A 57671-nucleotide genomic window follows, 5' to 3' on the forward strand; every position below is an offset into this window, starting at 1 on the left:
CGGGGGGGCCTGGCGGGCGGTGGGGAGGCTGGTCCGGCGCGCGGCGGAGAGCGGCTTCGGCCCGCCGGGTTTCGCCCCGCGGCCGCTGATGGGCGTCGGCCCCGGCCGCCGGGCCCCGGCACGGACCGGATCCGGCAACCGGGGGATCCGCCCGGCCACCGGAGGGGATCGGGGCCGGCCGGGCGGGCGCCCGGGCGGATCGGGTCCTGCCGGACGGGCGGGGGCCGGCCAGGCGAACGGGCGGGCGCGCCGGGCTGCCGGCCGGCACGGGCGGAACGTCCGCCGGGGTGTCGCCCGCCCGGTGGGGGTCGGTTCCGTCCGGTGGGTGGCGGTGGGGCGCGGGCGCCGGGTCGTGCGCGGGCCGGGCCGGTGCGGCGGCGCACAGTGTGCGCCATGGAGAAGCCTGTGCGGTGTCCGGCCACGTCCCCGCAGCCCGAGACGGCACCCGCGCCGCGGCGCCGCCCCCCGCGGCGGCTCCTGCTGGGGCTGCTCGTCGCGCTGGTCGTGCTCGGCGGCGCGCTCGGCGCGGTCCGCTCGGCACTGCCGGGCCGGGGACAGCCGGCCGCGCCCCGGGTCCCGGCCGCTCCCGGGCCGCCCGGGAAGGCGGTGGCGCTGAGTGCCGTGACGGCCGGGGTGCCGGCGGCGCTGCCCGGCCTGACGGAGCTGATCGCCGACCGGGAGCGCTGGGTGCGGGCGCATCCGCGGGACGCGCGGGCGTGGGCGGTGCTGGGGGCGGCGTACGTCGAGCGGGGGCGGCGCACGGCGGACCCGGCGGACCTCCCGGCCGCCGACCGGGCGCTGCAAACCTCGCTGCGGCTGAGCCCGGAGCGCAACGCGGACGCGTCGGCCGCGCTCGCGGCGCTGGCCGTCCAGCGGCAGGACTTCCCGGCGGCGCGCACCTGGGCCGAGGCGGCGGTGAAGGCGGCGCCGAAGCGGGCGAGGGCGTACGCCCTGCTGATCGAGGCCTGTACGGGGACCGGCGACCACAAGGCGGTCGCGCACTCCCTGGACGAGCTGCTGAGGCTGGACCACTCCCCCGCCTCGCGGGCCCGGGCGGCGGCCGTCTACCGGGACCGCGGCTGGCGTGAGGACGCCGAGGCGCAGGTGGCGGACGCGGCGGCGGCCGCGACGGCGCCCGTGGAGCGGGCCGCGTACCTGGAGCAGGCCGGGCGCTACGCGTGGGAGCGCGGCGCCCTGGACGAGGCGCTGCGCCACTTCGCGGCGGCCCTGCGCCTGGATCCCGCGCTGCGCGACGCCCGCGCCGGGCAGGCCCGCACGCTGGCCTCGCTGGGCCGTCCCGAGGAGGCCGTACGGGCCTACGGCCTGGCGCTCGGCACCCGGCCGCGCCCGGAGCACCTGCTGGAACTCGGTGAGCTGTACGAGTCGCTGGGGCGGGAGGAGGAGGCCGAGGCCCGGTACGACCGGGTGCGCGAGCGGGCCGCCCAGGACGCGGCGGCCGGGATCGACGACGACTTGGTCCTCGGCCGGCTGGAGGCGGACCACGGCGACACCGGCGAGGCGGTGCGGCGGCTGCGCGCCGAGTGGCAGCGGCAGCCCTCGACCGCCGTGGCCGACGCGCTGGGCTGGGCGCTGCACCGCGACGGGCAGGACCAGGAGGCGCTGAAGTTCGCCACGGCGGCGACGGACGAGAAGCAGGGCGGCGGGGTGCGCTACGCGCTGTACGAGTACCACCGCGCGATGGTCGAGCAGGACCTCGGGCTGTCCGGGTCCGCGCGCCGGCAGCTGGCGCAGGCGCTGCGCACCAACCCCTGGTTCTCGCCGCTGTGGGCCCCGGACGCCGTCGAGGCCCTGGACGAGCTGGGCGAACCGGTGCCCGCCGAGGCGCCGGAGGGGGTGAGCGTGGCGGCGGAGTTCACCGCCTCGATCCCCCAGGAGCCCGCGGCGCGGCCGCGGTAGACGGCGACGCGGTGCCCGTGGGGGCGGCGCCACGCTCCCGGCAGGCGGCGGCACGGCGTCAGGAGCCCGCGGCCCGCTCCCCGTGGGCCGGGACAAGGTCCCCGTGGGCCGGAACACGGTCCCCGCAGGCCGCGGCGGGGACCCGGCTCACAGCGTCGCGGTCCCGATGAGGGCGTTGCGGGTGACCAGGGCCGCCAGTCGCTCCTCGTCGAGGCCTTCCGTGCCGGCGGGCCGCCGGGGCAGCACCATGTACCGGGTCTCCGCGCTGGAGTCCCACACGGTGATGTCCGTGCCGTCCGGCAGTTCCGTGCCGAACTCGGCCAGTACGGCCCGCGGTTCACGCACCACCCGGGAGCGGTAGGCCTCCGACTTGTACCAGCTCGGGGACGGCCCGAGCAGCCGCAGCGGATAGCAGGAGCAGAGGGTGCAGACGATGACGTTGTGGGTCGTCTCGGTGTTCTCCACCACCCTCAGCCGCTGGTAGGAGCCTTCCATGTAGCCGAGTTCACGGACGGCGGCGGTGCCGTCGGCCAGCAGCCTCGCCCTGTAGGCGGGGTCGGTCCAGGCGCGGGCCACGACGCGGGCGCCGTTCGCCGGGGAGGCGCCGGTGAGGGAGGCGTCGATGATCTCGTCGAGGCGGGCACCGGAGAGCACCCCTTTCTCCTCCAGCAGGGCCTCCAGGCGCCGTACCCGCCGGGCGATCGCCGCGTCGGCGTGGTCACCGCTCATCGTGCTGCTCCTCCGTACCGCTCAGGTAGCTCTCCCACAGATCCAGGACGACGTGGTGGTCGCCCTCGCCCCACAGGTCGCGGGCGGCGAAGCGGACGGCGTAGACCTGCTCGACGGGCGCGTCCGCGCGGCCCTGCGCGCTGACGTCGGCGAGCGGGGCCCGCCCCTCGGGTTCGACCACGACGCCCTGTTTGCCGCGGGCGTAGCGCGGCAGGCGGGTGTGGTGCGGCGGGTCGTGCGGGAAGGTGCGCACCCGGGTGCCGGGGGCGAAGCGGTCAGACGGCATCGAGTTCTCCCGGGCTCAGCACACCCTTGCGTTCCAGCAGGATGCGGATGGCCTCGAACCAGCGCTCGTAGTACGAGGTGGTGAGGTACTCGGTGGGCGGCATCGATTCGATGGCGTCCCGGAACTCGTTGGTGTTGAACAGCCCTTCCGCGCGCAGGGCGTTGAGGAGGCCGACGACCCGCGCCTCCCAGTCCGCGTGGAAGGGCGCGGGGTCGTCGGTGGTGTCGACCGGGCCGAAGCCGACCGTGCCGCCCACGTCGTTGATCCTGGCCATGGGCGGCAGCCTACGGCCTGACGGGCGGCCCGTCCCGGCGGGAGCGCGGATCAGAGGTTGCCGCGGCGCTCCTGCTCGCGCTCGATCGCCTCGAACAGGGCCTTGAAGTTGCCCTTTCCGAAGCCCATGGAGCCGTGCCGCTCGATGATCTCGAAGAACACCGTCGGGCGGTCCTGGACCGGCTTGGTGAAGATCTGCAGCAGGTAGCCGTCCTCGTCGCGGTCGGCGAGGATCTTCAGCTCGCGCAGGGTGTCGATGGGCACCCGGGTGTCGCCGACCCACTCGCCGAGGGTGTCGTAGTACGAGTCCGGAGTGTCCAGGAACTGGACGCCGGCGGCGCTCATCTGGCGGACCGTGTGCACGATGTCGTTGGTGTTCAGCGCGATGTGCTGGACGCCGGCGCCGCCGTAGAACTCCAGGTACTCGTCGATCTGGGACTTCTTCTTGGCGATCGCGGGCTCGTTGATCGGGAACTTCACCTTGAGGGTGCCGTCGGCCACGACCTTCGACATCAGGGCGCTGTACTCGGTCGCGATGTCGTCGCCCACGAACTCCTTCATGTTCGTGAAGCCCATGACCTTGTTGTAGAACTCCACCCACTCGTTCATGCGGCCGAGTTCGACGTTGCCGACGCAGTGGTCGACCGCCTGGAAGGAGCGCTGGGCGGGCGGCTCGACCATGGGGGCGGCGGCCGTGAAGCCCGGCAGGTACGGGCCGTCGTAGCCGGTGCGCTCGACCAGGGTGTGACGGGTCTCGCCGTAGGTGGCGATCGCGGCGAGGACGACGGTGCCGTGCTCGTCCTTCAGCTCGTACGGCTCGGCCACGGAGCGGGCGCCGTGCTCGACGGCGTAGGCGTACGCGGCGCGCGCGTCCGGGACCTCGATGGCGAGGTCGACGACGCCGTCGCCGTGCTCGGCCACGTGCTGGGCGAGGAAGTGGCCCCAGGTGGTGGCGGGCTTGATCACCGAGGTGAACACGAAGCGGGCGGAACCGCTCTCCAGGACGTAGCTCGCGGTCTCGCGGCTGCCGTTCTCCGGTCCGGAGTAGGCGACCAGCTGCATGCCGAAGGCGGTGGAGTAGTAGTGCGCCGCCTGCTTGGCGTTGCCCACGGCGAAGACGACCGCGTCCATTCCCTTGACCGGGAAGGGGTCGGCCTGCCGTGCGGTCTCGTCGGGAGTGTGCTGTGTGGTCTGCGTCATAGCGGAAGCGTCACCCGGGTCCGCAAGGTGCGCAATAGTTCGCGTATTCACTGGGCAAAGTGAGCAGTGAAAGCCCGGCACCGGCGGGCTGTCTGTACAGGATGACCACCTGGGAGGCGGGGCTCATGGCGATCGATCATCTGGACGGCCGCATCATCGTGCTGCTGGCGCGTGAGCCGCGCATCGGCGTGCTGGAGATGTCCCGGCGGCTGGGGGTGGCGCGCGGGACGGTCCAGGCCCGCCTGGACCGTCTCCGCTCGGGCGGGGTCATCCGCGGCTTCGGCCCGGAGGTGGACCCGGCCGCGCTCGGCTATCCGGTCACGGCCTTCGCGACGCTGCAGATCCGGCAGGGGCAGGGCGCGGGCGTGCGCGCCCACCTGGCGACCGTGCCGGAGGTGCTGGAACTGCACACCACCACCGGCACCGGCGACATGCTGTGCCGGCTGGTGGCCCGGTCCAACGCCGACCTCCAGCGCGTGATCGACCGCGTGGTCGGCATCGAGGGCATCGTCCGCGCGTCCACGGCGATCGTGATGGAGAACCCGGTGCCGCTGCGGATCATCCCGCTGGTGGAGCAGGCGGCGGAGGAGTAGCGGCCACACCAAGGACTGATTGCAAAGAACTAGTTGCAAGGCGTTCTTTGCAAGGCTATCTTTGCATCCATGACCAAGCCCCAGCAGCCCGCCGTCCGCCGACTCGACGCCCGCTCCCTGCGGGGACTGGCCCATCCGCTGCGGATGCAGCTGCTCACCGCGCTGCGCCACGGCGGCCCCGCCACCGCCTCCCGGCTGGCCGAGAAACTCGGCGAGTCCAGCGGTGCCACCAGCTACCACCTGCGCCAGCTCGCCGCCCACGGCTTCGTCGAGGACGCGCCGGGACACGGCAAGGGCAGGGAGCGCTGGTGGCAGGCGGCGGACGGGGGCGTGAGCTTCGACGAGCAACTGCTCAAGGACCCCGACCCGGCGGTCCGCGGCGCCGCGGACCTCTTCCTGCACGAGATCGCCAACCAGCACACCAGGGAACTGGCGACCTGGATCGCCCGCAAGAACACCTGGTCCGAGGCGTGGACCAGCGCCTCCGACATGAGCGACTGGACCCTGCACCTCACCCCCGCCCTCGCCCTCGACCTCATCGAGAAGATGCACGCGCTGGTCGAGAGCTACCGGGCCCTGGCCCCGGCCGAGGGCACCCCGGAGCGCGAGCAGGTCCGCGTGCACACCCACCTCTTCCCCACCCACACGGCCTGAAGGACAGCCCGATGCATCCCGAGACCCACCTCGTCCTGCACCACGCCCTTGCCGCCGAACTCCACGCCGAGGCCGCGGCCGACCGTCTGGCCGACGGCGTACGCCGACAGCGGCGCCGGCGCGGGCCGCGCGACCTGCGGGGCCGGCTCGGCTGGACCCTCGTCGAGGTCGGCCTGCGCCTGGCCACCGCCTCCCCCGCCGCCGCGAAGGCCGTGACCGCCTAGGCCCGGCTCGGCCCTGTGACCGGAAAGGCTCACCGGCTCGCGGCACCCGGCCACGGCACTAGCAGCTCGGTACGGCCGATTCCTTGCCCTCGCGCAGGGCGGTCAGGGCGCCGAGCGCGCCCTTCAGGGTGGTCACCGGGACCAGTCTGAGGCCCTTGGGGAGTTCCGCTCCGGCGTCCTTGCACTCGTCCTTCGGGACGAGGAAGACCGTGGCGCCGTCCCGCCGCGCGGCCTGCGTCTTGAGGGCGACACCGCCGACCGCGCCCACCGTCCCGTCGGGACTGATCGTGCCGGTGCCCGCGATCGTGCGGCCGCCCGTGAGGTCCGCCCCGGCGCCGGCGCCGTGCAGCTTGTCGATGATGCCGAGGGAGAGCAGCAGGCCCGCGCTCGGGCCGCCGACGTTGGCGAGGTCGAGCTTCACGTCGATCTTCTGGCCGGACTTGCCGAGGTACTTCAGCGCGGCCTGGGTCGCCGCGTCCTGCGACTGCTTCATCTGCGCCGCGTTGTGCTGCTCGATCTGCCGGACGTTGTCACCGCTCGGGTAGACGGCGTCGCGCGGCATGACGGCGCGGTCGGTGGCGAACCAGCCGTCGATCACGTCGCCCAGCGAGATGTGCGCGTCCGGACCGGTCGCCTCGATGGTCACCATCCGCAGCTGGCCCGTGGTGTTCCGGACGGGCGCACCCGAGATGGTGATCACCTGGTTGCCCTTGAAGGTGCCCAGCACGTTCGCCGTCGACCCCGGCTGCGCCACCGAGAACGGCAGCGGCGCGAACGCCGCCGTGGCGATCAGAGCCACGACGGGCAGCGCGCAGACGGTGAGGGCCTGGGGGCGTGTGAGGCGAGAGAGCACGGGTTCAATCTACGCGACGGTGTGTCACGGTCACCTGAGTGCCTCGGCCACCTCACGGGCGGCGTCCACCACCCTCGGCCCCACCCGGTCGGGCACGGCGTCCGCGAGCATCACCACGCCGACACTGCCCTCGACCCCGCTCACGCCGAGCAACGGCGCAGCCGCCCCGCAGGCGCCGGCCTCCAGTTCACCGTGGGTGAGGGTGTAGCCGGGTTCGGCGGCCGGCTGGCGGCGGGCCGTGAGGATCGCCTTGCCCGCCGCGCCCCGGTCCAGGGAGTGGCGGAAACCCGCCCGGTAGGCCACGTGGTAGTCGGTCCAGGTGGGCTCGACGACGGCGACCGCGAGCGCCTCCGCGCCGTCGACCAGGGTCAGGTGCGCCGTCGCGCCTATGTCCTCGGCCAGGGAGCGCAGCGCGGGCAGCGCCGCCTCGCGCACCAGGGGGTGCACCTGGCGGCCCAGGCGCAGCACCCCGAGCCCGACGCGGGCGCGTCCGCCCAGGTCGCGGCGGACCAGCGCGTGCTGTTCGAGGGTGGCCAGGAGCCGGTAGACGACGGTCCGGTTCACGCCCAGTCTCTGGGACAGCTCGGTGACGGTCAGCCCGTGGTCCGTGTCGGCCAGCAGTTTGAGGACCCTCAGTCCCCGGTCGAGCGTCTGGGATGTCTCCGCGGTCACGACGCCCACTCCTTCAGTGGTGAGGTCGGCGGCGCTCCTCGCGGCGGGTGCGTCACCGAGTCCCGTCAGTGACGCGCGACAGAGGCCGCCGATCGGCCGGCGGTCCGGGGCGCTCCCGGACTCAGTCGCTTCACGGCTGCGCTCCGCGGCGGCGCTGCCACGGGGCGTGTGCGTAGCGGGACAGTAGCGAAGCCGGTTCGCTGAGCGGAAGGCTCCGTCCAGAATCCGGGCAGTGACCGACGGGAACTGTTCGCGTACGTCCCGATACGTACCGCACACCTCTGCACAAGGTCCTCACACGCCCCCGGACGCCGGGGGCGGTGCCCCTCAGCGCATCCGGGTCGCCCACTCCTGCACCTTGGCGATGCGCTGGCGCAGTTGCCCGGCCGTGGCCTCCGCGCTCGGCGGGCCGCCGCACACGCGGCGCAGCTCGGTGTGGATCACGCCGTGCGGCTTGCCGCTCTGGTGGACGTAGGCGCCGACCATGGTGTTGAGCTGCTTGCGCAGCTCCATCAGCTCCTTGTGGGTGACCACCGGCCGCCGCTCGGCGGGCAGTTCGAGCAGGTCCGCCTCGTCGTCCGGCTTCTTGCGGCTGTGCGCGATCTGCCGCGCCTGCCGCTTCTGGAGCAGCAGCTGCACCTGCTCGGGCTCCAGCAGGCCGGGGATGCCGAGGTAGTCCTGCTCCTCCTCGCTGCCGGGGTGGGCCTGCATGCCGAACTCGGCGCCGTCGTAGAGGACCCGGTCGAAGACGGCGTCGGACTCCAGCGCCTCGAAGGGCAGCATGTCCTGCTCGCCGGTGTCCTCGTCCTGCTCCTTGTTCGCCTCGTCCATCTCCTTCTCGGACTCGGCGTAGGGGTCCTCCTCGCCCTCCTTCTTCGGCTTGTCGAGGGCGTGGTCGCGCTCGACCTCCATCTCGCCCGCGAAGGTGAGCAGGTCGGGGATGGTCGGCAGGAAGACGGAGGCGGTCTCGCCGCGCCGCCTGGACCGTACGAAACGGCCGACGGCCTGTGCGAAGAACAGCGGGGTGGAGATCGTCGTCGCGTACACCCCGACCGCCAGGCGGGGCACGTCGACGCCCTCGGAGACCATGCGGACGGCGACCATCCAGCGGTCGTCGCCGTCGCTGAACTCGTCGATCTTCTTCGAGGCGCCGGTGTCGTCGGACAGGACGACGGTCGGGCCGCTGCCGGTGATCTCGCGGATCAGTTTGGCGTAGGCGCGGGCGGAGTCCTGGTCGGAGGCGATGACCAGGGCGCCGGCGTCCGGGATGGCCTTGCGGACCTCGGTGAGCCGCTGGTCGGCGGCGCGCAGCACGGCCGGCATCCACTCGCCGCGCGGGTCGAGCGCGGTGCGCCAGGCCTGGCTGACCGCGTCCTTGGTCATCGGCTCGCCGAGCCTGGCCTCGATCTCGTCGCCGGCCTTGGTGCGCCAGCGCATGTTGCCGCTGTAGGAGAGGAAGATGACCGGGCGGACGACGCCGTCGCTCAGGGCGGAGCCGTAGCCGTAGGTGTAGTCGGCGGCCGAGCGGCGGATGCCGTCGTTGCCCTCCTCGTACGTGACGAACGGGATGGGGTTGGTGTCCGAGCGGAACGGCGTACCGGTCAGCGCGAGCCGGCGGGTGGCGGGCTCGAACGCCTCCAGGCAGGCCTCGCCCCACGACTTGGAGTCACCGGCGTGGTGGATCTCGTCGAGGATGACGAGGGTCTTGCGCTGCTCGACGCGGTTGCGGTGCAGCATGGGGCGCACGCCGACGCCCGCGTACGTCACGGCGACGCCGTGGTACTCCCGGCCGAGCGGGCCCGCGCTGTACTCGGGGTCCAGCTTGATGCCTATGCGCGCGGCGGCCTCGGCCCACTGCTTCTTCAGGTGCTCGGTGGGTGCGACCACGGTCACCTGCTGGACCACGTGGTGGTGCAGCAGCCAGGAGGCGAGCGTCAGCGCGAAGGTGGTCTTCCCGGCGCCCGGGGTGGCGACCGCGAGGAAGTCGCGCGGCTGCTCCTGGATGTACTTCTCCATGGCGCCCTGCTGCCAGGCACGCAGCTTGCTGGCGGTCCCCCACGGGGCGCGGCCGGGGAAGGCGGGCGAGAGGTGGTGCGAGTGCGAGGAGTTGGCAGACATGGGTGTGGGCCCGGAGGGCCCTCCGTTGAGGGTGGTGGCGGGCGACGGGCGGGCGGTAGTCACGGTCTCCGGGTTCGTGGTGCGGGTCGGTCTCGGCTACGTATGACAACCGGGCCACCCTACCGGTGTCCTCACCCGTCCCCGGAGCCGACGACACTCCCCCGGGCACGGGTGCGACGCGGGTCACAGATCACCGGTACGGTCGCCGGCGTCCGGGCGACGGGGATCCGGGCCGCGGGGCGCCGCACGGCCGTGCCGGCCCCCGTCACCGGTCGCGTGGGCTCCGCGTCACCGCTCGTCCCCCTCGCCGGTCCGCAGCCGGCCGGTGACCCACGCCCCCGCCAGCGCCACGCACGCCATCGGCAGGAACACCGCCGCGAACGCGGCCGGGTGGGCACCGGACCCGCTCGTCGCGGCCTCCGCCGTGCGGGACACCGTGCCGCCGCCCAGCGCGGCGAAGGCGGCGCCGCCCGCCGCCAGCAGGAGGACGTTGGAGAGGGCGTCGGACAGCTGGAGGGCCGCCGAGTTGGCCCCGGCCTCCTCGGGGGCGGACAGCCGCAGCAGGAGCACGCTGGTGGAGGAGATGACCAGGCCCATGCCGAAGCAGCCGAAGCCCCAGGCGACGGCGACCGTCCACACCGGCACGGAGTGGATCAGCACGCTCGGCGCGGTGGCGATGGCCGCGGCGACCAGCACCATCCCGAGCGTCATCAGCCGCTCCCGGTGCGGTGCCACGCGCGGCCGGGCCTGCACCCACGAGCCCAGGGCCCAGGTGCCGCCGCCGGCGGCCAGCGAGAACCCGGCCAGGGTCGGGGACAGCCCGCGCTGGGTGACGAGCATCAGCGGGACGAAGGACTCGGCGGCGATGAAGGACCCGGCGGCCACGCCCCGCAGCAGCACCACGGACGGCAGCCCGCGCGCCGCCCGGTACGTGCCGTGCGGCAGCAGCCCGCGCACGGCCGGCACCAGCAGCGCGGCGCCCGCCGCCGCGGGGAGCAGCGCCGCCCACCGCAGGTCCTGGGCCGCGTACTGGAGGAGTCCCGCGCCGAGCGAGATGGCGAGGGCGAGCCGGATGCGCCGCCGGGCCGAGGACGGCGCGGTGTCCGCGCCGCCGCCCTCCCTCACCGGGCCGGACGCCCGCCGCCGTATCTGCGGCAGGGCCATCGCCAGCGGGAGGACCACCAGCACGGGGATGCCGATGAACACCCAGCGCCAGCCCAGGTGCTCGGTGACCGCACCGGAGGCGAGCGGGCCGACGATGGAGGGGACCACCCAGGCCGCCGCGAACGCCGCCATGATCGCCGGGCGCAGCCGCTCGGGGTAGGCGCGTCCGACGACGACGTACAGGGCGACGATCACCAGTCCGCCGCCGAGTCCCTGAACGGCCCGGCCCAGGATGAAGACCCACATCGTGCCCGCCGTCCCGGCCAGCAGCAGACCGGCGGCGAACGCGCCGATGCCGGCGGTGAGCGCGCCCAGCGGGCCGCGCCGGTCCGACCACTGCCCGGCGAGCACCATCCCGAACAGGCTGGTCGTGAAGTACCCCGAGAACGCGAACGCGTACAGCGACACCCCGTCCAGCTCGCGCGCCGCGACCGGCATCGCGGTGCCGACGGCGGTCGCCTCGAAGGCGATCAGGAGGACGACGGAGACGATGCCGATGCTCAGTGCCCGGTGGGCGCGGCCGAGCACCGAGCCGGCGTCCTCGGCCGCGACCTCCGGTGAGGCGGGCGTCGTGCGTGGCTCAGGGATGCCTGCGACGTCGGTGTCGCGTGGTTCGAGGGCGGTCATGGTCGTCAGGGTAAGGCCCGCAAGCGGCTTTGACCCCTGTCGGGAGTCGGTCCCGGCCCGGGACCTCGGTCGTACGACCGGACGCACGGCGTCCTCCTTCCCCGTCCCTTTCATGAACGGCGTGTGGCAGTCCCGTTGCGGCGCCCGCCGGCTCCTTGAGCCGCCTCCCCGGCCCGGCCTACGGTCGGTGCACGGAGTCCGGAACGAGCGAACGGTTCTCCGGCACGGCCGTGTGCCCGAGTGGTTCAGGGAGTCGCCTGCAAAGCGACTTACGCGGGTTCGATTCCCGCCACGGCCTCCAGGTGCGGCCCCCGGGCCGTGCGGCCCCGGGGGAGACGGCGGGCGGTGTGCCTCAGAGCACGCCGCCCGCTCCGTCCCGGAACGTCTTTGCCCACCGGTGCCGGTCGGTGCCGGGCTCTTCTCCCGCCGGGCCGGCCGAGGCGAGGACCTGGATCATCGACGTCGCGAGCTGGTCGTAGGCCTCGGTGCCGGGTTCCCCGCCGGGGCCGGCGTCGGTCCGCTTCTCGCGGTGCAGCAGCCAGAGGGTGAAGGCCAGGGTGGAGACGTCCGTGCTGAGCGGGTGGAGCGCGACCTCGGACTCGCTCCAGTTCCACACGGCGCCCGTGCCGCCGTCGACCACCAGGCTGTTGCCCTCGACGAGGTGGCCCAGGCGTATCAACCGGCCGGCCGGGACCGGCAGTCGGGTGGGCCGGACTCCCGCGGAGTCCTCGTCGGCGTAGTGCTCGGCGAGCGTGGGCAGCGGGACCTCGGTGTTCAGGCGGAAGAGGGAGCCGTCCTCGGGCAGGCCCGTCTCGCGCAGGAAACGGCGGGTGGGGCCGTGGGTGAGCGTGGCGGGGAAGTCGATGTCCTCGAAGCGGGCGACGCGGCCGGGCCCGAACTCCCGCTCCAGGAGGCGGGCGGGCAGGTCCAGGGTGAGGCCCGAGCGCGTGCCGGGACCCGCGGTCAGGGCCAGCGGGCGGACGAGGGCTGCGGCCTTCCAGAACGGCGGCACCCGGCCGTCCGGGCCGGCCTCGAACACCGCGAGGAGCCGGCGGGACGCCTCGGCGACCGCCTCCGGGCCGTACCGCCCGGCGCGGGAGGCGAACCTGCCGCGCAGGCCGGCCAGTTCCTCCGTGACCGCCGCGAACCGGACCAGCGCCCGCAGGGACGGCGCCGGCGGGCGGGCGTCCATCAGGGCCGGGCGGCCGTGCGGGAGGTACGTCGTGGAGATCTCGCCGGTGCCGCCGTCCGGCAGCCGCGGCCCGGACTCCGGGCCGCCCGGGCTCAGGAGAGCGCCCGGCGCGTGTTTCGAAAGGAGCGCCGTCCGCCCGGAGGGCGGACCCTGCGGCGTCCGGTGCGGGCGGTCGCGAGGCGGAGGGGCGTCCTCGTACCGGGCGCACGCGGACGGCCCCGGCAGCGCAGCGAGCGCGCGTGCCAGGCGTCGCGGGGTGGGGGGCACCTGCCGGCCGAAGGCCGGGGGAGCGACTTTCGCGGCACGCCCCGGCACCGGCCGCTCCCGCGGCTCGGCCGTGAGGCGGCCGGGGTCACCGGCGAAGTCGGCGGCCGCGCGCGGGCCGTCGCGGCGCAGCACCCCGCATGTCAGCAGGGTGCCGTCGGCCGGGAGCCCGGGGCCGGCCGGCCTGCGGCACGCCGGCGTGTGCGGCCCGTACGGGCCGGGGCCCGCCCCCGGCGAGGTGATCACCGCGGTGGCGGTTCCGGTCGTGCTCATCTGTCCCCCGTGTCCCCCGTGCCGAACGGTTCCCTGACGCGGGCGGGGCCCGGTCCGGGGCGGGGCGCGGCCGGGCCCGCACGCGGCGGGCGGGCACCGTCGTCCCCACTGCCCAGCACACTACGCCGCCCCACTGACAACGCCCCCGGCCTGCGCGAACGCCCGGGGAACGGGAGGTCACCGGCCGGTGACGACCGCGGCCTGCGGGCGGATCGGCAGCCGGTTGACCGGGCGGCCGGTGGCGGCGCGCACCGCCGAGGCGACCGCCGCCGGCGAGGTGACCACGGGGACCGCGCTGACCGCCTTGGCGCCGAAGGGGGCCACCACGTCGCGTTCCTCGACCAGTTTCACGATCCGGATGTCGGGCGCGTCCAGGGCCGTCGGCAGCGCGTAGCCGGTGAGGTCGGGGTGGCGGACCAGGCCGCGCGGGGTGCGCAGGTTCTCCGTGAGGGCGATGCCCACGCCCTGCGTGACGCCCGCCTCGATGCGCGCGGCGAGCTGCGCGGGGTTGAGGATCCGGCCCACGTCCTGGGCCACCGCCAGCTCCACCACCCGTACCGAGCCCAGTTCGATGTCCACGTCCACCACCGCGCGGACGGCGCAGAAGGCGAGGCCCACGAAGGCGTCGCCCTGGCCGGCCTCGTCCAGCGGCTCCGTGGGGTGCGGGCGGCACTGTGCCGTCGCCCACAGCTCCTTGCCCTCCATGGCCTCGGTGACCGTGGTCGACAGCACGCCGTCGTAGGAGGTGATCTTGCCGTCGGTGATCTGGAGCAGTTCGGTGGACATGCCGAACTTGTGCGCCAGGGGCTGCAGGAGCTGGGTGCGGACCATCTTCGCCGCCCGCTCCACGGCACCGCCCGACACCCACGTGTGCCGGCCGCGGCAGCCCGCGCCGGCCGGGGGCTGGTCGGTGTCGACGGGGGCCACGTGGACCTCGTCGACGCCCAGCGTCTCCTGGACGATCTGCCGGGCGAGCGTGGTGAAGCCCTGGCCGGTCTCGACGGCCGCGCACAGCACGGTCGCGACGCCGTCGTGGACCTTCACGGTGGCCGTGGAGACCTCGTCGGCGCCCTCCGCGCCCAGCATGTGCACCATGCCCAGGCCGTAGCCCACGCCCCGGCGCACCGCGCCCGGGTCGCCCGCGCCCTCGGGGCCGCCGGGCAGCAGCCACTCGTCCTCGGGGGTGTCCTTGGGCAGCGGCGGCAGCGGGTGGTCCCGGACGGCCTGGAGCAGTTCCGCGACCGGGGCCGGGCAGGTCACCGTCTGCCCGGTGGGCAGGACGTCGCCGGTCGCCAGCACGTTGCGCAGGCGCAGTTCGGCCGGGTCGACGCCGAGTTTCCTGGCCAGTTTGTCCATCTGCGCCTCGTAGGCGGCGCAGACCTGGAGGGCGCCCTCGCCGCGCACGTGGCCCGAGGGCGGGTTGTTGGTGCGTACCGCCCAGCCCTCGATGAACGCGTGCGGGACGACGTAGGGGCCGCAGGCGAAGGACACGGCGGCGGCCAGGGCCTCGCCGGAGGTGTCGGCGTAGGCACCCGCGTCCAGCAGGATCTGCGCCTCGACCTTCACCAGCCTGCCCTCGGCGTCCGCGTGGTGGCGGTAGCGCAGGAGGGTCGGGTGCCGGTGCACGTGGCCCAGGAACGACTCCTCGCGGGTCGCCGTCAGCTTGACCGGGCAGCCGGTGCGCAGTGCCAGCAGGCCCAGCGGGAGCTGGAAGCCCTGGTCCTCGCGGTCGGCCGTCGCGCCCGGCACGCCGGTGACGACGATCTTCACGCGCTCGGGGGCCAGGCCGTAGCAGGCGGCGAGGGTGTCGCGGTCGGCGTGCGGGTCGGTGGAGGCCACGTACAGCTCGACGCCGCCGTCGGGACGGGGGACCGCGAGCCCGGCCTCCGCGCCGATGGGTGCCGGGTCCTGGCGGCCGATGCGGTACAGGCCCTCGACGACGACCTCGCCGGCCGCCTCCGGGTCGCCGTGGCGCAGCGGGATGTGCCGGATCAGGTTGCCGTCGGGGTGCAGGGGTTCGGCCTCGAAGGCGTGCTCCGGGTCGGTCACCGGGTCGAGCACCTCGTACTCGACGATGACCGCGGCGGCGGCCATCCGCGCGGTGTCCGGGTGGTCGGCGGCGACGGCGGCGATGGGCTCGCCGTGGTGGCGTACGACGTCGGAGGCGAACACCGGCCGGTCGGCCACGCCCCGGCCGTACAGGGGGCGGCCGGGCACGTCCTCGTGGGTGACGACCGCGCGGACACCGGGCATCTCGCGCGCGTGGGAGGTGTCGATGGACACGATGCGCGCGTGCGGGTGCGGTGAGCGCAGCACGGCCGCCCACAGCAGGCCCTCGGCCCACAGGTCGGCGGCGTAGGGGAAGGTGCCCTCCGTCTTGGCGCGGGCGTCGGCGGGCGGCAGCGAGGAACCGATGCCGTGCGGCAGCGGCTCCGGCGACGCGGGCGCGGTCTCCGCAGCGGAAGCGGTGGCGGCGGTGGCTTCGTTGCTCACGCCTGGCCTCCGTCCTGGCCGTAGGGGTCGTGCGGGTGGTGCGGTGGTTCGTGGGGAGCGGGCGGGGGCTCGTGGGGGGCGTGCGGGCCGGGCGTGCCGAAGGCGGACGGGTGGACGCCGCCCGCGCCGGGGCCCGCCTGGTGCGGGATACGGGGCTCGCCCGCGCCCGCCTCCTCGTGCTCCGCCCCGCCGTGCCCGGCCCCGGTCTGCCCGGATCCGCCGTGCTCGCCCTCCAGGTGCTCGGCGGCGGACGCCTCGCGCTCGGCGACGACCTCCCCGACCGCCCGCAGGACGCCCTGGTAGCCCGAGCAGCGGCACAGGTTGCCGCACAGGGCCTGCCGGGTCTCCCGCTCGGTCGGCGCCGGGTTGCCCTCCAGCAGGTCGTGCACGGTCATCGCCATGCCGGGCACGCAGAAGCCGCACTGCACAGCGCCGCAGCGCGCCAGCGCCCGCTGCACGTCCGAGGGCTGCCCGTCGGTGGCCAGGCCCTCGACCGTGCGGACCTCGCTGCCCGCGGTGGTGACGGCGGGCACCAGGCAGGAGGCGACGAGGCGGCCGTCCACCTGCACGTTGCAGGCGCCGCACTCGCCCTGCGAGCAGCCGTCCTTGGCACCCGCGAGGCCGAGCCGCTCACGCAGCACGTACAGCAGCGACTCGCCGATCCAGGCGTCGGTGACGGGCCGGTCGACGCCGTTGACGCGCAGCACGTAGGAGGCGAGGGGGTGTTCGTCCTGCGGCGGCGCGGCGGGCGGGCCCTGCGGGTCCGGCTCGGCCGCCGTCTCCCGCCGGGCGGGCGGCTCCTGCGGACCGGCGTCCGCGTCGGCCGCCGCGTCCGCGTCGGGGGCCGGGCCGGGTCCGGCGTCGGTCTCCGCGGGCCCTGCGCCGGCCTCCGGGGCCGTGGCGGGCTCCTGGGCGGCCCGGGGCTCCGCGGCGGCGTCCTCGGCCGGTGCGGGCCCGGCGGGCGGCTCGGCGGAGCCGCCGGCGGCCGCTGCGGGCCCTGCGCCGGTCTCCGCGTGCTCCGCGCCGGTCTCCGCGGCCTCCGGTGCGTCGGCGGGCCGCTCCCGCGGCTCCTCCTCCGGCTGGTTTCCGGCGGCGGGCGCGGAGGCGGGCGCGGTCCCCGGGGCGTCCGGCGCCGGGTCCGGGTCCGTCACGAGCCCGGTGGGCGCCTCGGGCGCGGCAGGCACCTGGTCCTCGGAGGGCGCCTGGCGGCCGGCCGGCTCCTGGTGCCCGGACGGTTCCTGGGGCGCGGCGGGCGCCTCGGGCGCCGGTGCCTCCTCGGGCGGGCCGGGGGGCGCCTGCGGTCCCGTCCGCGGCGCGGGCGCGGGCCCGGCCTCGGTGTGGTGCCCGGGGGCGTCCACCGGGTGCCCGGCGGCCGGGAGTTCGGGGTCCGGATGGTGGGGAGCCGGATGCTGTGGGGCCGGGTGTCCGGGGGCCGGGTGTCCGGGGGCCGGTGCGGGCAGTCCGGCACCGTAGGACCGGCCGGACGGGTCGCTTTCGTACGCGCCCGGGGCGGGCTCCTGCGCCGTCCGGCCCCACGAGTGCCCGGCGGTCTCCGTGGCCCACGGGGCGGGGGCGCCGCCGGGGAGGGTGGCCGGAGGCGTGCCGCCCCACTGCTCGATCAGCGACGACGTGGTGAACTCGCCGGACTCGTCCGGGATGTCACCGCCGGCGACCGGGATCGACCACTGACCGGTCACGTCGTGCCCGGTCGCGGCCCCGCCGGACCGGCCCCCGGGATGCCCGGGAACCTCCTGGTGCCCGTCGGTCTCCCCATGTCCGGGGATCTCCTGGTGGCCGGGGATCCGCTGGTGCCCGGGGAAACCCTGATGGGCCGGGGTCTCCTGGTGTCCAGGGGCCTCCTGATGCCCCTGCATCTCCTGGAAGTTCCACTGCTGGGTCGCCTCGGGCCGGTAGGTGAACCCCTCGCCCGCACCCGTCCCCGGCTCCTCGTCGCCCCGCCGCGGCACCGCGTTCGGGTCGGGCCACCCGGCGCCCTGCGCGGGCGCGGCCGGCACGCCGGGCACGGCCCAGCTGCCCGTCGCCGCCGGGTCGGTGGCCTCGGCCGGGGCGGACGTGACCGTTATCTGCGGCGGCACGTAGCCGTGTCCCGGCGCGGCGAGCGGGCTGTCGGCGGCCAGGAGGGCGTCGATGCCGCCCTCGGGCAGCTTCACGAACGCGGTCGCGCCGTCGTCGTAGTCGCCCTGCGGCAACGGGTCCCAGCGGCCGCCGCCGTGGGGCGCGCCCTGTCCGTGCTGGTCGTCGGTCACGACAGCGCCCTCCCCAGTGCTCGTCGGGCCAGCGCGGCGACGGTGCGCCGCAGGTGCAGTACGGCGGGCGGAAGCTGCTGCACCGAGCCGTCCTCCGCCGGGACGGGATCGGGGATGCAGGCCGCGGCCACGTACTCGCCGAAGGCGTCCAGCGCCTCGGGGACGATCGCGCGGTTGTTGTCCCAGTCGATGAGCCGGGCCACCCACTGCTCGGCCTCCAGCGGCCTGAGCGGCATCGGCGCTATGGCACCGACCGCGCAGCGCACGCCGCGCCGGGCCGGGTCGAGGACGAGCGCCACGGAGGCGACCGCGCGGCCGGGTCCGGTGCGGCCGGTCGCCTTCAGGAAGACCTGGGGGGCGTGCAGCAGCGGCAGCCGCACGTAGCCGATGAGTTCGCCGCCGCGGAGCATCTCCACGCCGGCCAGCAGGTGGGAGACCGGGACCTCGCGGCGGGCCCCGCCCGGGCCCGCGACGATCAGGGTGGCCTCCAGCGCGGCCAGCACCGGCAGCGCGTCCCCGGTGGGGGCGGCCGAGGCGATGTTGCCGCCCAGGGTCCCGGCGTTGCGGATGTGCGGCGGGCCGGCGGCGCGCGCGGCGGCGGCCAGCGCCGGGATCAGGGCGGCGAAGTCGGGGCGGCCCATGCGCGCGTGCGTGAGGCCCGCGCCGAGCAGCGCGTGCCCGTCCTGGTACTGCCAGCCGCGGATCTCGCTGATCCGGCCGAGGCCGACCAGCGCGGCGGGCCTGAGCTGCCCGGAGTTGACGGCGGCCATGAGGTCGGTGCCGCCCGCCACGGGTACGGCGGCGGGCATGGCGGTGAGTGCCGCCACCGCCTCGTCCAGCGTCGTGGGCAGCGTGACGGCCTGCGCCGCCTGTGGTGCGTGCGTGGTCAAACCGGCTGCCCCTTCCCGCTGCCCCACTGGTCCCACCCGTGCTGCCGTACGGTACGGCCTGACAGGGCGGACGTGGCAACTCTGGCACATCTTCGCAGGGCTCGCGGACACGGGTCCGCCGGGAGGCATTCGCCCACCTCATCGGGGACATGGTCCCTTTTGACACGGGATCACCGGTGCGAGCGAATTAGCGCTGTTCGCTGACTCTTGCGGGCTTTTTCCGCTACCAGTTCGAGACAGGGCGCGGTCCGGCCAGGGCGGCGGGGGCGCCCTGGCCGGACCGCGGGACACCGGCCCGGCCGGCGGGTGGCCGGTGACCGGCCCGGTCCGGGCCGCGGGTGACCGCCCAGGACGGCGGGACGCGGGCGCGGAACCCGCCGCCCGGCCGCCCGCGTCCCCGCGGCCCGTACGGCTCCCGCGCCGCTACCTGACCGGCGGCGGGCCGTCGATGGGGCGTCCCAGGACGCCGGGCCTGCGCTGCCAGGGGTGCGGTCCGGCGGGCGGGCGGTAGCCGACGCCCAGGGCGTCCAGGCGCCGGTAGTGGGCGGTCATCCGCCGCTCGAAGCCGGCGAAGTCCCGTTCCGGTGAGGGGGGCAGGTCGCTCCAGGCGACCTCGGCGAAGGCGGCCAGCCGGGGGAAGGTCTGGTAGTCCACGCGCGCGGGGTTCTCCATCACCTCGGTCCACACGTTGGCCTGGGTGCCCAGGACATGGGGGACGTGGGCGGCCTCCAGGCCGGGCGGAACCGGCTCGAACCGGTAGACGTCCTCCAGGGTGCGGACGAAGCCGATCGGCACGGGTTCGTCGGCGCCCGCGTCCTGCCGGTGGTCCAGGTACACGTGCTGCTCGGGGCACATGACGACGTCGTGACCGGCGCGTGCGGCGGCGGTCCCGCCCGCGTAGCCGCGCCAGGAGGCGACGGCGGCGCCCTCGGCGAGACCGCCCTCCAGGATCTCGTCCCAGCCGATGAGCCGGCGCCCGCGCGCGGTGAGCCACGTGTCGAAGTGGCGGATGAACCAGGACTGGAGCTCCTCCTCACCGGCCAGTCCGAGTTCCTTGATGCGGGCCTGCGCGGTGACCGAGGCGCGCCACTGCTCCTTGGGGCACTCGTCGCCGCCGATGTGGAAGAAGCCGGAGAACGGGGCCGCGTCGGCGGGGAAGAGTTCGAGCAGTTCTTCGAGGACACCCTCGTAGAAGCGGAGGGTGGCGTCGGTGGGGGCGAGGACGTTCCTGCTGACGCCCCAGTCGTCCCAGACGCCGAGGGCGGTGGTGTCGACGACGTCGGTGTTGCCGAGTTCCGGGTAGGCGGCGATGGCGGCCTGCGAGTGCCCGGGCACGTCCACCTCGGGGACCACGGTGATGTGCCGCTCGGCGGCGTAGGCGACGATCTCGCGGATGTCGTCCTGGGTGTAGTGGCCGCCGTGCGGCTTGTCCTCCCACAGCGGGGAGGCGCGGTGGCCGAACTTCGTCCGCGGGCGCCAGGAGCCGGTCCCGGTCAGCTTCGGGTACCGCTTGATCTCGACGCGCCAGCCCTGGTCGTCCGTCAGGTGGAAGTGCAGGACGTTGAGTTTGTGGGCCGCCATCAGGTCGAGGTAGCGCAGGACGCCGTCCTTGGGCATGAAGTGCCGGGCGACGTCCAGCATCAGGCCGCGCCAGCGAAAGCGCGGGGTGTCCTCGATCCCGGTCAGCGGCAGCCTCCACCGTGCGCCGGGCAGCGGGGCGCGCCGGAAGGCGGCCGGGCCGAGGAGCTGACGCAGCGTCTGGGCGCCCCAGAACAGGCCGGCCGGGCCGCCGCCCGCGAGGTCGGCGCCCCGCGCGGTGACCGTCAGCCGGTAGCCCTCGGCGCCGAGGTCGCGCGTGACGGCCTCGTCCAGGCGCAGCCGCAGGGCGCCGTCGCCGGCCGGTGCGGGGGCGAGCGGCAGCCCGGTGGCGGCGCCGAGGGTGGCGCGCAGCCAGCGTTCGGTGCGGGCGGTGCCCTCGCCCGCCGACACCGTGGTGTCCGGGCCCAGTTCGAAGAACCGTTCCTCGTCGGTCGTCATGCGCCCCGGCCGGGGGATCAGACCCGCCGCCTCGCCGGTCGCCTCGGTCACCTGGGTCACGTCATTCACGTCAGTCACGTCAGTCCTTCACCGCTCCGCCGAGGCCGGAGACGAGTCGTCGTTGCACGAGTACGAAGAAGACCAGGACCGGGATCGTCATCACCGTGGAGGCGGCCATCACGCCGCCCCAGTCGGGATCGTCCGGTTTGTAGAAGACCAGCAGCGCCATCGGCAGCGTCGACTGGGAGGTGTCGCTGATGATGAACGACTTCGCGAACAGGAAGTCGTTCCAGGCCGAGATGAAGGAGAACACGCTGGTGGCCACCAGCCCGGGGAAGACCAGCGGGAAGAGGATCTGCCACAGGAACCGCGCACGGCTCGCGCCGTCGATGAAGGCGGCCTCCTCCAGGGCTTCCGGTACGGCCTTCACGAACCCCCTGAGCATCCAGACCGCGAACGGCAGCGAGAAGGCGATGTGGGGCAGGATCAGCGATCCCAGGGTGTTGAGCTGGCCGAAGTCCCGCATCAGGAAGAACAGCGGGATGGTGAGCGCCTCCACGGGCACCATCTGGGCCACCAGGAACAGGATCAGCAAGGTGGTGCGGAACCTGAAGCGGAAGCGGGTGACGGCGGTCGCCGCGAGGAACGCGATCAGCGCGGAGGCGATCACGACGGTGGCCGCGACGATCAGGCTGTTGAGGAAGTAGCGGCCGAACTCCTGCTGCTGGAAGACGCGCCGGAAGGAGTCCAGCGAGGGGGACGTCGTCCAGGGGCGCGGCTTCGTCGACTCGATCTCCCCGGCCGGTTTGAAGGCGCTGAGCACCATCCAGTACAGCGGGAAGGCGACCACGACCGCGACGGCCAGTGCCGACGCCTCGGCCGCGAGCCGTCCCGGACGGCGCACCCACGCGCGCGCGAGGTTCACAGCTCCTCCCCCTGGCGGCGCAGCAGCCGCAGGTAGACCAGGGTCACGGCGAGCAGGATCAGCAGCATCACCACGCCGATCGCGGAGCCGAGGCCGTACTGCGAGGACGCGAACGCCTTCTGGTAGGCGTAGACGTTCAGGACGAGGTTCTGGCCCGCGATGCCGCCGCCGCCCGTCATGACGTAGATCTGGGTGAACACCTTGAAGTCCCAGATGACGGACTGGATGGTGACCACGACCAGGATCGGCCGCAGCATCGGGGCCAGTACCGAGCGCCAGATCCGCCACTGGGAGGCGCCGTCCAGCGCGGCGGCCTCCAGCACTTCGGCGGGCACGGCGCGGATGCCGGCGTAGACGGTGACCATGACGAACGGGAAGGAACACCAGACCACTTCGAGCAGGACGAGGAGGAAGGCGCTGGAACGCCCGTACGTCCAGGAGTGGTCGCCGAGCCCGAGGATCCGGTTGACGGGCCCGAAGTCGGCGTCGAAGAGCAGCAGCCAGACCGTGGAGCCGGTGACCGCCGGGGTGGCCCAGGCGCCGAGGGCGGCGAGCATCAGCGCGAGGCGGGGCACCGCGCGCACCCGGGTGAGGAGCACGGCGAGCGCGCAGCCGACGGCGAGGGTGCAGAGTACGCAGGCCGCGGCGAACACCACGGTGGCCAGCAGGACCCGCCAGAACTGGTCGTCCCGCAGGAGTTCGGCGTAGTTGCCCAGGCCCCGGAAGGCGGTCGGCTCGCCGCCGCTGACCTGGGCCTGGGTGTACCGCAGGAAGGAGATCAGGCCGAGCTGGTAGACGGGGTAGACGAGCAGTCCGCCGAGGACGACGAGGGCGGGCGCGAGGTACAGCCAGGGGGCGGCGGCGGTGCCCTTCAGGGGGCGGGGGGTGCGGGGCGGGGAGCCGCGGCGCGCCCGCACCCGCGACCGCGGCGCGGCCCCCGGGCTCATGGGCGGAGCGGTCATCCGGCGGCGCCGAACGCGTCGTTCATCTTCTTCGCCGCGTCCCCGGCGGCGGCCTCGACGTCCTTCTTGCCGCTGACGATCTCCTGGAGCATGGTCGGCAGCACCAGCGAGGAGTCGATCTGGGACCACGCGGGTGTGGCCGGGACGAACTCGGTGCCCGCCGCGAGGGTGTCGACGAACGGCTTGACGAACGGCTCCTTCGCGGCGGCCTGGTCGCGCACGTCCTTGAAGGTGGGCAGGAAGCCCATCGCGTCGAACATCTCGCCCTGGGTCTTCTTCGAGGTGAGCCGCTTCATCAGGTCCACGGCGAGGGTGCGGTGCGCGGTACTCCTGAGCACGCCGATGTTGTTGCCGCCCGCGAACGCCGGTGCGACGGAGCCGGGCCGGACGCCCGGCAGCGGCACGACCGCGTACTCGCCCTTGACCTGGCCGGCTTCGACGGCCTGGTGGCTGAAGTCGCCGCCGATCGCCATGGCGGCCTTGCCGGCGGCGAAGGCGGTGATGGTGTCGTTGCCGGTCATGCCGGCGCACTTGGCGGCGGGGCAGTTGTCGTCGCCGAACAGGGAGGTGTACGCCTCGATGCCCTTGCGTGCCGCGGGGCTGTCGATGGCGGAGGTGTAGGAGCCGGACTTCTCGGTGGCGATCCGGCCGCCGCCGGCCCAGACGAAGGGCAGGGCGCCGTAGGTGTAGGCGCCGCCGACGGCCAGGCCGTACAGGCCGGGCCGGGCGGCCCGTGCCCTGCGGGCGGTGGCGGCCAGTCCGGCCAGGGTCGTGGGCGGCTTGAGGTGCAGTTGCCTGAAGACGTCGGTGCGGTAGTACAGGGCGCGGACGCCGACGAAGTAGGGGGCGCCGTAGACCTTGCCGTCCACGGTGACCGACCGGCGGGCGGTCGGGTCGGTGTCCTTGGCCTCGTCCCAGGCGCCGAACTCCGCGGTGACGTCGGCGAGTCCGCCGTCCTTCACGTAGCCGGCCGTGTCGGTGTTGCCGTACTCGATGACGTCGGGGGCGCTCTTCGGGTCGTTGAAGGCGGCCTTGATCCGCTGGGCGCGGGTCTCCACGGGGATGTACTCGACGGTGACCCTCGTGTCCGCGTGGGCCTTGCGGAAGCCGGCGAGGACCTGCTCGACCACCCGTTCCTTCGGCTTGTTGCCGACCTCCTGGAAGAGCCACAGGCGCAGCGTGCCGGTCTTCTCGTCCTTGCCCGGGGAGGAGTCGCCGGACGTCTGCGGGGCGCAGGCGGTGGCGGTCACGACGGCTGCTGCCAGCAGTACGGCGAGCCGGCCGGGGATTCTTGCGGAGAGCTTCATGGAGCGATCCTCCGGTCAGAGTGTTGCAACATATGCAATGGCGGTTTTGCTCTGCACAACACACCGGAGGCTAGGTACTCGGCGAACGGGCCCACAAGAGGTCTCAACCACTCTGTGACCGCCGGACGCACCCTGTGCAACGCCGGGCAGCACAAAGGCCCCCGAAGTGCGCGAAACGCACTCGGGGGCCCAGGTCGGCCCGGCGGCCCGGACGGGCGGCGGGAGGCGGGGCCTACTTCTTGTCGCCGCCCTTGCCCTGGTCGCCGCCGCCGCTCATGGACTCGTAGATCTCCTTGCACAGCGGGCACACGGGGTACTTCTTCGGGTCGCGGCCCGGCACCCACACCTTGCCGCACAGCGCGACGACGGGCGTCCCGTCCAGGGCGCTCGCCATGATCTTGTCCTTCTGGACATAGTGGGCGAAGCGCTCGTGGTCGCCGTCTCCGTGGGACACCTGCGGCGTCGGCTCTACGAGGGTTCCCGTACCAGTGCCGCGCTCGGGCTCGAGAGTGCTCATACGGCAAGGGTACTGAAGCGCACGGACTTCAGTTGAGCGACGGGTCGTCCGGGTAGGTGGCGACCATCGCCAGTTCGCTGCGCTGGCGGCGCAGCACCTCGCGCCACAGCCGCTCCGGCGACGGCGAGGAGACGTCTCCGGGCTCCGACTCGACGACGTACCAGGCCCCCTCCCCGAGTTCGTCCTCCAGCTGGCCGGGACCCCATCCCGCGTACCCGGCGAAGATCCGCAGCGAGCCGAGGGCGGAGGCGAGCAGCTCGGGCGGGGCCTCCAGGTCGACGAGCCCGATCGCCCCGTGCACCCGCCGCCAGCCCAGCGGGGCGCGTTCGCCCGCGCCGCCGCCCGGGACGACGGCGACGCCGAGTGCCGAGTCCAGCGACACCGGGCCGCCCTGGAAGACGACGCCGGGCTCCCCGGCGAGGGCCGCCCAGCCCTCCAGGATGTCGCCCACGTCCACGGGGGTGGGGCGGTTGAGGACGACACCGAGGGAGCCCTCCTCGTCGTGGTCGAGAAGGAGCACCACCGCACGCTCGAAGTTCGGGTCCGCCAGGGCGGGCGTTGCCACGAGCAGCCGCCCTGTGAGCGAGGACACCTCGGTCATGCCTGACATGATCCCGCATCTTCCCCCGGCGTGGGGAGCCAATCCGGCTGCCGGGGTGAGGGCGCGCACGGGGTACGGGGGCGCGGCGGGCGCACGGCCGCCGCGGTGACCGCACGTGCCCGTTCCCCGACGCATCGTGTTGTGACACAGCCATGACGCAGCGGGCGGCGCACGGGCTTACTTCCGGGGGCCGCCCGGCGATTACGCTGTCCTCTCCGGCCCCCGGCCCGAAGTGACCGGCCGCTCCCCTGCCCACCTCATCGGAACGCGAGATACATGACCGTCAACGGCACTGATGACGTACTGCTTGTCCACGGCGGAACCCCGCTGGAGGGTGAGATCCGTGTCCGGGGTGCGAAGAACCTCGTACCGAAGGCCATGGTCGCCGCTCTGCTGGGCAGCGAACCGAGCCGGCTGCGCAATGTGCCGGACATCCGTGACGTGCGGGTCGTACGCGGCCTGCTGCAACTGCACGGGGTGACGGTCCGCCCGGGTGAGGAGCCGGGTGAGCTGGTGCTCGACCCGACCCGGGTGGAGAGCGCCAACGTGGCTGACATCGATGCCCACGCGGGTTCCAGCCGCATCCCGATCCTGTTCTGCGGCCCGCTGCTGCACCGGCTCGGCCACGCCTTCATCCCCGGCCTCGGCGGCTGTGACATCGGCGGCCGGCCCATCGACTTCCACTTCGACGTGCTGCGGCAGTTCGGCGCGACGATCGAGAAGCGGGCGGACGGCCAGTACCTGGAGGCGCCGCAGCGGCTGCGCGGCACGAAGATCCGGCTGCCCTACCCGTCCGTCGGCGCGACCGAGCAGGTGCTGCTGACGGCGGTGCTCGCCGAGGGCGTCACCGAGCTGTCCAACGCGGCCGTGGAGCCGGAGATCGAGGACCTCATCTGCGTGCTGCAGAAGATGGGCGCGATCATCGCGATGGACACCGACCGCACGATCCGCATCACCGGTGTGGACAAGCTCGGCGGCTACACCCACCGCGCTCTGGCCGACCGCCTGGAGGCGGCGTCCTGGGCCTCGGCGGCGCTGGCCACCGAGGGCGACATCTACGTCCGCGGCGCCCAGCAGCGGTCGATGATGACGTTCCTGAACACCTACCGGAAGGTGGGCGGGGCGTTCCAGATCGACGACGAGGGCATCCGTTTCTGGCACCCCGGCGGGCAGTTGAAGTCCATCGCGCTGGAGACGGACGTGCACCCCGGTTTCCAGACCGACTGGCAGCAGCCGCTGGTGGTCGCGCTGACCCAGGCGACCGGCCTGTCGATCATCCACGAGACGGTCTACGAGTCCCGGCTCGGCTTCACGTCCGCGCTGAACCAGATGGGCGCGCACATCCAGCTCTACCGCGAGTGCCTGGGCGGCTCCGACTGCCGCTTCGGCCAGCGCAACTTCCTGCACTCCGCGGTGGTGTCGGGCCCGACCCGGCTCCAGGGCGCCGACCTGGTCATCCCGGACCTGCGCGGCGGTTTCTCCTACCTGATCGCCGCGCTGGCGGCCCAGGGCACCTCCCGCGTCCACGGCATCGACCTGATCAACCGCGGCTACGAGAACTTCATGGAGAAGCTGGTCGAGCTGGGCGCGAAGGTCGAACTGCCCGGCCAGGCGCTCGGCTGAACGCCGCGGGCCGCGCCGGCCCCGGTGAGGGGCCCGGCCGGTCAACCCGGGCCGCCCGGCCCCGGCCGGCGGCCCGGCTGAGCGCTCCCGGCCGCCCCGGCCTCGCGGCCGGCCGGGCGGGCGCCCGGGGCGGCGGCCCGGCGGCCGGCCGTCCGAGGGCCTGTACGGCGATGGGGCGGCCCCCCGCGGAGGGGGCCGCCCCATAGGCGTTCTCGGCCCTGCCGGGCCCCGTACGCCGTCCCGTGGCGTACGGCGGCAAGGTCACTTGCCCTTGGCGGCTTCCTTGAGCTTGCTGCCCGCCGAGACCTTCACGCTGTAGCCGGCCGGGATCTGGATCGGCTCGCCGGTCTGCGGGTTGCGAGCGGTGCGAGCGGCACGGTGGGTGCGCTCGAAGTTGAGGAAACCAGGGATGGTGACCTTCTCGTCCCCCTTGGAGACGATGTCGCCGACGACGTCGGCGAACGCGGCCAGCACGGCGTCGGCGTCCTTGCGGGTCACCTCGGCGCGGTCGGCCAGCGCGGCCACCAGCTCACTGCGGTTCATGTTGTTACTCCCGTGTTCTTCTTGCCGTTGAGGCGTGCCACGCGGCGAAGCCGCATGTTGGGCCAGCCAAGCCGATGCTGCCAGGGTCCTCGTGGGTCCCCGGACCCGGGTCCCTCGTCAGACCCTCGCGCCCAGGGAGGCATCCTGCCCCCACCTGCGGCGGGAAAGCCAATCCGGCACCCGTAGGAGTCGTGAGAACACCCTTGGGAGTCACACGAAAAGAGGGCCTGCGCCCCGGGGTCCGCGTCTGGACAGAGCCGCAGACGACAGACCGTGACCAGCCACGATAGGGCGCGGCAGTGACAGTGCCCGCCGCGACGCGCCGGGGCCCGGCGCGTCGTGGCGATCATCACGCCCGGGGGTACCGCCCGGCACCCTTTCCGACTGGTTCGTCCCGTTTCTCAGATGCCGCTGGTGCTGCTGGTCACGGCGCTCGCGCCGGCCGCCCTGGCGGCTTCGCGGACCGCGCCGGCGACGGCACCGGCGACCTTGTCGTTGAAGACGGAGGGGATGATGTAGTTCGGGTTCAGCTCGCCCTCGGTCACCACGTCGGCCAGGGCCTGCGCGGCGGCCAGCATCATCTCGGTGTTGACGGTGCGCGACTGCGCGTCCAGCAGGCCGCGGAAGACGCCCGGGAAGACCAGCACGTTGTTGATCTGGTTCGGGAAGTCGGAGCGGCCGGTGGCCACGACCGCCGCCGTCTGACGGGCGATGGCCGGGTCGACCTCGGGGTCGGGGTTCGCGAGCGCGAACACGATCGCGCCGTCCGCCATGGCGGCCACGTCGTCGCCGTCGAGCACGTTGGGCGCCGAGACGCCGATGAAGACGTCCGCGCCGCGCACGGCCTCCTTCAGGGTGCCGGTGAGGTTCTCGGGGTTGGTGTTGTCGGCGATCCAGCGCAGCGCCGACTCCGGGGCGGCGTCGACCAGGTCCTCGCGGCCGGTGTGCACCACGCCGTGGATGTCGGCGACCACCGCGTTCTTCACGCCGGCGGCGAGCAGCAGCTTGAGGATGGCGGTGCCGGCCGCGCCGGCGCCGGACATCACGACCCGGACGTTCTCGATGGGCTTGTCCACCACGCGCAGGGCGTTGGTGAGGGCGGCGAGCACGACGATGGCGGTGCCGTGCTGGTCGTCGTGGAAGACGGGGATGTCCAGCGCCTCGCGCAGCCGGGCCTCGATCTCGAAGCAGCGGGGGGCGGAGATGTCCTCCAGGTTGATGCCGGCGAACCCGGGGGCGATCGCCTTGACGATCTCGACGATGGCGTCGGTGTCCTGGGTGTCCAGGCAGATCGGCCAGGCGTCGATGCCGGCGAAGCGCTTGAAGAGGGCCGCCTTGCCCTCCATGACGGGCAGCGCGGCCTTGGGGCCGATGTTGCCCAGGCCCAGCACCGCGGAGCCGTCCGTCACGACCGCAACGGAGTTGCGCTTGATGGTCAGGCGGCGGGCGTCCTCGGGGTTCTCGGCGATCGCCATGCAGACGCGGGCCACACCCGGCGTGTAGACCATGGAGAGGTCGTCACGGTTGCGGATGGGGTGCTTGGACGCCATCTCGATCTTGCCGCCGAGGTGCATCAGGAACGTACGGTCGGAGACCTTGCCGAGCGTGACGCCCTCGATGCCGCGCAGCTTCTCGACGATCTCGTCGGCGTGCGCGGTCGAGGTGGCCGCGATGGTGACGTCGATCCGGAGCTTCTCGTGGCCGGACGCGGTGACGTCGAGGCCGGTCACCGAGCCTCCGGAGGACTCCACAGCGGTGGTGAGCTGCGAGACGGCGGTTCCGCTCGCGGGCACCTCCAGCCGGATGGTCATCGAGTAGGAGACGCTGGGCGCCGTTGCCATGGCCGACTTCCTCTGCTTTCACCGTGTCGCGAAGTTGTGCCGTCCGATCGTCGCACCTACCCCTGAGTACGTGGTAGCCGCCCCGGATTGCGGACTTTGTGTTCACCGGGAGCGCTCCACCCGCAGATGCGTTTTCGGAAAGTGACTTCCACCATACGAGAGATACGGGTGACGCGGAAGGTGCCCGCGCAACAAAAGAGGCCCACGTCACATTCCTCGTGACGTGGGCCTCTCGGAGGCTTGTGACACCGACCCGCCATGCTCGCCTCGCGGCAAGTGGTCGCTCGTAGCGACGAAGGTTGGGCCCGGGGGCTTGGATCGGGCCGGTGCCACACCAAGGCTAACAAACGGATCCGGTAAGGCCATTCCCCCTGCGCGGATCCTTTTCCGCCTCCTCGGGCCGTCAGTCCCGCAGCAGGTCCGGCACCCCCGCCTCGTCCGGCTCGTCGCGCTCCCCGGAGACCACCGTGAGCTGCTGGGTCGCCCGGGTCAGGGCCACGTAGAGCACCCGCAGACCGGCCGGGGACTCGTCGGCGATCTCCGCGGGCGAGGCGACGAGGGTCGCGTCGTACTCCAGGCCCTTCGCCTCCAGGCTGCCCAGCGCCACCACCCGGTCGCCGAGCCCGGACAGCCAGCGGCGGGCCTCCTCGCGCCGGTTCATCGCGACGACCACGCCGACCGTGCCGTCCACCCGCTCCAGCAGCCGTTCGGCCTCGGCCCGCACCGTGGCGCCCAGGGACTCCCCCACGACCGCGAAGCGCGGCTGGACGCCGGTGGAGCGGACCGCGGAGGGCGAACGGGACCCCGGCATGGCCAGGGCCAGCACCTTCGCGGCCAGCTCGGCGATCTCGGCCGGGTTGCGGTAGTTCACCGTCAGCTCGAAACGGCGGCGCGGGCGGGTGCCCAGCGCCTCGTCACGGGCCTCGGCCGCCTCGTCCGGGTCCGACCACGAGGACTGGGCCGGGTCGCCCACGACCGTCCAGGTGGCGTGCCGGCCGCGGCGGCCCACCATGCGCCACTGGAGCGGCGTGAGGTCCTGCGCCTCGTCGACGATGACGTGGGCGTACTCGGTGCGCTCCTCGGCCAGCCGCTCGGCGCGCTCGCGCTGCGTCTCCTCGCGCACCGGCATCAGCTCCTCCAGCCCGGTGAGCTGGTCCAGCGGGTCCAGCTCACGCTTCTTTCGGGGCCGGGCCGGGGTGCCGAGCAGCGCCTGGAGCTCGTCGAGCATCGCGACGTCGTGCACGGAGTAGCCGTCCCGGCGCAGCGAACGGGCGACCTTGCGCACCTCTCCGGGGTTGAGGACCCGGCGGGCCCAGCGCCCCAGGCGCCGTTCGTCGGCCATGGCGGCCAGCACGGCGCGCGGGGTCAGCTCGGGCCACCAGGCGTCGAGGAACGCGCCGAAGGAGTCCTCGCCCGTCACGTCGTCGTCGAAGGACGAGCGCAGCTCGGCGGCCAGCTCGGGGTCGGTGTGCCGGGTGGCGGCCCCCGACTGCTCCCACAGGGCGTCCAGGAGCAGTTTGCGGGCGCGCGGGCGCAGCAGGTTGACCGGTGCGGTGCCGCCGAGGGCGGCGCGCCGGATGCGGTCCAGTTCCGCGGCCTCCAGTTCGAGGCGGCGGCCGAAGGCGACCACCCGCAGCCGGGCCGGCGGCCCCGCGGGGGCCGGCGTCTCCTGCTCCGCGTCCGTGTCGTCACCGAGGGCGAGCTGCCCGGCGGGGGCGCCTGTGCCCCGCCGGGCGCCGGGGCCGAGTTCCAGTGCGCCCCGGGCGGCCTTCCGCAGCACCTTCAGCATCCGGTACGAGCCCTTGGCGCGGGCCACGGCCGGGCTGTCGTACAGCGTGGCCTCGACGCCGTCGACGAGCGAGCCGATCGCCCGGATGGCGACCTGGCCCTCCTCGCCGAGGGAGGGCAGCACGCCCTCGGTGTACGCCACGAGCAGCGGCGTCGGCGAGACGATGAGGATGCCGCCCGCGTACCGGCGGCGGTCCTGGTAGAGCAGGTAGGCCGCGCGGTGCAGCGCCACCGCCGTCTTGCCCGTGCCGGGGCCGCCCTCCACGTAGGCCACCGAGGCGGCGGGGGCGCGGATGACGAGGTCCTGCTCGGCCTGGATGGAGGAGACGATGTCCCGCATGCTGTGGCTGCGGGCCCGGCCGAGCGCCGCCATCAGCGCGCCGTCGCCGATCGCGGGCAGCTCCTCACCGTCCAGGTAGGCCCTCAGTTCGGGGCGCATCAGGTCGTCCTCGACGCCGAGCACCCGCCGCCCCTTGGAGCGGATCACCCGGCGGCGCACCACCCGGCCGGGGTCGACGGGGGTGGAGCGGTAGAACGGGGCGGCGGCGGGCGCCCGCCAGTCGATGACCAGCGGGGCGTACTCCTCGTCGAGGACCCCGATGCGGCCGATGTGCAGGGTCTCGGCGATGTCGGCGGTGTTGTCCTCGCGCACCGCGCCCTCGGCCGGTTCGACGGCGGTGTAGGCCCCGTCGGGGCCCTTCTTGCCGTCCTTGCCGAGCAGCAGGTCGATCCGGCCGAAGAGGAAGTCCTCGAACTCGTTGTTCAGCCGGTTGAGGTGGATGCCCGCCCGGAACACCTGCGCGTCGCGCTCGGCCAGCGCACCGGGCGTGCCGACCTGGCCGCGCTGGGCCGCGTCCCGCATCAGGAACTCGGCCTCGTGGATCTTCACCTCGAGGCGCCGGTACACCCGGTCCAGGTGTTCCTGCTCCCTGCTGATCTCCCGGTCACGGACCGAGTCGGCCTCCGCGGCGCGCGCGGCGTCGCGCGTGGCCTCGTGAACCGATCCGACCGCGGAATCCTGTTGAGCCTGAGCGGCCACCGGGCCCCCTTCTGACGTGCTGGGCAGCCGTCAACCGTACGCGAAGGCAACCCGTCGGCGGAAGCCGGACCCGGCCGTATCCCCGCGCCGGGCCGGGACCGGGCCCCGCCTGCGCCCTGAGCGGCGCTACGCCTCCACCCGGACCAGCTCGTGCCCGTCGAAGGTCATGACCTCGAAGTGGTCGATCTGGTCCGGCCGGAAGGCCGCGCCGCCGCTGACGTAGAGGGGCTTTCCGGCCTCCTCCGTCCTGGCGCCCGGCGCGCCGTACCCCCGGTCCGGGACGGACCAGGAGGTGACCGTCTGGCGCTCGCCGTTCCTGCCGACGGCGACGAGCGAACAGCGCTCCGGTCCTGTCACGTTCCGCAGCCGGAGCACGGCGTTCGTGCCCCAGTCCTTCTTCTCCAGGGCGACCGTCGCCGTGACGTGTGTGGCCGGATCCGTCGCCGTCACCTTGTCCGGCATCGACCGGAAGGCCGCCTGCGCGGTGCTGACGGCCACCGCCGCGCTGCCGCCGCCGTCCGCACCGCCCACCGCGTGGACCGTCAGCGCGCCGCCGACGACGAGCACCGCCGCTGCCGCCGCCAGGAAGAGGTTCCGCCGGCGCGTGCGGGCGCGCCGGCGGGCCACCTCGCCGACGAGCCGGTCCGCCGGCCCCGGTCCCGGGCGGGCCGGGAGCGACTCACCGATCGCGCCCGTACCGGAACGGGGCGTGCCGGCGAGGGCCGCCAGCACGGGTTCCATTCCGGCCAGTTCGTCGAGCCGGCGCGCGCACCGCTCGCAGGCCGTCAGGTGCGCCTCGAACGCGGTGGCCTCCGCGTCGTCCAGGACGCCGAGGGCGTAGGCGCCGACGGTCTCGTGCTCGTCCGGCGCCGGTGGTCCCTGCACGGGGCCCGGCGCACCCGGACCACCCGTGCCGGATGCCTGATCTCCCCCGGACCCGCTCATCACGCCGTCACCCCCCGCTCCTCCAGAGCCAGCTTCATCGACCGAAGGGCGTAGAAGACCCGGGAGCGCACGGTGCCGCTGGGTATGCCGAGCGTCTCGGCCGCCTCGTTGACGGTACGCCCTTTGAAGTACGTCTCGACGAGTACCTCCCGGTGGGCCGGGGTCAGGTCGTCGAGCGCGTCCGACAGCGTCATCAGCCACAGCGCCTTGTCGATCTCGTCCTCCGCGGGGACGGCCTCCAGCGGTGACGGATCGACCTCCTGCGGCCGGGCCTGCCGGCTGCGGTGGTTGTCGATGACGATGCGCCGGGCGACCGTCACCAGCCAGGGGCGTACCGAACCGGCCGCCCGGTCGAGCCGGCCGGCGTTCTTCCAGGCACGGATGAGCGTCTCCTGCACCACGTCCTCGGCGCGCTGCCGGTCTCCGGCCACCAGGCGCAGCACGTAGGCGAGCAGGGGGCCGGCGTGCTCGCGGTACAGCGCGCGCACCAGTTCCTCGTCGGGTCCCGGGGGCCGCGGGGGCAGGCGAGGCCGGGCCCTCGGTCCACGCTCGTCGGCCACGGCCGCATCCTCGCGCACGCCCACCTCCGGTGTCCGGGGGATCCCCCGGTCGGTCGTTCGTGCACGAGTACGGACGCGGGGGGCGCGGCGTTCAGACCCAGGGCTTCTCCGTCCGGGCGGGAGGTGTGCTCAGGTGCGGGCGAGGGCCGCGCGGCGGCGGTGGCGGGCCACCCGTTCGCGGTTGCCGCAGACCTCGCTGGAGCACCAGCGCCGCCTGCGTCCCCGGGAGGTGTCCAGGTAGACGATCGGGCAGTTGTCGCCCGCGCAGCGGCGCAGGGCGGCCCGGGCGACGGGGTCGGTGAGCAGGTCCAGGGCGTCCCGGGCGACGGCCGCGAGCACGGCGGCGCGCCCGGGCGGCGCGGCCAGGGCGCGCAGCAGGGTGCCGTCCGCACCGCGAACGGCGCGCGGGGCGGGCGGGGCGGCGCGGGCGGCCTCGTTGACCCGGGCCAGGGCGAGCGCGAGGTCGCGGGCGCGGGGTTCGGGCCACGGGGGTCCGTCGAGGTGCCCGCGGACCAACTGCGCGATGCAGGAGCGCAGTTCGCGGAATTCCGCGAGCCAGACCAGGTCGGCGTGGCCGAGGGCGGTGCCCGGCGGGACCAGGCCCGCGCCCATGATCCACGCGCGCAGCGGCGGGAGGGAGCCGAGCCGTTCCTCGGGGTGGGTGGTGGAGAGGAGGTCCAGACAGATCCGCCCGGCGTCGAAGCGCAGTTCCTGCGGGAGCGCGTCCGTGACCGTCCGCGTGGCCGTCTCCGTGGCTGTCCGCGTGGCCGTACCCAGTGCCATGTGCCTGTCACCGCCTAGGGGGCGACACCCGGGGCCGGTCGCGGGGAGCGGGCGGCGGGGTGCTCGTCAGGGCTGGGGAACCTTTCCCTCCCACAGTGCCCGCCCGCCCCCACGGCCGGAAGCCCCCCGACCGCCACGCGTTCCCCCGCGCACGGCCGCCCCGCGTCCCCCGCGTCCCCCCGCGCCCGGCCTTGCGCGGACGGCGACGCGCGCGCCCGGACGGCGACGGACGTGCGCGGGCGTCCGGTGACGGCGGCCCCGGGCTGCCCGGCCGGTGCGCCGCCGCTGCCGCCACTACCCGTCCGCGTACTTCGCGTCCGACGCCGGATCCAGTGCCAGCCGGTAGCCGCGCTTGACCACCGTCTGGATCAGCTTGGGCAGGCCGAGCGCCGTGCGCAGACGGGCCATGGCGGTCTCCACCGCGTGCTCGTCGCGGCCCGCGCCGGGCAGGGCACGGAGCAGGTCGGCGCGGGAGACCACCCAGCCGGGGCGCCGCGCGAGCGCCCGCAGCAGCGCCATCCCGGCGGGCGGTACGGGCTTCAGGTCGCCGTCCACCAGCACCGCGTGCCCGCGGATCTGCACCCGGTGCCCGGCGACGGGCAACGTCCTCGCGCGTCCCGGCAGTTCCTGGCACAGCACCTGCACCAGCGGCCCCAGCCGGAACCGCTCCGGCTGCACGGTCTCCACGCCGTGCGCCTGCAACGGCACGGCGGTCACCGGGCCGACGCACGCGGGCAGCACGTCATGCGCGAGCGCGGCCAGCAGCGCGCCCAGCAGCCCCCGCTCCTGCGCCCGGGACAGCAGGGACGCGGCCGCCGGGGCGCTGGTGAAGGTGAGTGCGTCGAGGCCGCCGGAGACGGCGGCGTCCAGCAGCCGGTCCAGCGGCCCGGGGTCCTCCGGCGGCAGCCACCGGTACACCGGCACCGGTACGACCTGCGCCCCGCCGGCCCGCAGCGCCTCCACGAACCCTGGCAGCGGTTCCCCGTGCAACTGGACGGCGACCCGGCGCCCGTCCACGCCCTGTTCCAGCAGCCGGTCGAGCACCTCGGCCAGGGACTCCGAGGACGGCGACCACTCCTCGGTGAGCCCGGCGGCCCGGATCGCGCCCTTGACCTTGGGCCCGCGGGCCAGCAGTTCGACCTCCCGCAGCCGGCCGAGCAGTGCCTCGCCCAGCCCCCAGCCGTCGGCCGCCTCCACCCACCCGCGGAAACCGATCGCGGTGGTGGCGACCACGACGTCGGGCGCCTGCCCGATGATCTCCTTGGTGGCGGCGAGGAGTTCACCGTCGTCGGCGAGCGGGACGATGCGCAGCGCGGGCGCGTGCACGACCGAGGCGCCGCGCCGCTGGAGCAGGGCGCCCAGTTCGTCGGCGCGGCGGGCCGCCGTCACCCCCACGGTGAACCCGGCCAGGGGCCCGGCCTGCCCGTCTCCGGTTCGCTGCTGTTCTTCGACCTCGCCCATGGTTCATCGTCCCGCGCTCGACTCGTCCCGCTGTTCCGTACCGTCCTGCCGCAAGAGCCTGTCAACCGCGCGTGACGGGCTCGGTTCACCGGCATGTCACCAGTGTTACGTCCCGGCCCGTCCGGCCGGCGCCGCGCCTCCGGCGGGACGACGTCGCGCCTCCGGCCGGGCGGCCTCACACCTCGGCGTAGCCGAGCCGCGGCTGCGTCCCGGTGGTGTCGGCGGCCGCCGGGGCCCGGTCGCCGTCCGGCCGGCGCAGGTATACGGCCCAGGTGACCGCGAAGGCCACGGCGTAGAAGGCCAGGAAGGCGACGAACGCGCCGGTGCCGGAGCCGTAGGAGAGGAAGGACTGGCGGAAGGCGAGGTTGATGCCGACCCCGCCGAGGGCGCCCACGGCCCCGATGAGCCCCATGGAGGCGCCCGACAGCCGCCGCGCGTACGCCGCCGCCTCCTCCCCGGCGAGTCCCCGGGCGAGGGCCTTGGCCCGGAAGATCCCGGGGATCATCTTGTACGTCGACCCGTTGCCGAGCCCGCTGAGCACGAACAGGACGACGAAGACGGCCACGAACAGCGGCAGCGACCTGTGCAGCCCGGCGGCGACGAGGGCGCCGGTGGCGGCGGCCATGGCGACGAAGTTCCACAGGGTGATGCGCGCCCCGCCGAACCGGTCGGCGAGCCTGCCGCCGACGGGCCGGATCAGGGAGCCGAGCAGCGGCCCGATGAAGGTGAGGTAGGCGGCCTGGAGCGGGGTGCGGCCGAACTGACTGGTCAGCACCTGTCCGAAGGCGAAGCTGTAGCCGATGAACGATCCGAAGGTCCCCACGTACAGGAAGGACATGATCCAGGTGTGGGCGTCCTTGGCTGCGTCCACGGCGGCGCCGGTGTCGTTGCGCACGGAGGCCAGGTTGTCCATGAACAGCGCGGCCAGGACGGCGGCGACGACGATCAGCGGGATGTAGATCCCGAGCAGCAGGCGCGGTCCGCCGCCCGCCCCGATGACGGCGAGGGCGGCGAGCTGGATGACGGGCACGCCGATGTTGCCGCCCCCGGCGTTGAGCCCGAGCGCCCACCCCTTCCTGTGCATCGGGAAGAAGGCGTTGATGTTGGTCATGGAGGAGGCGAAGTTGCCGCCGCCGATCCCGGCGAGGAGCCCGACCCACAGGAAGCCGGCGAAGGAGGTGCCGGGGTGCATGACCACGAAGGCGGCCACCGTCGGCACCAGCAGCAGGCTCGCGGAGACGATCGTCCAGTTCCGGCCGCCGAAGAGCGCCACCGCGAAGGTGTAGGGCACCCGTGCCACGGCGCCCACCAGGGTCACCACGGAGGTGAGCAGGAACTTGTCGGCCGCCGTCAGCCCGTACTCGGGCCCCATGAACAGCACGAGCACGGACCACAGGGTCCACACCGAGAACCCGATGTGTTCGCTGAGCACGGAGAAGAACAGGTTCCGGTGGGCGGTCCGCCTGCCCCTCGCCTCCCAGAAGGCCCGGTCCTCGGGGTCCCACTCCTCGATCCAACGCCTGCCCGCCATCCCGCCTCCACGTGTGCCGAGTGCCTGGCTCCCGAAGGTAGGAAGACGGCGTTTCGGCACTGTGGCGGTGGGTGACCTCCAGGGAACGTCGGTCTCACGCCGCGGGGTGCGGCGGTGAGAGGGCGGGCTCGGCCGGGCGGCGGTGCTCCGTCCCCGTCGGCCAGAGCCGTGGCCCGCGCCGTGCCGCCAGGTCCTCGATCCAGCCGAAGGCGAGGACCACCGCGGCGATCAGCGGCCACACCAGCACGGACATCCACAGGCCGTACGTCCGGTCGAGCAGCGACGCGGCGCCCTCGCTCTGCAGGAACGGCAGGTCGTAGGCCTGGTCGAGGAGCGGGACCGTGGCGGTGATGAGCAGGTTGTGCCAGAGGTAGACGGTGACGGCCCGGTTGTTGGCGAGGGTGATGAGCTTGCGCCAGCGGCACAGCCGGGCCGGGAACTCCCGCCAGGCCGGGGCGTACTGGAGGAGGATCACGACGGCGCCGAAGGACCAGGCCGCCTGGGCGAGCGGGATGTCGTTCAGGTCCCAGCCGTCGGGACCCTGGTGACCGGCGGCCCACCACAGGCCCAGCGCCATCAGCAGGGCGGCGGCGGAGACGGCCAGGTAGCGCGGGACCCTCGCCAGGAAGCCCTCGTGGTGGGCGATGCCCAGGATCCAGCAGCCGCCGTACACCGCGAAGTCCGTCACCGCCTCCCCCGTCTCACCGGGGATCCGCGGCAGGCCCGTGGCGAGCACCGCGGTGAGGGCGAGAGGGGCGAGCAGGGTCGGCCAGGGCGCCCGGCGGAACGCGCGCAGCAGCAGCGGGGAGGCCACGACGAACCACAGGTAGGCGCGCAGGTACCACAGCGGGCCCGCCGCGTCCTGCGGCCAGGCCGCCTCCAGCAGGCCCGAGCCGGAGCCCAGGTGCGCGGGGTAGGGCGGGGCGCCGAGCGGGACGACGTAGTCGAGCAGCCTGGCCGGCCCGAGGGTGCCGCCGAGGTCGGGGTCCTTCAGCGGGTTCCAGCCGCCCAGCAGCATCAGCGGGAGCAGCACCGCGCCGAACGCCCACAGCGGGGGCAGCAGCCTGCGCAGCCTGCCCTTGATCACGCTCAGGGCGGGGCGGTCCAGGGAGCGGGGGACGGGCGGCGGAGCGGACGGCGGACCGGCGGTGCGGGACACCGACGCCGGCGGGGCGGCCGGAGTCGGCGGGGCGGCCGGAGTCGGCGGGGCGGCCGGGGACGGGGTCGGAGACGGGGTCGCGGTGGATATCCGTGGCGCGGTGGGTGCCGGTGCCGCGGCCGGTGCCGCCGTCGGGCGTGCGGGCCGGGCCGTCCGTCGTCTGGCGGGGGCGGCCTCTGTCCGTCGTACGGACCGGGCCGTCCGTCGTGTGGTCGGAGCCACTGCCGACCGCGCGGGCCGGGCCGCCGTCCGTCGTACGGGCCGGGTCGCTGTCGGCCGTACGACGCGGGCCACCGTCCGTCGTACGGGCCGGGCCGCCGTCGGGCGGGTGGTGCGGGCCGCCGTCGGGCGGGTGGTGCGGGCCGCCGTCGGGCGGGTGGTGCGGGCCGCTGTCGGCCGGGGGGTGCGGGTCGGCGGGCTCCGGGGGGCGCCTGCGGTGGATGTGGGTGGCCATCAGGCGAGGTGCTCCGGGGAGGCGGGGGCCGCGGGCGTGCCGGTGGCGGGGCCCGGGGCCGAGGTCGGGCCGGGGGCGGTGGTGGGTCCGGGGGCTCCGGTGGGGCCGGGCGCCGACGTCACCGGCACCGGGGTGCCGGGACCGTCCGCGACCGTTCCCGGCGCGCCGGAACCGCTGGCGCCACTGGCACCGCTGCCTGTCCCGCTCCCGCCGCCGCTTCCGCCCCCACCGCCGGCTCCGCCCGCTCCCCCCGCCGAGGCCGACGGGTCGGGGCCGGGCGAGCCGCCGCCTCCGGTGCCCGGTGCCGCCGGTTCGGTCGAGGTGGTGACCGGTGGCGGGCTCGGCTCGGTGACCGGGCCGCCGCCCGTGCCCGGACCCGGCGGCCGGGTCCCGGCGGTTCCCGAGGTGGCCGACCGCGGGGGCGAGGCTCCCGGCCGGTGCGGCCCGGCGGACGGACCGGCCGCGGCGCCGGCGGCGCCCGGCGCCGGCCCTGCGCCGCCGGCGGCCGGTGCGGACACGCCCGGCACCCCCGGCAGCCCGGACGCGCCCGGCGCACCCGGTACGGCGACGCCCGCCCCCACTCCGGCACCCGTGGCGGCGCCGGGCGCACCGGCCGGGTCCGACGGCTCCGCCGAGGTGCCGACCCTGCTCGCGGGCCGGTCGTCCGCCTGGCCCGGCACGGGCAGCCAGGGTGCGGTCGAGTTGCCGGACGCGAGGGTGACGACGATGACGGCGGCGTAGACCGCGCAGCTCAGCCCGGCCGCCATCCCGATCCGGCGGAACCGGCGGCTGCGGCGGCCGGACGCGTCGACGAAGACCGGCCCGTCACAGCCGCCGGGCCCCCGCTCCCCGCTGCGGCCGTCCGGCTCCTCCCCGGCACTTCCTGTGCGTCCGGTGCGGTCGAGCCGGACGGACAGCTCGTCCGGGACGGGGACGCAGGGCCAAGGCTCCTGCCACGGGTCCGCGACCCGCAGCGCGGGCACGGCACCGGTCTCCGGGAATCTCTGGGTGCCGTCGTCCCCCTCAGCGCTTCGCGCATCCGGCGCACCGCGTTCGGCGGCAGGCGCCGATCCAGCCGTCGACGCGGCTTCGGGCCATACGGGTCGGGCTTGATCCAGCCCCTTTTCCACGCGCACGTTCTTTCCCCCACGGGAGTGTTCCGGGCGCGCCTACGACCCCGAGCCCGCGTCGCCGGAACAGGCCCCCACCTGCCCGAGCGCCCCCCTTGTCACACCGTGCTCGGCGGTCATGAACGTATGCCCGCGGGGGACGCCCCCACCGTGAAAGATCAATGGTGAACGGAATTGACCGATTCACCGTTGGCCGGAAACCATCCGGTTTCGGTCGCCGTGTCTCCGTCCGGTCTTTCCGGCAGGGGCGGTGCCCTTCAGCCTCCTTCGGGCCCCCTTCAGACCCGTTCCGGCTCTCAGGTGCCTTCAGTCGCTCCTACTTCAGGTACGGCCCGTCGGTGCCGACCTTGCCGGGCGCCGCGTTCCTGCCGCCCAGGTCGAGCACGTAGACCCGCAGGTCGCCCTTGCCCGGGGCGGCGACGGTCAGGGTGCCGGCGGTGACCTGCCGGACGTCCCCGGTGACGGCGTCCTTGTACGTGCCGTTCGGGATGCCGGTGTAGGTGGCACCGTCGGTGACGGCGACCAGTGCGAAACTGTCCACGCCGGTGGCCGCGTCGGTGTAGCGGCGCTTGAAGTTCATGCCGCCGCCCGAGACGCCCTCGGTGGAGTACTGGCCCATCTGGAGGGCGGGCACGGCGCGCCGGATCTGGTTCAGCCGCTGGAGGTGCTTGGCCAGGGGCTGGGCCAGGGTGGTGGCGACGGCCCCGCTCGCGCTGTCGGCCTGGGAGAACCGGGAGGCGGTGACGGTGCCTTCGAGGTGGTCGCCGTAGTACGCGCGGCCGGTGGTGGCCAGCGGGCAGCGCGGGCCGCAGTCGATGGTCTTGCCGGCCTGGAACTGGATCTCCGAGCCGTAGTAGAGGGTCGGGATGCCGCGGAAGGTCCACATCAGGGCCATGTTCTCGGCCCAGGCGTCCTGCCCTCCGTCGTAGCGCACGCTCGACTTGTTGGGTCCGTAGTCGTGGCTGTCGACGTAGACGACGTTGTAGGTGGCGTCGTTGGTGGAGTCGTCGGAGTCCTTGCCGTTGCTGAAGGCGTTGTGCGCGTCACCGAAGTTCATGTGCATGCGCATGTCGATGATGTTCATGCCGGAGAACTTCGAGTGGTCGGGCGTGTGGTAGCTGTTGCCGTCCAGGAAGGCGTTGGTCGAGGTGGGCTGCTGCCCGGTGCCCAGCTGCTCCTCGTAGTTGTACTGGTCGAGGGCGGCCTGGGTGTCGTCGGCGGTGTACTCCTTGCGTTCCTTCCAGGTGTAGAACTGCGCGGAGTGGTTGACCGAGCCGCGGTTCCACTTGTCGTTGACGAACGCGCCGACCTCGCCGAAGACGAAGAAGTCCTGTGCCTTGTCCGGCCCCCAGTCCTGGGCGACGCGCTGCTGGACGGCGGGCAGGAAGCGGCGGTTCCAGGTGATGCGGGGGATGTGGACGGCGGTGTCGACGCGGAAGCCGTCGACGCCCATGTCGATGTACTTGTCGTAGGCGCCGATGAGGTAGTTCTGCACCTCGGGGTTCTCGGTGTTGAAGTCGGCGAGGTCGTCGGCGAGCCAGCAGGAGCGGGAGTCCTCGCCCTCCCAGTTGCCGATCCAGCACTGGTGGTAGTACTTCGAGGGGAACATGCCGCTGGTGGGGCTGGGCCACTGGCAGTTGTAGAGCGTGTAGCCCTCGGGGCTCTTCTGGCCGGTGGGCCTGCCCCAGTTCAGGCAGGTGTTGCCGGAGGGTTCCGCGGTCGACCACAGGTCGCCGTTGTAGTACGACTTGCCCGACTTGGGCTCGACGGTCAGCCCGTCGTACTCGAAGCCCGGCTGCTTCTCGTCGTAGTACCAGGACCACTGGGAGTCGCGCACGCCGTACACGGTCGGCACGAACAGGCCCTTGGCGCCCCAGCGGGAGCTGTGGTTGTAGACGACGTCCTGGTAGATCTTCATGCCCTTGGCGTGGGCGGCGTTGATGAGGTCCTGGTAGGAGGCGCCCGCCGACTCCAGGCGCGGGTCCACCTTGTAGAAGTCCCAGCCGTGGTAACCGTGGTAGTCGTAGTCGGACCGGTTGAGGACCACGGGGGTGATCCAGACCGCCGAGAAGCCGAGGGCCTTGATGTAGTCGAGTTTCTCGACCAGGCCCTTGAAGTCGCCGCGGAACATGGGGTCGTGGTTGGCCGCGTTGCCGGAGGCGACGTCCTGGTTGCCGCCGCGGTCGTTGCTGCTGTCCCCGTCGTAGAAGCGGGCGGTGAGGACGAAGTAGATCGGGTCCTTGCGCGGGTCACCGCCGAGCATGGTGCCCTGCTGGGCCGGGGGCGGTGCCTGGCCGGTCTTCGCGTTCGCCGGCGCGGAGGCGGCGGAGGTGTTGCCCGCCGCGTCGACCGCCTGGACCGTGTACGTGTACGTGGTGTCCGCTTCGAGTCCGGTGTCGGAGTAGACGGTGGATCCGGTGCTGACCACCGCCGTGCCCCTGCTCCCGCCCGTGCGGGTGATCTGGTACCCGGTGACGGCGGTGTCGTCGGTGGACGGCTCCCAGGTGAGCACGACGGAGGTGCCGGTCGCGGAGGCCTTCACGGAGGCGGGCACGGTCGGCGCGGTGGTGTCGGGGACGGTGGCCGCGCAGGGGTCCTTCGCGTCCTTGGTGACCTTGCCCGCCTTGACGGTGCTGAGACCGCCGGACAGCGCGTAGTTGGCGCCGTTGTTGTTGTCCCAGGTGCCGTTGCCGTTGTTGAAGGTGGCCTGCCAGCCCGTCGCCGTGCCCAGGCCGACGGTCTTCTTCACCCAGCCGGTGCAGGCCGCGTCCATGGTGACGCCGGGGACCGTGGTCCAGGCGCCGCCGTTCGGTGCCCAGTGCAGGTTGACGGTGGACCAGCCGGTGCCGGTGGTGGCGTAGAAGACGGTGGCGCTCTGCGCGCTGCCGTCACCGCCTCCGCTCCCGTTGTCGCTGCCGCACGGGTCGCTGTGCGCGATGACACCGTCCTTGACGGTGACGGTGCCGCTGCCGAGGTCGTAGTTCTTGCCGCCGTTGTTGTCCCAGGTGCCGGTGCCGTTGTTGAAGGTGGCCTTGAGCCCGGCAGCCGATCCCAGGTCGACGGTCTGCTTCACCCAGTCCGTGCAGGCGGCCTCCATCCGCACGCCCGGCACGGTGGTCCAGCTGCCGCCGTCCGGCGCCCAGTGCAGGTAGTACGAGGACCAGGCGCGGGTCTTGGTGTAGTAGAAGACGGTCGCGGTGCTGGTGCTGGTGCCGGTGCCGGTGCCGGTTGTGGCGGTGGTGGTGCCCGTGGCACCGGAGGCGGGCGTCCCGGCGGCCAGCAGGCCCGCGGCCAGGGCGGCCACGGAGGCCAGCGCGACGCCTGCGGTCCGCCGCGGCCTCCGCCGGAAGGGTCTGAACAGCGGTGGTCGGTTTCTCTCCATCGAGGACTCCTCGGACGGGTCCGCCGGGCAGCACCAAGCTCCCGTACGGCCACGGGGAGAGCTGCGCGAGCGGCGGAGCAGTTGAGCGGGTGGCTGAACTGAAGGCCGAGACACGCCACTCGACCGCAGAATCTTGCGAAAGACGCTGCAAGTTTCTGCGGGGAGATTACTCAGGCGGGACGGGGGCGTAAAGGGTCCGCACAGGGACTCGCCCGCTGCCCGTGGTACGGCGGGGCCGTCAGGCCCGCCACCAGGCCCACCACCAGGGCCGTCCCCGCGGGTCAGGTGAGCAAGTTCTTTCCGCAGGTTTCAGGCTCCTTGTGGCGGATGGCCGCGCGCGCGTCGGCCGCCCGGGCCCGCACGGTATGCGGTGGCAGGAGGCCCGGGGCGGGAACCGCTGCGAGGGCCTGTGCCCGGACCGGGGCCCGCGACACCGGGGGCGCGGTCCCGCTCCCGTCCCGGCAGGCCCGGCAGAGGCCACCCCGCAGGGCTTCCGGGCGGCCCGGGACGCGGCAGTCCGTGCATTCCATGAGCGCGGGAGGCACGGAGGGTGCCTGCGGACCGGCCGGGACGGGCGGCAGCTTGTCCACGAGCCGGCGCCGTACGAACGCCCCGGGTGCGTGGACGTGGTCGGGCAGGCCGGTGACGAGGACGCGCGTGAGGTGATCGGGACTCACCCCGCGCCTGAGCCATTCGGCCGCCGGCTCCTCCAGCGCCGCACAGTCGGCGGCGGAGAGGGCGAGGCGGGGGTCGTGCAGGCCGAGGCGGGCGAGGGTGTCGCGGGCGGTGGAGGGGTACGCGTCGGCGGTCGGGGCGGAGGGCGGCGACTCAGCCGGAGTGCGGGCCCCGCTCTCGGGCGCGGAGGCGGATGCGGACGCGCCCGGCACGTCACCCTCCACCAGCCGCGCCCACCACTCGTCATCCCGTGCGGTACGGGACCAGTACGTCAGGAACACCCACCGCGTGCCGGTCGCCGCGCCGTCGACCGGGGCGACCCGCCGCCGTACGCGCCGCAAGTGCCCCGCCGCGCTCAGCTCGTTGAGCGCCGAGCGCACCGCCTGCTGGCCGTAGAGCGGTTGGGCCTTGGCGAGGGTCTTCGCGTCCATCGCCGCGTTCTCGTCGAGCCGGTCGATCAGGTTCGCGAGGTACGCCGCGCGGGCGTGCAGCCGGTCGAAGTCGCCCGAGCGGGGCGGCGCCTGGTCCGGGGCGGACCGCTTGCCGTAACCAGGCTTGGCCAGGGGATGCGCTGCGCGTGCGGGCAGGGCAGCGCTAAGGTTTCCGTCAGCCACGGATCGACTCTCATTCGATCTGGGGGTGAGACCCCGGCGGGTGCTGGTAACACCCGACCGGGGTCGTTTGTTGCTGCGAACGCTAGAGGGTCGCGACCGTGCGTCGCAACTCGCTCACGAAAAGTCAGCGTGGCCGGGACGGGGAGGGCGGGAGGGTGGGTTGAGGCCTACCGCCCATTCCTTCAAGAAGCGGCTCGGGTCTCGCGGCCCGGAGCCCGGGGCTCAGGCTTCGTCGCAGGCAGCGAGCGTGAGGAAGGCCGACCAGGCATCGGCGGCCACGGAGAAACGGGGGCTTCGAGCCCCGAGCTTCGAGTCGCGGATGTGGATGGTGAGGGGGGCCTGGGGGGTGGTGGCGACTTCCAGGCAGGCGGCGTCTTCGAAGTCGCTGTAGCTGGACTTGCGCCAGGCGTAGGCGAGTTCGAGGCAGGCACTACCCTCCGAGTCGCTGTAGCTCGACTTGAACCATGACAGGCCGTCGCTCACAGCTCCTCCGCCACCTTCCTGATGAACCGGGCAGACTCCTCAACACTAAGCGCCTGCATGCGGATCATGCCATAGCGCTGAGTGAGTGCACTGAGCTTGTCCCCGTCAGAGTAGAGCGCACCCGTCGACTGCCCGTCCACAAAGGCGAATCGCTCATGGTCGCAGGTTTCGGCGAGCACCATCGGCCCGCTGAGCGCCGCAGTCGGGGCGCTGAGGAACGGAAGTACCTGGATGGACAAGTGAGCCCGCTGACCGACCTCCAGCAGGTGGTCGCACTGCCGACGCATGACATCACGGTCGCCCACAACCGAGTGCAGGGCGGCCTCGTGGATGACGAAGCTGAAGTGCGTCGGGGGTCTGCTGACCAGCTTCTCCTGCCGTTTCAGTCGCGCAGCAACCCGCTCCTCCACCGTTTCCTCATCCAGAGGCGGGCAGTTGCTGCTGATCAGTGCACGCGCGTACTCCGACGTCTGCAACAGCCCTGGGACCAGAAGCGGCTCGTACCACTGCATGGTGATCGCCTCGGCCTCCACGAGCACGTACTGCTGTGTACGCTCCGGAAACGGCTCCGGCTTCAGGTACTCGTGCGCCGCGCTCAACTTCCCCCGCGCCCCGCACAACTGGTCCGCGATCTGCAACAGCCGCAACGTCGGCCTGCGCCGCCCGCACTCCATCGACTTGACGTACTCGTAGTCGTACCCGGCCTCCTCCGCCAGGGCCTGGCGGCTGACCTGGGCCTCCTCGCGCCACAGCTTGATCTGACCGCCGCAGTACCGCCAGTTCTGCTGCGCCTGCTGGGACTCCCCCGCGGCCACGCGCCCTCACCCGCCTCCCGCCGACACAGCGCGTACGTACACGCTGTGTACCCGACTCGCCACCATGAGGCTAGCCACCGGCCACGGGGCGTCTCCGCGGTTCGGCCGGGTTACACCCGCAAGGGCGCGCGGCCGACGGCTCAGTCCGTCTTCCCGGAGTCCTTCTCCGGACCCTTCTCGTCCTTCTCCGCCAGCTTCCCGATGTAGTCCTGGGCCTTGTCGACGGCGGAGTCGATCTTGTCGTGGTGCTTGCCGCCGGTCTTGTCGTCGATGAAGTCGCCGGCCTTCTCCAGACCGGCGGAGATCTTGTCGCCGTGGGTCTCGGCGAGGTCCTCGACCTTGTCCTTGAGGTTCTTCAGGTTCTTGAGCTGTTCGAACATGTGCGTGCGTTCCTCTACAGCGGTGTAGTTGCTGAGCTCTCATGATCTCATCGCGGGCCGCCGTGCACGCACCGTCCGTGTACAGCCGCGCCGCGTACCGCCGCGGCCACTCCCGGGACGGCGCGGCGGCCCGCAGCCTGGTGCCGCCGAACGACGGAGCCCACACGTACCCCACGCGAGGAACCCCACGCCCATGCCGACGACGCCCTCCCCCAGCACCACGCCCCGCCGCTCGCCCGGCGCGCTGCCCCGTGACATCGAGTGGCGCATGCCGCGCCACGCCCGCAGCGTGGGGCGGGCGCGGACGTACCTGCGGGAGCAGATGGCTTCGTGGAAGGTTCCGCAGGAGGTGACGGAGACGGCCGTACTGCTGCTGAGCGAGCTGATGACGAACGCGTACCGGCATGCGAGGACGGCGCCGGGGCGCGAGATCTGGGCCCGCTGCGTGCTGGACGACACGGGCCGGCTGCGTGTGACGGTCACCGACGCGAACGAGAGCCTGCCGGTGCCCCGCGAGGCGTCATGGGAGGACGAGTCCGGCCGGGGCCTGGCCTTGGTGGCCGAACTGGCGGACGACTGGGGAGCGGAACCCCGGCCCGGCGGGATCGGCAAGACGGTCTGGTTCGAGCTGGACGCGGCAACTGACGCCGGGGCCCTGTGAGCCGGGCGTGCCCCGCTCTACTGCCAGAAGACCTCTTCCACCACGATCTGGGGGTCCTCGGTCCGCTGCACGAAGACGTACCTCAGCCACCCGTGCCCGTTGTCGAAATACAGAACACGAGGCCCTTTCGGGTCGCTGGACCTGGCGGGCTCGACACTCATGCTCGCAGTCAGACCGGCATCGGTCTCGACGTCACGGAAATACGGGTCCGCCGCCGTGACCAACTCGGCACGTGCCGCATCGAGCGCCTTGCGGACGTGCTCGGGAAGCGCGTCACGTGCGGCCTGCGCCTTGAGCGTCCAGTCCATCTGCCAGGGCGGCCCCCATGAACCCGGCGTCCGTCACTGCCCGGGCTCCGTCCGGGCCGCCAGGTGCCGGATGTTGGAGGCTTCCTCCAGGAGCGCTGCGGCCTCGGCGGCGTCGTCGCATTCGTACGCGGCCCGGTGTTCGAGAGCGGTGACGTAAGCGTCGAGGTGCGGGTCGCGGGCGATGGCGTACTCGCCCCACCAGCGGGCCATGAAGGCGGGGACGGTGGTGACGTCGTAGGCGTCCGCGACGTACCGCTTCCAGTGGGCGTCGAAACCAGGGAGCAGCTGCGGAGCGTGCTGCGCGATGGCGGCCCGCAGGGCTTTCGGGTTCCTGTCCGGCATGGGCGGGACGCCGGGTGTGGGGTGCGAGGCTGCTGCCGTCATCGGTCCTCCGGAAGGGTGCGAAGGATGCGGGGCGCCATGGCATTCACCGTACCGCCTCCCCGGCCCGACCCCGCCGCCCGCACGACGAAGGCCCCGCCGCTCGGAAGCGGCAGGGCCTTGTCTCACATGGGGTCCCCGCGGGTGCGGGTGAGTGGAGATGGCGGGAATCGAACCCGCGTCCAACGGTGCGGAACCAGGGCTTCTCCGTGTGCAGTCCGCTTCGATTTTCTCGGCCCCGGAGATCACGCGGACAAGTCTCCGACGGGCTCAGTCACTGTTTGGTTTCCCTCTTCACCCCGTGACCGGGATCAAGGTTTAGTCCCCTAGCTGATGCCAGGATCCGGGTCGGGAACAGCCCCGGGCTGACACTCCCTTATAGGAGGCTCGCCGTCGCTACCTGAGATCAGGCAGCGAGGGCGAAGGCCTGCTGGGAGGAATCGCGCTTGGTATTGGCGATTATTTTTTTCGGCCTGTGGTTTACGAGATCATGGCCGCTTCCTCGACACGCTTCCCCTGCTTCGACAGCCGCTGTCGAAACCGATCATCCCCATGTTGATTTTTCAAACCCTCCGAAGAGGGACCCTTCCGGAGAAGGGGGCCTGCACCGGCTGTGCGGTGCGATGCCATCGTACGTGACCAACGCGGGTCCTTGCCAGCTTATTCCCGGGCCCCGGCCCGCCCGCGTCCGCCGGGGCGCCCGCTACGCCCGCTGCTTGCGCCGCACCGCCGAGATCGCCCGCTCCGCCTCGCGCCGGTCCTGCTTCTCGCGCAGGGTCTGCCGCTTGTCGTACTCCTTCTTGCCCTTCGCCAGCGCGATCTCGATCTTGGCGCGGCCGTCCTTGAAGTACAGGGCGAGGGGCACGATGGTGTGGCCCGTCTCCTGGGACTTCGACTCCAGCTTCTCGATCTCCTCGCGGTGCAGCAGCAGCTTCCGCTTGCGCCGGGCGCTGTGGTTGGTCCACGTGCCCTGGCTGTACTCCGGAACGTGCACGTTGTGGAGCCACGCCTCGTGGTCGTCCAGTTGCACGAAGCCGTCGACCAGCGAGGCCCGCCCCTGGCGCAGCGACTTCACCTCGGTGCCGGTGAGGACCAGACCGGCCTCGTAGGTGTCGAGGATGTGGTAGTCGTGCCGCGCCTTCTTGTTCTGCGCGATCAGCTTGCGCCCTTTTTCCTTAGCCATAGTGCCGCCCATTTTGGCACCACACAGGGGGTGTACGGAAAGTCCATTTCCCGGGGCCCCAGGGTTCCCCACCGCTCCCCCGGACCGGCCGGCGGGGCAGCCGGGTCAGGACGGGTCGCCCAGTCCGGTCAGGACCGTACGGGCCCGGCCCACCGGGTCGCCCCCCGCGTCCAGGTCGGGAGTGATGCCGCGGCCGTCCACGCCGCGCCCGCCCGGGGTGCGGTAGTGGCCGACGGTCAGCTCGGCGACCGATCCGTCGGGCAGTCGCGTCGGCATCTGCACCGAGCCCTTGCCGAAGGTCCGGGAGCCGACGACGACGGCCCGGCCGCGGTCCTGGAGCGCCCCGGTGAGCATCTCGGCCGCGCTCATCGTGCCGCCGTCGACGAGCGCGACCAGCGGCCTGGACGTGTCGCCGCCGGGCTCGGCGTGCAGGGCGCGCTGCTCGCCGTCGACGTCGTAGGTGGCGACCAGGCCGCCGTCGAGGAAGGCGGAGGCGGTGGTGACCGCCTCGGTGACCAGACCGCCGGAGTTGCCGCGCAGGTCCAGGATGATCCCGGAGCCGGGCCGCGCGGTCCGTACGGCCGTACGGACCTTGTCGCCGGCGCCCCGGGTGAAGGCGCTGATCCTGATGACCGTCGTCCCGTCGGCGAGCCGCCGCACGGTGACGGGGTCCGTGGACAGCCGGGCCCGCCGCAGCGTGCGCGTCCAGGTGCGCGTGCCGCGCTCGAGCCCCAGGGTGACGGGGGTGCCGGCGGCCGCGTCCTCGGCGTCGCCGCGCAGTAAGGAGACGACGTCGGTGACGGGCAGCCCGTCCACCTTCTCGCCGTCCACACTGCGCAGCCGGTCACCGGACCGGATCCCCGCGTCGGCGGCCGGCGAGCCGGTCTGCACCTTCATCACGTCGATCCGGCCGTCCCGCTCGCGCCGCGCCCACAGGCCCACGCCGGTGTACCGGCCGGCCAGGGAATCCTGGAACTGCGCGAAGTCGCCCGGGGAGTAGACGGCACCCCAGCGGTCGCCGCTGCGGCTGACGGCGTGCTCGGCGGCCTCCACCGGGGACTTGCCCGCGGCCATGGCCTCGGCGGCGGCCCGCGCCACCTGGCCGTCCGCGGCGGCCGGCGGGCCGGAGGCGGAAGAGGACCCGGACGACGCCCCGGCCGCGTACCCGGACGGGGCCGAACGGCCTGCCGCCGCCGCGGACTTGCGCTCGTGTCCCGGCAGCGAACCGGTCGCCGCCCCGGCGACGAGGACCCCCACGAACACCAGCGTCAGACTTGCCCCGGAGCGGCTGCGGCGGGGCGGGCAGAACGGGTCACGGCCTGACATGGCGGTGAGTCTAGGACAACGCGACGGGGCCGCACGCGCGCTCGGCGGTGCGGCCCCGTAGGCGTGTGTCACACCTTCAGGTACTTGCGCAGCGCGAGGAACCCGGCGAGCGCGGGGATCAGGAAACTCGCGGCGAGGATGAGCGGGAGCTTGGTGAGGACCGCGTCCCAGCCCACGAAGTTGATCAGCTGGAGCTTGGAGGACAGCGCCACTCCGTGGTCGATCACGAAGTACTGCACGGTCACCAGGAACGAGGAGGCCAGCAGGCCGCCGATCAGCCCGGAGACGGCGGCCTCCATGATGAACGGCGCCTGGATGTAGAAGCCGGAGGCGCCGACCAGCCGCATGATCCCGGTCTCCCGGCGGCGGCTGAACGCGGAGACCCGCACGGTGTTGACGATCAGCAGCGTCGCCACCGTGAGCATCACCGCCATCACGCCCCGGGCCGCCCAGTTCAGGTAGCCGAGCAGGGTGAAGAGGTTGTCCAGGATGCTCTTCTGGTCCTGCACGGACTGCACGCCGTCACGGCCGTTGAAGGCGCTGGCGATGACCTGGTACTGCTCCGGGTTCTTCAGCTTGATCCGGTACGACTCCTGCATCTGGTCCGGCGTGATCGAGGCCGCCAGCGGGGAGTGTCCGAACTGCTCCTTGTAGTGCTTGTACGCCTCGTCCTGGGACTCGTACGTGACCTTCTCCACGACCGGCATCTTCTGCAGGTCGGCGAGGATCGCCTTCTTCTGGTCCTCGGTGACCGCGCCCTTGGCGCAGTTGGCGTCGGACTCGGCGTTGCTCTTGTTGCAGAGGAAGATCGACACGTTGACTTTGTCGTACCAGTAGCCCTTCATCTTGGTCACCTGGTCGCTCAGCAGCAGCGAGCCGCCGAACAGGGCCAGGGACAGGGCCACGGAGACGATGACGGCGAACGTCATCGTCAGGTTGCGGCGGAGACCGACACCGATCTCCGACAGGACGAACTGGGCGCGCATGGCGTCTGGTCAAGCCTTTCCGTCGTGGACTTCTCAGTGCTGGTAGCCGTAGACGCCGCGCGCCTGGTCGCGGACGAGGCGGCCCTTCTCCAGCTCGATGACGCGCTTGCGCATCTGGTCCACGATGTTCTGGTCGTGGGTCGCCATCACCACGGTGGTGCCCGTCCGGTTGATCCGGTCGAGCAGCTTCATGATGCCTACGGAGGTCTGCGGGTCGAGGTTGCCGGTGGGCTCGTCGGCGATCAGCAGCTTGGGCCGGTTCACGAACGCCCGCGCGATGGCGACGCGCTGCTGCTCACCGCCGGACAACTCGCCCGGCCTGCGGTCCTCCTTGCCGCCGAGCCCGACGAGGTCCAGCACCTGCGGCACGGACTTGCGGATCTCGCCCTTCGACTTGCCGATGACCTCCTGCGCGAAGGCCACGTTCTCCGCGACCGTCTTGTTCGGCAGCAGGCGGAAGTCCTGGAACACGGTGCCCAGCTGGCGGCGCATCTGCGGCACCTTCCAGTTGGACAGCCGCGCGAGGTCCTTGCCCAGGACGTGCACCTGTCCGTGGCTGCACCGCTCCTCGCGGAGGATCAGCCGCAGGAAGGTGGACTTTCCGGAGCCGGAGGACCCCACGAGGAACACGAACTCGCCCTTCTCGACTTCCAGGGAGACATCCCTGAGAGCGGGGCGGGTCTGCTTGGGGTAGACCTTGGAGACATTGTCGAATCGGATCACGGATGCACCACGGGTCGCCGGGGGTAGATGAGCGTGACCATACGCGAGTCGGGTGTGCGAGCGCAGTCACCGGTCGGGGTTGGGGACAGTTGTGCGTTTTGTCTTCTCGTCCCCGCCGTACGTCCCTCCCGACGGGATCGCGGAGGACCCCGCGCTGAAATCCGGGGAACCTGGCATGGTGGAGAAGGGAACGTTCGCGGGGCCGCGGACGTTGTCGGGATGTAATCGGTGCGAGGAGGGCGAGCGCATGACGTACGACCGGCTGGTGTGCGCGAACTGCGCGGCGCCCGTGAGCGAGGGCCGGTGCCCGGTGTGCCGCGCGAACCGCGAGCGGCTGCAGCAGGAGAACAACTTCCTCGCCGGGCTGAACCCGATGGCGCTGGTCGCGCTGCTGGCGGTGCTGATCGCCGGGGTGGCGCTGCTGGCGCACCAGACCGCGTAGCCGCGGTCCTCGAGTCGGACAGGGCGAAGGGGCCCGGAGCGGTTCGCTCCGGGCCCCTCACCGTGCGTCGGTCACGCCCCGTGGGGCTGTGGGCACGCTCAGGCGGCGGCGCCGCCGCGGCCCGCCATCACGCGCGGCAGCACGCGGAAGCCGATGCCGCCGGCGATCATCGTCGCGGCGCCGATCAGCAGGAACGCGGTCTGGCCCGCACCGGTCTCGGCCAGCGCCTTGCCGCTGCCCTGGGGCGCGGCGTTCGACGTGTCGGCGGTGGTGTCCGAGCCGGTGTCGGTCAGGGCCGAGGAGCCCTGCTCCTGCGGAACGGTGTTGTTGCTGCTGCCGCCGTCGGGGGTGGTGCCGCCGGTGGTGTCGCCACCGCCGCCGTTGCCGCCGGTGCCGCCACCGTTGCCGTTGCCGCCGTTGTCACCGGAGCCACCGTTGTCGCCCGAGCCACCGTTGTCGCCCGAGCCACCGTTGTCACCGGAGCCACCGTTGTCGCCCGAGCCACCGTTGTCACCGGAGCCACCGTTGTCGCCCGACCGTTGTCGCCCGAGCCACCGTTGTCACCGGAGCCACCGTTGTCACCGGAGCCACCGTTGTCGCCCGAGCCACCGTTGTCACCGGAGCCACCGTTGTCGCCGGAGCCACCGTTGTTGCCCTCGCCACAGCTAGGGTCGACGACGATGTCGCAGGGGTCGCCGTCCCCCGCCTTCAGGCCGAGGCTGACCGGGCCGACCTGCACGTTCGCGTCCAGCGCGGAAGCCGCTCCCGCGGCGGTCAGCGAGGCACCCGCGGCGATCACGGCGCCCGCGGCTATGCGCGCGACCCGGACCCGCGTCTTCTTCGTCATATGTTCGCTACCCCCAGTAGCCGATCGTCAATGAGGCCGCGCTCGGGGCAGTGATCGACGGAGACAGCTGAAAGATGAAGCCCCCCGGTTCACATGCGCCCCGTTGGATACGCATGCCGCGCCTCACCCTTCCCATATTTCAAAGCAACGTCAAGGCCGTTGCGACCGCGATGTCCGGGTACGCGTTCTTTGCCGGACGAAGAGCGATGTGAGTGTGACGCAAAACCCAGACATCGGGTACGGAAAAGGCAACTGCCGCCCCGAGGGCAGCAGTTGCCTTGTCGACAAAGCGTCCGTTTTTTACTTGCTCTGCTGTTCCTGCTGCTTGCGCCAGCGAATTCCGGCCTCCAGGAACCCGTCGATCTCGCCGTTGAACACGGCCTCGGGATTGCCGACCTCGAAATCGGTGCGCAGGTCCTTCACCATCTGGTACGGGTGCAGGACGTAGGAACGCATCTGGTTGCCCCAGGAGTTGCCGCCGTCGCCCTTGAGGGCGTCCATCTTGGCCTGCTCCTCCTGGCGGCGCCGCTCCAGCAGCTTGGCCTGGAGGACGTTCATCGCCGTGGCCTTGTTCTGGATCTGCGAGCGCTCGTTCTGGCAGGAGACGACGATGCCGGTGGGCAGGTGGGTGATGCGGACCGCGGAGTCGGTCGTGTTCACGCCCTGGCCGCCGGGGCCGGAGGACCGGTAGACGTCGATGCGCAGTTCGCTCTCGTCGATCTCGACGTGGTCGGACTGCTCGACGACGGGGAGGATCTCCACGCCGGCGAAGGAGGTCTGCCGGCGCCCCTGGTTGTCGAAGGGCGAGATGCGCACGAGCCGGTGCGTGCCCTGCTCCACCGAGAGCGTGCCGTAGGCGTAGGGCACCTGGACGGCGAAGGTGGTCGACTTGATGCCGGCCTCTTCCGCGTACGACGTCTCGTAGACCTCGGTCTTGTAGCCGTGCTGCTCGGCCCAGCGCAGGTACATGCGCTGGAGCCGCTCGGCGAAGTCGGCGGCGTCCACGCCACCGGCCTCGGCACGGATGTTGACGAGGGCTTCCCGCGAGTCGTACTCGCCGGACAGGAGCGTGCGGACCTCCATCTCGTCCAGCGCCTTGCGCACCGAGGCCAGCTCGGACTCGGCCTCGGCGCGGGTGTCCGGGTCGTCCTCCTCCTCGGCCATCTCGAACAGCACGGCGAGATCGTCGATCCGGCCGCGCAGCGCCTCGGCCTTCCGGACCTCCGCCTGGAGGTGGGAGAGCCGGCTGGTGATCTTCTGCGCCTCGTCCGGGTTGTCCCACAGGGACGGCGCGGCCGCCTGCTCCTCGAGCACGGCGATGTCTGCCCTCAACCTGTCGAGGTCCAGAACGGCCTCGATCGACTCCATGGTCGAGGAGAGGGACTTCAGCTCTTCGGATACATCGACGACTGCCACGCCTCCAGCGTAACGGCTCCGTCAGGCGGCCAGCGCCGGACGGGAGCATCGGAGGGGCGGCGCCGGGCACGGGACCCGGGCGCGGGACCCGGGCGCGGGGCCGGGCCGCGGATCAGGGTGAGGAGGGAGCCGAGTGCTTCGGGTCCTGGGCGGGGGCCGTGCCCTCGTCGCCCGAGGACGCCCACCAGGCACCCGCGCCCACCGCGGCGACGAGCACCACCCCGGCCACGCTCAGCGTGATCCGGCGGCGGCGGGCCGCGGTGCGGTGCCGGGCCGAGCCGGGACGGGGGGCGCCGGGCGTGCGGGGCGCGCGGGCCGTGCCGAGGGCTCCGCCGGCCAGCTCGTCCGGCGCGGGCACCCGCATCGAGGTGTGGGTGTCCCGGTTGGAGTCCGGCTGCGCGCCGGGCACCAGCGGGACCGCGCCCCGGCGGCGGGACCGGTCGGCCACCGGTGCCGCGGCCTCCTCGGGGGCCTCCTCACCGTTCTCCCGGGCCGGGTCCGTGTCCGGTTCGTCCACCTCCAGGGGCGGCATGCCCGCCAGCATCGGCAGCAGTTCCCGCAGCCGTGCCGCCAGCTCGGACGCCCGCAGCCGGGACGCCGGTCCCTTCGCCAGGCACTGCACGATCAGCTGCCACAGCTCGTCGGGGATGCCGGGCAGCGGGACGACGCTCTCGGTGACGTGGCGGCGAAGGACCGCGCCCGGGTGGCCGCCGCCGAACGGGGTGAAGCCGGCCAGCAGCTCGTAGAGCACCGTCGCCAGGGCGTAGATGTCCACCGCCGCTCGCGGGGGCAGGCCCTCCACGATCTCCGGCGCGAGGTAGTCCGGGGTGCCGATGATCTTCGTGGCGCGGGTGCGCCTGGGCGAGTCGATGAGCTTGGCGACACCGAAGTCGGTCAGCAGCGCGGGATGGGCGCCGCCGGGGCCGAGGGGGCCCTGCATGTCGAGCAGGATGTTCTCCGGCTTGACGTCGCGGTGCACCACCCCGGCGGCGTGCGCCGCGGCCAGCCCGTCCGCCACGTCGGCCACGATCGCGACGGCGGCCTCGGGGGAGAGCCGGCGCTCGCGCTCCAGGCGGGTGCGCAGGTCGGTGCCGCGGACCAGGTCCATGACGAGGGCGAGGTCGTTGCCGTCGACCACCATGTCGCGCACGGAGACCACGTGCGGATGCTCCAGGCCCAGCAGGGCCGTCCGCTCCTGCACGAAGCGGCCCACCAGCTCCTGGTCGGACGCGAGGTCCTCACGCAGCAGCTTGATGGCGACGGGCCCCTCCGGTCCCTCGCCCAGCCACACCGTGCCGGCGCTGCCCCGCCCCAGGATCTGGTTCGCGGTGTACCGGCTGCCGATCTTCCGTGCCAAGACTGCTCCTACAGACGCGTGTTGCCGACAAAACTACGCGTCCGACGAGGCAACCTTCACCGCGGAGACGGAAATCACCCGCCAGGTGTCGACAAATATCCAAACTCGCGAGGGCATGACCGGACGGGCGGACCCCCGCCCAGGGAGCGGGGGTCCGCCCAGGGAGCGGGGGTCCGCGGGTCAGCCGCCGAGTTTCTTGACCCAGCCGGCCGCCTGGTCGAACCAGTGGGTCAGCTGGGACCAGTAGCCCCGGCCGGTGCCGATCCAGTCCTGCAACGGGCTCAGCTCCCACACCAGCCAGCCCGCGACGAACAGGATGACGATCGTGAACAGACAGCCCTTCAGGCAGCCCAGTCCAGGGATCTTCATCGGGTTCGCGCCGCGCTGCCGCGGCGGCCTCGGCTCACGCGCCGGGCGCTGCGGTTCGGCGGCGGGCGGCGGCGCGTAGCGCTGGGGCTCGGGCCGCTGCGGCGCCGGGGCGTACTGCTGGGGCTGCGGGGTCGCGTACCGGGGCTGCGGCTGCTGCTGGGGGTAGCCGTAACCGGGCTGCGGCTGCTGCGGACGGCCCTGCCGGGGCTGCTGCTGGGGCCGGGCGACCTGCCGCTGGGGGCGGCGGCGCAGCGGGTCCTCGGCCGGGTCGAGGTACTGGACCTGCGTCTGCTCGTTGCGGTCGCGGGCCGCGCGCAGCTGGGACTGCCAGGGGTGCGGCTGGTCCGGATCATGCCCGGGCGGCACGGGCGGCATCACGCTCGTGGGACCGGCGGCGCCGTGGGGCATCACGGTGGTCGGGTCTGCGGCGCCCGGCGGACCGTCCGGCCCCTGCGGGGCGCCGGTGTGCGGCAGGACACTGGTCGCGCCGTTCGGGTCGTACGCCGGTGTGCCGTGCGGCAGCACCTGGGTGGGGTCGGCGGCGCCGGGCACGCCGTCCGGCGCGGGCACGGGCGCGGGCGCCGGATCGGGGGCCAGCAGTGCGCCGACGCCCTCGGCGGCGGCGATCTGCGCGGCGTTCGCGTGCACACCGACGCCCTCGGCGACCACGCGCAGGGCGCGCGCCAGGTTCTCCGCGCTCGGCCGCTCGTCCGGGTTCTTGCGCAGGCAGCGCTCGATCACCGTCCACAGCGGGTCGGGGACCGTGGAGGGGCGGCGCGGTTCGGCGCTCAGGTGCTGGTGCAGGACCTCAAGGGCGGAGCCGCCGGAGAACGGCGGCCGCCCCGTGACCAGCTCGTACAGCAGGATGCCGGCACCGTAGATGTCGACGGCGGAGGTCTGCGGGCGGCCCTCGGCGGACTCGGGCGCCACGTAGGCGGGCGTGCCGACGAACTCGTGGGTACGGGTCAGACCGGGCGAGTCGGCCAGCCGGGCGATGCCGAAGTCGGTCAGCATCGGGTGCATCTGCCCGTCGTCCTGCTTCAGCAGCACGTTGGCCGGTTTCAGGTCGCGGTGGACCACCCCGTCGGCGTGGCTCGCGGCGAGCGCGTCGGCGATCTGCGCGGTGAGCAGTGCCGCGGCGACCGGGGTGAGCGGGCCGTTCTCGCGCAGGTAGCGGTGCAGGTCGGGGCCGTCGACGAGGTCCATGACCAGCGCCAGCAGGTCGCCCTCGACGACCAGGTCGCGCACCCGGACGATGTTCGGATGGGTGAGGCGGAGCAGGACGGACCGCTCCCGCAGGAACCGCATCACGACGTCCGCGTCGTTCGCCAGCTCCTCCTTGAGCACCTTGATCGCGACGGTCTCGCCGGGCTGGCCGGGCACGGCCGCCTCGGCCCCCGCCCGCTGGTGCTGGCGGGCTCGCCAGAC

General features: G+C 73.3%; 49 protein-coding genes, 1 tRNA gene, 1 other RNA gene and 1 pseudogene (1 of these 52 running past the window's edge). 8 read left to right on the forward strand and 44 right to left on the reverse strand.

From position 1 onward, the window contains the following. Nucleotides 1-393 precede the first annotated feature (393 nt). Entirely contained in the window at nt 394-1917 is a 1524-nt protein-coding gene (locus IG64_RS31680; RefSeq protein ID WP_051813554.1) for a tetratricopeptide repeat protein, read from the forward strand. 147 nt (nt 1918-2064) lie between these two features. On the opposite strand, the gene nthA is transcribed toward IG64_RS31680, so the two are convergent. The 4 genes from nthA to hppD are packed head-to-tail and all read right to left on the reverse strand — an operon-like array spanning nt 2065 to nt 4405. Next, nucleotides 2065-2646, reverse strand: a complete 582-nt coding sequence (gene nthA, locus IG64_RS31685) for a nitrile hydratase subunit alpha (protein ID WP_037862494.1) — start codon at nt 2644-2646, stop codon at nt 2065-2067. Beyond that, nucleotides 2636-2932, reverse strand: a complete 297-nt coding sequence (locus IG64_RS42930; protein WP_037862496.1) for an SH3-like domain-containing protein — start codon at nt 2930-2932, stop codon at nt 2636-2638. Before IG64_RS42930 ends, nthA begins: the two co-directional genes overlap by 11 nt. Then, nucleotides 2922-3206: an SH3-like domain-containing protein gene (locus IG64_RS42935; protein WP_037862498.1), complete on the reverse strand. Its 285-nt coding sequence runs from the start codon at nt 3204-3206 to the stop codon at nt 2922-2924. Before IG64_RS42935 ends, IG64_RS42930 begins: the two co-directional genes overlap by 11 nt. Before the next feature lie 50 nt (nt 3207-3256). Further along, entirely contained in the window at nt 3257-4405 is a 1149-nt protein-coding gene (hppD, locus tag IG64_RS31700; RefSeq protein ID WP_037862499.1) for a 4-hydroxyphenylpyruvate dioxygenase, read from the reverse strand. A 125-nt stretch (nt 4406-4530) separates the two neighbouring features. On the opposite strand from hppD, the gene IG64_RS31705 reads away from it, so the two are divergent. From IG64_RS31705 to IG64_RS31715, 3 genes are all read left to right on the forward strand, one after another. After that, on the forward strand, nt 4531-4998 hold the full coding sequence (locus IG64_RS31705) for an Lrp/AsnC family transcriptional regulator (RefSeq protein ID WP_037862645.1): 468 nt from the start codon (nt 4531-4533) through the stop codon (nt 4996-4998). A gap of 69 nt (nt 4999-5067) precedes the next feature. Next, the gene (locus tag IG64_RS31710) at nt 5068-5652 is read left to right on the forward strand and encodes a winged helix-turn-helix domain-containing protein (RefSeq protein ID WP_037862501.1); all 585 of its coding nucleotides are present in this window, start codon (nt 5068-5070) and stop codon (nt 5650-5652) included. Between the two features lie 11 nt (nt 5653-5663). After that, a complete protein-coding gene (locus IG64_RS31715) occupies nt 5664-5876 on the forward strand; it encodes a hypothetical protein (protein ID WP_037862503.1) in 213 nt (70 codons plus the stop codon). Between the two features lie 58 nt (nt 5877-5934). On the opposite strand, the gene IG64_RS31720 is transcribed toward IG64_RS31715, so the two are convergent. From IG64_RS31720 to IG64_RS31735, 4 genes are all read right to left on the reverse strand, one after another. Next, nucleotides 5935-6729, reverse strand: a complete 795-nt coding sequence (locus IG64_RS31720) for a S16 family serine protease (protein WP_037862504.1) — start codon at nt 6727-6729, stop codon at nt 5935-5937. Between the two features lie 30 nt (nt 6730-6759). Next, nucleotides 6760-7401 (reverse strand): IclR family transcriptional regulator, encoded by a 642-nt coding sequence (locus tag IG64_RS31725; RefSeq protein ID WP_037862647.1) that lies wholly within the window; start codon nt 7399-7401, stop codon nt 6760-6762. Between the two features lie 327 nt (nt 7402-7728). Then, a complete protein-coding gene (locus tag IG64_RS31730) occupies nt 7729-9519 on the reverse strand; it encodes a DEAD/DEAH box helicase (protein ID WP_037862507.1) in 1791 nt (596 codons plus the stop codon). A 288-nt stretch (nt 9520-9807) separates the two neighbouring features. Continuing rightward, nucleotides 9808-11310 carry an MFS transporter gene (locus IG64_RS31735; protein ID WP_037862510.1) on the reverse strand — a complete coding sequence of 501 codons (1503 nt, stop codon included), beginning with the start codon at nt 11308-11310 and terminating at the stop codon, nt 9808-9810. Between the two features lie 226 nt (nt 11311-11536). Between IG64_RS31735 and IG64_RS31740 the strand changes: the two genes are divergently transcribed. Beyond that, a tRNA-Cys gene (locus tag IG64_RS31740) sits at nt 11537-11611 on the forward strand. Nucleotides 11612-11662: 51 nt separating this feature from the next. Here IG64_RS31740 and IG64_RS31745 read toward each other — a convergent pair. The 10 genes from IG64_RS31745 to IG64_RS31790 form a co-directional block, all read right to left on the reverse strand. Continuing rightward, nucleotides 11663-13039 carry an SUKH-4 family immunity protein gene (locus tag IG64_RS31745; RefSeq protein ID WP_107474416.1) on the reverse strand — a complete coding sequence of 459 codons (1377 nt, stop codon included), beginning with the start codon at nt 13037-13039 and terminating at the stop codon, nt 11663-11665. Between the two features lie 177 nt (nt 13040-13216). Then, entirely contained in the window at nt 13217-15532 is a 2316-nt protein-coding gene (locus IG64_RS31750; RefSeq protein ID WP_037862513.1) for a xanthine dehydrogenase family protein molybdopterin-binding subunit, read from the reverse strand. Next, entirely contained in the window at nt 15529-17799 is a 2271-nt protein-coding gene (locus IG64_RS31755) for a 2Fe-2S iron-sulfur cluster-binding protein (protein WP_037862514.1), read from the reverse strand. The genes IG64_RS31750 and IG64_RS31755 overlap by 4 nt, the downstream gene beginning before the upstream one ends. Further along, the gene (locus IG64_RS31760; protein ID WP_037862516.1) at nt 17796-18689 is read right to left on the reverse strand and encodes an FAD binding domain-containing protein; all 894 of its coding nucleotides are present in this window, start codon (nt 18687-18689) and stop codon (nt 17796-17798) included. The genes IG64_RS31755 and IG64_RS31760 overlap by 4 nt, the downstream gene beginning before the upstream one ends. A gap of 423 nt (nt 18690-19112) precedes the next feature. Further along, nucleotides 19113-20804: a beta-N-acetylhexosaminidase gene (locus tag IG64_RS31765; RefSeq protein ID WP_078884337.1), complete on the reverse strand. Its 1692-nt coding sequence runs from the start codon at nt 20802-20804 to the stop codon at nt 19113-19115. 1 nt (nt 20805) lies between these two features. Beyond that, nucleotides 20806-21651 (reverse strand): carbohydrate ABC transporter permease, encoded by an 846-nt coding sequence (locus IG64_RS31770; protein WP_037862517.1) that lies wholly within the window; start codon nt 21649-21651, stop codon nt 20806-20808. Beyond that, a complete protein-coding gene (locus IG64_RS31775; RefSeq protein WP_051813555.1) occupies nt 21648-22598 on the reverse strand; it encodes a carbohydrate ABC transporter permease in 951 nt (316 codons plus the stop codon). Before IG64_RS31775 ends, IG64_RS31770 begins: the two co-directional genes overlap by 4 nt. Nucleotides 22599-22609: 11 nt before the next feature. Beyond that, nucleotides 22610-23920, reverse strand: a complete 1311-nt coding sequence (locus tag IG64_RS31780; RefSeq protein WP_037862526.1) for an extracellular solute-binding protein — start codon at nt 23918-23920, stop codon at nt 22610-22612. Between the two features lie 232 nt (nt 23921-24152). Continuing rightward, the gene (locus IG64_RS31785) at nt 24153-24437 is read right to left on the reverse strand and encodes a DUF3039 domain-containing protein (RefSeq protein WP_026252153.1); all 285 of its coding nucleotides are present in this window, start codon (nt 24435-24437) and stop codon (nt 24153-24155) included. Nucleotides 24438-24465: 28 nt separating this feature from the next. Further along, complete coding sequence (locus tag IG64_RS31790) at nt 24466-25038, reverse strand: YqgE/AlgH family protein (RefSeq protein ID WP_037862529.1); 573 nt, start codon at nt 25036-25038, stop codon at nt 24466-24468. A 276-nt stretch (nt 25039-25314) separates the two neighbouring features. Here IG64_RS31790 and murA point away from each other — a divergent pair, with 276 nt between their 5' ends. Further along, nucleotides 25315-26661, forward strand: coding sequence for a UDP-N-acetylglucosamine 1-carboxyvinyltransferase (murA, locus tag IG64_RS31795; protein WP_037862532.1), 1347 nt, complete (start codon nt 25315-25317; stop codon nt 26659-26661). Nucleotides 26662-26922: 261 nt separating this feature from the next. On the opposite strand, the gene IG64_RS31800 is transcribed toward murA, so the two are convergent. From IG64_RS31800 to IG64_RS31870, 15 genes are all read right to left on the reverse strand, one after another. Further along, nucleotides 26923-27204 (reverse strand): HU family DNA-binding protein, encoded by a 282-nt coding sequence (locus tag IG64_RS31800; protein WP_037862537.1) that lies wholly within the window; start codon nt 27202-27204, stop codon nt 26923-26925. 401 nt (nt 27205-27605) lie between these two features. Next, the gene (locus tag IG64_RS31805; RefSeq protein WP_037862539.1) at nt 27606-29045 is read right to left on the reverse strand and encodes an NAD-dependent malic enzyme; all 1440 of its coding nucleotides are present in this window, start codon (nt 29043-29045) and stop codon (nt 27606-27608) included. A gap of 403 nt (nt 29046-29448) precedes the next feature. Next, a complete protein-coding gene (locus tag IG64_RS31810) occupies nt 29449-31872 on the reverse strand; it encodes a HelD family protein (protein ID WP_037862542.1) in 2424 nt (807 codons plus the stop codon). A 126-nt stretch (nt 31873-31998) separates the two neighbouring features. Continuing rightward, on the reverse strand, nt 31999-32817 hold the full coding sequence (locus IG64_RS31815; RefSeq protein ID WP_107474418.1) for a zf-HC2 domain-containing protein: 819 nt from the start codon (nt 32815-32817) through the stop codon (nt 31999-32001). Further along, on the reverse strand, nt 32817-33401 hold the full coding sequence (locus IG64_RS31820; RefSeq protein WP_078884339.1) for a sigma-70 family RNA polymerase sigma factor: 585 nt from the start codon (nt 33399-33401) through the stop codon (nt 32817-32819). The genes IG64_RS31815 and IG64_RS31820 overlap by 1 nt, the downstream gene beginning before the upstream one ends. A gap of 105 nt (nt 33402-33506) precedes the next feature. Further along, a complete protein-coding gene (locus IG64_RS31825) occupies nt 33507-34160 on the reverse strand; it encodes a CGNR zinc finger domain-containing protein (protein WP_078884340.1) in 654 nt (217 codons plus the stop codon). 294 nt (nt 34161-34454) lie between these two features. Next, nucleotides 34455-35621, reverse strand: coding sequence for a uroporphyrinogen-III synthase (locus IG64_RS31830; RefSeq protein WP_037862551.1), 1167 nt, complete (start codon nt 35619-35621; stop codon nt 34455-34457). A gap of 175 nt (nt 35622-35796) precedes the next feature. Then, on the reverse strand, nt 35797-37152 hold the full coding sequence (locus IG64_RS31835; protein WP_037862554.1) for a nitrate/nitrite transporter: 1356 nt from the start codon (nt 37150-37152) through the stop codon (nt 35797-35799). 94 nt (nt 37153-37246) lie between these two features. Beyond that, complete coding sequence (locus tag IG64_RS31840; protein ID WP_051813564.1) at nt 37247-38401, reverse strand: acyltransferase family protein; 1155 nt, start codon at nt 38399-38401, stop codon at nt 37247-37249. A gap of 363 nt (nt 38402-38764) precedes the next feature. Beyond that, nucleotides 38765-39748 (reverse strand): hypothetical protein, encoded by a 984-nt coding sequence (locus IG64_RS41315; protein WP_051813556.1) that lies wholly within the window; start codon nt 39746-39748, stop codon nt 38765-38767. A 463-nt stretch (nt 39749-40211) separates the two neighbouring features. Beyond that, nucleotides 40212-43277, reverse strand: a complete 3066-nt coding sequence (locus IG64_RS31850) for a carbohydrate binding domain-containing protein (protein WP_051813557.1) — start codon at nt 43275-43277, stop codon at nt 40212-40214. A gap of 281 nt (nt 43278-43558) precedes the next feature. Continuing rightward, a complete protein-coding gene (locus tag IG64_RS31855) occupies nt 43559-44566 on the reverse strand; it encodes a hypothetical protein (protein WP_063758857.1) in 1008 nt (335 codons plus the stop codon). A gap of 222 nt (nt 44567-44788) precedes the next feature. Then, entirely contained in the window at nt 44789-45049 is a 261-nt protein-coding gene (locus IG64_RS31860) for a DUF397 domain-containing protein (protein ID WP_037862557.1), read from the reverse strand. Next, the gene (locus IG64_RS31865; RefSeq protein ID WP_037862560.1) at nt 45046-45864 is read right to left on the reverse strand and encodes a helix-turn-helix domain-containing protein; all 819 of its coding nucleotides are present in this window, start codon (nt 45862-45864) and stop codon (nt 45046-45048) included. Before IG64_RS31865 ends, IG64_RS31860 begins: the two co-directional genes overlap by 4 nt. 140 nt (nt 45865-46004) lie before the next feature. Continuing rightward, nucleotides 46005-46244 carry an antitoxin gene (locus IG64_RS31870; RefSeq protein WP_037862562.1) on the reverse strand — a complete coding sequence of 80 codons (240 nt, stop codon included), beginning with the start codon at nt 46242-46244 and terminating at the stop codon, nt 46005-46007. Between the two features lie 193 nt (nt 46245-46437). Here IG64_RS31870 and IG64_RS31875 point away from each other — a divergent pair, with 193 nt between their 5' ends. After that, nucleotides 46438-46905, forward strand: coding sequence for an ATP-binding protein (locus IG64_RS31875; protein WP_234438678.1), 468 nt, complete (start codon nt 46438-46440; stop codon nt 46903-46905). A 17-nt stretch (nt 46906-46922) separates the two neighbouring features. Here the strand turns inward: IG64_RS31875 and IG64_RS31880 are convergent, their stop codons facing one another. The 7 genes from IG64_RS31880 to ftsE all read right to left on the reverse strand — a co-directional run bounded on the left by IG64_RS31880 (nt 46923) and on the right by ftsE (nt 51812). After that, the gene (locus tag IG64_RS31880; RefSeq protein WP_037862564.1) at nt 46923-47213 is read right to left on the reverse strand and encodes a hypothetical protein; all 291 of its coding nucleotides are present in this window, start codon (nt 47211-47213) and stop codon (nt 46923-46925) included. 33 nt (nt 47214-47246) lie between these two features. After that, the gene (locus tag IG64_RS31885; RefSeq protein WP_037862566.1) at nt 47247-47597 is read right to left on the reverse strand and encodes a hypothetical protein; all 351 of its coding nucleotides are present in this window, start codon (nt 47595-47597) and stop codon (nt 47247-47249) included. A 149-nt stretch (nt 47598-47746) separates the two neighbouring features. Next, nucleotides 47747-48146: a transfer-messenger RNA gene (gene ssrA, locus IG64_RS38005) on the reverse strand. A gap of 151 nt (nt 48147-48297) precedes the next feature. Then, nucleotides 48298-48777 carry an SsrA-binding protein SmpB gene (gene smpB / locus IG64_RS31890; protein ID WP_037862568.1) on the reverse strand — a complete coding sequence of 160 codons (480 nt, stop codon included), beginning with the start codon at nt 48775-48777 and terminating at the stop codon, nt 48298-48300. A 105-nt stretch (nt 48778-48882) separates the two neighbouring features. After that, on the reverse strand, nt 48883-50103 hold the full coding sequence (locus tag IG64_RS31895) for a S41 family peptidase (RefSeq protein WP_078884343.1): 1221 nt from the start codon (nt 50101-50103) through the stop codon (nt 48883-48885). Between the two features lie 68 nt (nt 50104-50171). Then, nucleotides 50172-51089: a permease-like cell division protein FtsX gene (gene ftsX, locus IG64_RS31900; protein ID WP_037862573.1), complete on the reverse strand. Its 918-nt coding sequence runs from the start codon at nt 51087-51089 to the stop codon at nt 50172-50174. A 33-nt stretch (nt 51090-51122) separates the two neighbouring features. Next, complete coding sequence (gene ftsE / locus IG64_RS31905; RefSeq protein ID WP_037862576.1) at nt 51123-51812, reverse strand: cell division ATP-binding protein FtsE; 690 nt, start codon at nt 51810-51812, stop codon at nt 51123-51125. Nucleotides 51813-52059: 247 nt separating this feature from the next. On the opposite strand from ftsE, the gene IG64_RS31910 reads away from it, so the two are divergent. After that, a complete protein-coding gene (locus IG64_RS31910; protein WP_037862579.1) occupies nt 52060-52254 on the forward strand; it encodes a hypothetical protein in 195 nt (64 codons plus the stop codon). A 98-nt stretch (nt 52255-52352) separates the two neighbouring features. Here the strand turns inward: IG64_RS31910 and IG64_RS39615 are convergent. From IG64_RS39615 to IG64_RS31930, 4 genes and pseudogenes are all read right to left on the reverse strand, one after another. After that, nucleotides 52353-53101, reverse strand: a pseudogene (locus IG64_RS39615) (hypothetical protein). 300 nt (nt 53102-53401) lie between these two features. Then, nucleotides 53402-54517: a peptide chain release factor 2 gene (prfB, locus tag IG64_RS31920; RefSeq protein WP_037862583.1), complete on the reverse strand. Its 1116-nt coding sequence runs from the start codon at nt 54515-54517 to the stop codon at nt 53402-53404. Nucleotides 54518-54629: 112 nt separating this feature from the next. Continuing rightward, a complete protein-coding gene (locus IG64_RS31925; RefSeq protein ID WP_037862584.1) occupies nt 54630-55874 on the reverse strand; it encodes a serine/threonine-protein kinase in 1245 nt (414 codons plus the stop codon). A gap of 180 nt (nt 55875-56054) precedes the next feature. After that, nucleotides 56055-57671 carry the 3' portion of a serine/threonine-protein kinase gene (locus IG64_RS31930; protein WP_037862585.1) on the reverse strand. 63 nt of this gene lie beyond the right edge of the window, so 1617 of the gene's 1680 nt are visible here — the last part of the coding sequence; the start codon falls outside the window, past its right edge — the gene reads right to left on this strand; it ends in the stop codon at nt 56055-56057.

The organism is Streptomyces sp. NRRL S-340, assembly GCF_000720185.1.
GTDB lineage: Bacteria > Actinomycetota > Actinomycetes > Streptomycetales > Streptomycetaceae > Streptomyces.

Coding starts and splice junctions, on each gene's coding strand:
- IG64_RS31830 (WP_037862551.1), bottom strand. CDS start 35,621: ATGGGCGAGGTCGAAGAACAGCAGCGAACCGGAGACGGGCAGGCCGGG.
- IG64_RS31735 (WP_037862510.1), bottom strand. CDS start 11,310: ATGACCGCCCTCGAACCACGCGACACCGACGTCGCAGGCATCCCTGAG.
- IG64_RS31875 (WP_234438678.1), top strand. CDS start 46,438: ATGCCGACGACGCCCTCCCCCAGCACCACGCCCCGCCGCTCGCCCGGC.
- IG64_RS31880 (WP_037862564.1), bottom strand. CDS start 47,213: ATGGACTGGACGCTCAAGGCGCAGGCCGCACGTGACGCGCTTCCCGAG.
- hppD (WP_037862499.1), bottom strand. CDS start 4,405: ATGACGCAGACCACACAGCACACTCCCGACGAGACCGCACGGCAGGCC.
- IG64_RS31785 (WP_026252153.1), bottom strand. CDS start 24,437: ATGAGCACTCTCGAGCCCGAGCGCGGCACTGGTACGGGAACCCTCGTA.
- IG64_RS31790 (WP_037862529.1), bottom strand. CDS start 25,038: ATGACCGAGGTGTCCTCGCTCACAGGGCGGCTGCTCGTGGCAACGCCC.
- IG64_RS31730 (WP_037862507.1), bottom strand. CDS start 9,519: ATGTCTGCCAACTCCTCGCACTCGCACCACCTCTCGCCCGCCTTCCCC.
- nthA (WP_037862494.1), bottom strand. CDS start 2,646: ATGAGCGGTGACCACGCCGACGCGGCGATCGCCCGGCGGGTACGGCGC.
- IG64_RS31715 (WP_037862503.1), top strand. CDS start 5,664: ATGCATCCCGAGACCCACCTCGTCCTGCACCACGCCCTTGCCGCCGAA.
- IG64_RS31745 (WP_107474416.1), bottom strand. CDS start 13,039: ATGAGCACGACCGGAACCGCCACCGCGGTGATCACCTCGCCGGGGGCG.
- IG64_RS31680 (WP_051813554.1), top strand. CDS start 394: ATGGAGAAGCCTGTGCGGTGTCCGGCCACGTCCCCGCAGCCCGAGACG.
- IG64_RS31850 (WP_051813557.1), bottom strand. CDS start 43,277: ATGGAGAGAAACCGACCACCGCTGTTCAGACCCTTCCGGCGGAGGCCG.
- IG64_RS31775 (WP_051813555.1), bottom strand. CDS start 22,598: ATGAGCCCGGGGGCCGCGCCGCGGTCGCGGGTGCGGGCGCGCCGCGGC.
- ftsX (WP_037862573.1), bottom strand. CDS start 51,089: ATGCGCGCCCAGTTCGTCCTGTCGGAGATCGGTGTCGGTCTCCGCCGC.
- IG64_RS31780 (WP_037862526.1), bottom strand. CDS start 23,920: ATGAAGCTCTCCGCAAGAATCCCCGGCCGGCTCGCCGTACTGCTGGCA.
- IG64_RS31800 (WP_037862537.1), bottom strand. CDS start 27,204: ATGAACCGCAGTGAGCTGGTGGCCGCGCTGGCCGACCGCGCCGAGGTG.
- IG64_RS31895 (WP_078884343.1), bottom strand. CDS start 50,103: ATGTCAGGCCGTGACCCGTTCTGCCCGCCCCGCCGCAGCCGCTCCGGG.
- IG64_RS42930 (WP_037862496.1), bottom strand. CDS start 2,932: ATGCCGTCTGACCGCTTCGCCCCCGGCACCCGGGTGCGCACCTTCCCG.
- IG64_RS31710 (WP_037862501.1), top strand. CDS start 5,068: ATGACCAAGCCCCAGCAGCCCGCCGTCCGCCGACTCGACGCCCGCTCC.
- IG64_RS42935 (WP_037862498.1), bottom strand. CDS start 3,206: ATGGCCAGGATCAACGACGTGGGCGGCACGGTCGGCTTCGGCCCGGTC.
- IG64_RS31885 (WP_037862566.1), bottom strand. CDS start 47,597: ATGACGGCAGCAGCCTCGCACCCCACACCCGGCGTCCCGCCCATGCCG.
- IG64_RS31835 (WP_037862554.1), bottom strand. CDS start 37,152: ATGGCGGGCAGGCGTTGGATCGAGGAGTGGGACCCCGAGGACCGGGCC.
- IG64_RS31910 (WP_037862579.1), top strand. CDS start 52,060: ATGACGTACGACCGGCTGGTGTGCGCGAACTGCGCGGCGCCCGTGAGC.
- IG64_RS31805 (WP_037862539.1), bottom strand. CDS start 29,045: ATGGCAACGGCGCCCAGCGTCTCCTACTCGATGACCATCCGGCTGGAG.
- IG64_RS31825 (WP_078884340.1), bottom strand. CDS start 34,160: ATGGCACTGGGTACGGCCACGCGGACAGCCACGGAGACGGCCACGCGG.
- smpB (WP_037862568.1), bottom strand. CDS start 48,777: ATGGCTAAGGAAAAAGGGCGCAAGCTGATCGCGCAGAACAAGAAGGCG.
- murA (WP_037862532.1), top strand. CDS start 25,315: ATGACCGTCAACGGCACTGATGACGTACTGCTTGTCCACGGCGGAACC.
- IG64_RS31815 (WP_107474418.1), bottom strand. CDS start 32,817: ATGAGCGGGTCCGGGGGAGATCAGGCATCCGGCACGGGTGGTCCGGGT.
- IG64_RS31705 (WP_037862645.1), top strand. CDS start 4,531: ATGGCGATCGATCATCTGGACGGCCGCATCATCGTGCTGCTGGCGCGT.
- IG64_RS31870 (WP_037862562.1), bottom strand. CDS start 46,244: ATGTTCGAACAGCTCAAGAACCTGAAGAACCTCAAGGACAAGGTCGAG.